Below are 57,671 nucleotides of genomic sequence, written 5' to 3'. Positions count from 1 at the left end.
GCCAGGCGCCGCAGGAAGCGCGGATCACCGAAACCCCCGGCGAGAATCGCCGGATCTATCTCCGACGCCACCTCCAAGGTGACATTGACCAACTGTTGGTTGTGTCGGGTGGAGGCACTTGCTGCGGTGATCGTGAGCACTGCCGAGAGCGTACCCACGGCGTCTGCAGGGACCTGAAGAACCACAAACAGCGCCTGCACCTCGCCCGCCGCCACCAATGGCCCGCGCGACTTCCTTCTGGACCACGGGTGGCCATGGCGGTCCACGCCATCGGTGGTGATGCAATGGCCTGCCGCGCCCGTTACCTCCACCCGGACGTCCTCGATGTCTTCCTGCGCATGGAACCCAAGCTGGACGACGTAGTCCTCGCCCGCCTTGGCTGCACCGCAGAAGTGATGTGATGGGCCGTTGATCACCCAGTGCGCAGGCAGCTCCGTACGCATGGAGATCGGATTCACGCGGTCTTCCGGAAACAGCAGGAAGGGCTTCCCGGTGTGCTCCAGCTGAAACTGTTCCAGTTCTTCGGCGCGGGCAGTGAAGTTCATGGGTGCGAAAGAATCACGCTGGCTCGCGGCCTCGTACCGAAGGACCGTGGCTTGGGGCAGCCCAGCGGTCCCAACCGGTGCCAAGGCCGAAGGCCCGACGGCGGCCGCCCAGGCTGGGTCTGCGGCCTGACGTCGTGGGAGGTACTGCGCCTGGGGATAGTGCGGCTTACCCAGCATGGCGTAAGGCAGGTAATAGACAAAGTAGTTGCCCGGCCCGTCCACGGCTTCGAACACCAGGGTCCCGGACTCTTTCGTGGCTTGTTCGACCACCACGTTCCGAACCCGGGATCCGGTGCTTTCCGAAACGACAATGACCTCCACGGCTGCCGGGTCGGCGTCCTGCCGGCGCCACGGGAGGACCACCCGGTAAGCGGCGGCCTTGTCTTCCTGTTGAGCCCGGTCTTCCTGTTGAGCCCGGTCTTCCTGTTGAGCCCGGTCTTCCTGTTGAGCCCGGTCTTCCTGTTGAGCCCGGTCTTCCTGTTGAGCCCGGACCACGAACCTGTGGTTCCCGTAAAGCAACTTGTCCCAGGTCCCTACCGCGCACTCCACCTCCGGATGGCCCGCAGCAATGACATTCGTTCGAGAGGTGGTTGGCAGGGAAACGAGGGCCGGTGAAACCGGCGAAGGCAGCGGCATCGCTGGGGCTCCTGAAGGTCGCTCTGGGGCTTTCCACCGAGTTGGTGAATCCTTCAATCATTGATGCGGGTGCGTCCCCTGTAAAGAGTCATTACGATGCGCACTTACTGGCATTTTCGGTCCGCAGTCTGGACAATCGGGAGACTTTCAGCTGCTTTCAGTGGCCTGCGTTTACTGCATTCAGTTTCGCCTTGGCCGCGCGCACAATCTCCCGATCGGTCACGGAGTAGGCCGTGGGATCGCTGCCGTCCTGGGTTCCCAGGGAAATCGTTCCTTCGCTGAGCGTTGAGACTGTCCTCTTGGCCGACAGGTGGACCGCAGACAAGCCGGCGGCGTGCATCGACGGGATGTCTTCCAAGGACAGCCCGCCGCCAGCCATGATCTCAAGCCCAACTCCGGCATGTTGCACCATGCTGGCAAGGGTGGCAAGGCCCGCCCCGGCCGTTGGTGCATGACCCGAGGTGAGCACCCGCGTGAAGCCCAGTTCCAGGAGCTGATCCAGCGCAGCCAAGGGATCCCGGGACTGGTCGATGGCACGGTGGAAGGTCACTTGCGCCTGCGAATTTGCTTCCCGGGCTGCGTCCAGCAGCCTTCGAACCGTGCGAACGTCCACGTCGCCCTCGGGCGTCAAAGCTCCTACGACAACACCGTGAGCGCCCTGGGACAGCAGGTGCCGGATTTCGTGGACCATGGTGTCCACATCCGATGCCGAGTACAGGAAGTCGCCCGGCCTGGAGCGGACCAGCGGATGGATCTCCAGCCGCCCGTCCGCGTGCTCCAAACTCGCTTCCAGCAGTCCTTGGCTTGGCGTGACGCCGCCGAGTTCGAGGCTGCTGCAAAGCTCGACCCGGTCCGCTCCTTCTGAAGCCGCAACTCCGGCTCCCGCAGCGCTGACGACGGCAATTTCAAGTTTCATGCTGAAACTCTACGTGCACCGAACGTCAGACCTTATACCTTTCCAGCTTTTCCTTTTGGCCCGGCGTGAGTCTCAGGACCCGTCCCGTCGCCTCCGCAACGAAGGCCAGATGCGTGGTGGCCTTGACGCAGTCTTCCCGGGTTACGGGATCCTTGATGACGTAGTGAAGATCGAAACTGGCACCCTTGATGCCCCCCACCCAGACCTCCACGACGGCGGGAATGTTGCGGTATTCCAGCGTCCGTACGTAGCGGACTTTGTGCTCCACGACGAGGGTCATGGTGCCCTCTTCAACGTCATTGAACAGGGCTGCCGGTGGCTCTGCCCCGGGAAGGCCCGCGCCACGGGGTGGACCGAATGCCGCGATTCGTGCTTCCTCGAGCATGCGAACAATTTGGACATTGTTGATATGCCCGTAAGCGTCCATGTCACCCCAGCGCATGGGTACAAGGACCTCTATGCGCCGGGGTTCTACAGACTCGTTCAGTAACTCCGTACTCAGCTGTGCACCGCCGTCGAATCATCCACCGCAGACTCTTCCTCGCCAGCAAACTGGGACATGTACAAGCGGTAGTAAGCACCTTCCAGGGCGAGCAGCTGGGTGTGGTTGCCCTGCTCCACGATCTGGCCGTTCTCCATCACAAGAATGGTATCGGCATCGCGGATGGTGGAGAGGCGGTGGGCAATCACAAAGCTGGTCCGGTCGGTCCGCAGCGCCGCCATGGCCTTCTGCAGCAGAAGTTCCGTACGTGTATCCACGGAACTGGTGGCTTCGTCCAGGATCAGCAAAGACGGATCCGAAACAAACGCACGGGCGATGGTGATGAGCTGCTTCTCACCGGCGCTGACGTTGTTGCCTTCTTCATCGATGATCGTCTGGTAGCCGTCCGGAAGGGCACGGACAAAGCGGTCCACGTACGTAGCCTTCGCCGCTTCCATGATCTGTTCTTCGGTGGCGTCCAGCTTGCCGTACTTGATGTTGTCGTAGATGGTGCCGCCGAACAGCCACGCATCCTGCAACACCATGCCCACCTTGGACCGGAGTTCGGAGCGGGTAAGGTCCTTGATATCCACGCCGTCCAGGGTGATCCGGCCGGAATTGAGCTCGTAGAAGCGCATCACCAGGTTCACCAGGGTGGTCTTGCCGGCACCGGTCGGGCCCACGATAGCCACGGTGTGGCCTGGTTCGGCGCTGAATGACAAGTCCTCAATCAGTGGCTTGTCCTCGACGTAGCTGAACGAGACATGCTCAAACTCCACATGGCCGTCGGTCTTGGCCGGGAGATGCCGCGTGCCGGTTTCCTCAATCTCTTCCTCGGCGTCCAGGAACTCGAACACACGCTCAGCCGAGGCGACGCCGGACTGCAGCATGTTGGCCATGCCGGCAATCTGGCCCAGGGGCTGGGTGAACTCGCGGGAGTACTGGATGAAGGCCGTGGCGTCGCCCAGGCTCATGGAACCGGAGGCAACGCGAAGACCACCGACGACGGCGATGCCCACGTAGGACAGGTAGGAAACGAAGTTCATGGCCGGGAAGATGATGCCGGAAACAAACTGCGCACCGAAGGAGGCCTTGTAGAGTTCCTCGTTCTTCTCATCAAAACGCGTCAGCATGTCGGCATCGCGTCCGAAGACCTTGACGAGGTCGTGGCCGGAGAAGGATTCCTCGATCTGCCCGTTGAGGGCACCCGTATTCTTCCACTGAGCCGTGAACAACTTCTGGCTTCGGGCACCGATGACGCCGGCAAGGACACCCGAGAGCGGCAGTGCGATCAATGCGATGAGCGCCAACTCCCAGGACACGATGAACATCATCACAGTGATGCCCAGGACCGTGAGAACGGAACTGACCAGCTGCGAGAACGCCTGTTGGAGGCCCTGTTGGACGTTGTCGACGTCGTTGGTCACGCGGGACAGGATGTCGCCGCGCTGGCGGGTGTCGAAGTAGTTCAGCGGGAGTCGGTTGAGCTTGGCCTGGACATCATCGCGAAGCTTCTTGATGACCCGCATGACGATCCTGTTGAGCAACCAGCCCTGTGCCCACAGGAAAATGTTGGCCACGAAGTACATGAGAAGCACCACGGAGATCAGGAACGTCAGCTTGGAGAAGTTGATCCCGTTGGTGAGTTCCATCTTGGACACCATGTCGGCAAAGTTTCCCTGGCCTTGCTGGCGCATGAGCTCGACAAACTGCTCCTGGGAGACGCCCGGCGGAATCTGCTTGCCCATGACCCCACCGAAGATGACGTCCATGGCACTGCCCAAAATCTTGGGGGCGATCACGTTGAGGACCACCGAAACGATCACGAGGCCGATCACGATGAACACGCCAACCCGTTCAGGCTTCAGCAGGCCCATGAGCCGCTTGGCAGAAGGCCAGAATTCCTTGGCCTTCTTCGCGGGAACGTCCCCGAACATGCCGCCATCGGCTTCGGAGGGGACGTACTCTTCCTCAACGAAGTCGTCGTCATCCAACGCTTCGGTTGCGACCTCGGCCGCAGCTGTCGCTTTGGCGTCCTTCGCGGCTTGGGCCTTGGCAGCCCAGCCACGTTTCTTTTGCTGGTCCTGCCCGCTCATGCCACTTCCTCCACACTCAGCTGGGACTCGACGATTTCCTGGTAAGTGGGTGAGGTTTCCAGTAGTTCGTTGTGCGTTCCCCGGTCGACAATGCGACCGTTGTCCAGTACCAGGATTTCGTCGGCGTCCGCAATGGTGGAGACGCGCTGGGCCACGATGATGACCGTGGCGTCCTTGGTCTTGCCCTTCAGGGCCTTTCGGAGCCTGGCGTCGGTAGCGACATCCAGCGCCGAGAAGGAATCATCAAACAGGTAGACGTTTGGCTTGGTCACCAGTGCCCTGGCGATTGACAGCCTCTGGCGTTGTCCACCGGAGACGTTGGTACCGCCCTGGGCGATCCTACGGTTCAGGCCCGACGACTTCTCTTCCACGAAGCCCTTGGCCTGGGCCGTTTCCAGGGCGTCCCACAGTTCCTCGTCCGTGGCATCGGGCTTGCCGAAACGCAGGTTGTGCTCAATGGTTCCGGAGAACAAGTAGGGCTTCTGCGGCACGGCTGAGACGCGGCTGGTGATTTCCGAGGCGTCCATTTTGGTGACCGGAACGCCGTCGAGCAGGACCTCACCGGAGGCGACGTCGTATAACCGCGGCAGCAGCGAGACCAAGGTGGTCTTGCCCGCACCCGTTGAACCAATGATGGCCAGGGTCTTGCCGGGCTCGGCGGTGAAGGAGATGTTGCTCAAGACCGGGGCCTCGGCACCCGGGTACTTGAACGTGACATCGCGGAACTCCACGTGTCCCTTCTTTTGTGCCGGAACCACGGGAGATGTCGGGTTGTGGATCGATGGCTCGACATCCAGGACCTCGCCAATGCGGTCTGCACACACGGAAGCGCGGGGAATCATCATGGCCATGAAAGTTCCCATCATGACGGCCATGAGGATTTGCAGGAGATACTGCAGGAAGGCCGTCAGGGCGCCGACCTGCATATCGCCCGAATCAACACGCTGGCCCCCGAACCACAGCACCGCTGCGGTGGACAGGTGCAGGATCATGCCAATGGCCGGGAACATGAGGACAAACAGGTTGCCGATCTTCACGGACACGGCAGTGAGGTCTTGGTTGGCGTCACCAAAACGCTTGGCCTCGTGGGGTTCGCGAACGAAGGCGCGGACCACCCTGATGCCAATGATCTGCTCGCGCAGGACTCCGTTGATGGCATCGATCTTGGCTTGCATGGAACGGAACAGGGGCATCAGCCGGACCACCAGGTAGCCAACCACTGCCACCAGGACTGGAACCGAAACCCAGACAAGCCAGGAAAGGCTGAGGTCCTCGCGGAGAGCCATGATGATGCCGCCGACGCACATGATGGGCGTTGAGACCATGAAGTTCAGGCCCATCAGCACCAGCATCTGTACTTGCTGGACATCGTTGGTGCCGCGGGTGATCAGGGTAGGCGCGCCAAAGCGGTTGACATCCTGGGCGGAAAAGCTGCTGACTTGGCGAAACACGCTTCTGCGGAGGTCACGACCGATGGCCATGGCAACGCGGGCGCCGAAGTACACGGCGGCTATTGCGGTGAGTACTTGGCCAAGGGCGACTGCGAGCATGAGCGCACCGGTTTGCCAGATGAAATCGGTGTCGCCGCGGGAAACTCCCTCATCAATGATTTTGGCGTTGAGGCTGGGAAGGTAGAGCGTGGCGATGGTGGACGCCAACTGAAAAAGCAGGACGGCCACAATCTGCGGCAAATACGGCTTTGAGTAGCGCCGTATCAAGGTGACAAGCATGCCCACGGGTCCTTAGAAAGAGTGCGTTAACGTGACGTAAAGAAGTTTTGCAGCAGGGGCTGACAGTATTACCCTCCCCACTCTACGAAATCCGTTGCCCCGGCGAAACAACTTCCGGAAAAGATCATCCCAGCGGACTATTTGCCGTGTCGCGGCTGCTCCTCCGGGGGTAAAACACCGACTGGACACGGCAAAGCGCCGGCTGGGTTCCCAGCCGGCGCCCTGCGGTTCTAGCCTGCGTGCTTTCCGTGTTCCTGGCGGGCTTCAGCCCCCTGCAGGAGAAGCAACGCCATCCGTTCCTGTTGCCTGCGTTCGCGCTTGAGTTCCTTGCGGAGCGCAGCCAGCTCCTCCGCCGTGGCCGCCTGCTGTTCCGCAATGCTCTGCTGCTCGCGCAACCGGGCCTGCAGTTCCACGTTGGCTCGGCTGAGCTGCAACTGCTGTTCGGCCAGGACGTACTGGGTGCGTGTGAGTTGCTCCTGCACTTCCCTCACGTCGGCCGTGGCGTTGGGCCTCTCCTGGGTCAGGATCCGGGCAAATTCAAGGTCGAGGTCGGATCCGGAGCTCTCCTGGGTTACGTTGCGGTCCGCTCCGGACAGGGGACGGCCGGCACCGGGGCGGCTTGCGCCGTCGTCGTTCTTCACGGCGTCCAAAGACGCGGTGTCCAGCGACATTCCGGCCTCGCCTGACGCTGTTGCCACGAGTTCCTTCTCAGGGGCCGCGTCAACCGTGCGGCGCAGCGGCCGCTCCTTGACGAAGAGCACTGCCAGCAGGGCGACGACGCTGATGATGGCCGAGATCAGGAAGATCTGGGCAGTGGCGTCACCGTAGGCCGCACGCATGATGTCGGCGATCGGTGCGGGCATGTCTGCCAGGTCCATGCTGGCGCCGGCGCCTCCACCTTGGACCGGGATACCCGCCGCAGCCAGTCCCTCGACTGCCAGGTCCTTCACATGGTTGGACATGACGGCGCCAAGAACGGAGACGCCGATCGCGCCACCTACCGAGCGGAAGAACGCCACGGAGGCACTCGCGGTCCCGATGTCCTTGGCCTGCACGGTGTTCTGCACGGCCAAAACCAGGTTCTGCATCAACATGCCAAGGCCCAGGCCGAACACGCCGGTGTAGATCGCCACGATCCACAGTTCGGTGGTGTGGTCCATGGTCCCGGCGAATGCGAGGCCGCCGATCAGGAGAACCGAACCTGCGATCAGGAACCTCTTCCACTTGCCGAAGCGGCTGATCAGGACACCCGAGGCCACGGAACCGACGAGGTTGCCGGCGATCATGGGGAGCGTCAGCAGGCCGGCCTCGGTGGGCGTTGCGCCACGGGCCACCTGGAAGTACTGGCCCAGGAAGGTGGACGAGCCGAACATCGCGATGCCCACAGCCACCGAAGCGATGATGGCCAACGCGGTGGTGCGCTCGGAGATGATCTTGAGCGGGATGATCGGCTGGGCAACCTTGGTCTCCACGAACACCAGGAGAGCCAGGAGGGCTACGCCGCCACCGACCATGAGGGCGGACTGCCAGGACACCCAGTCGTAGTATTCCGGGTTGCCGGCGAACGAGACCCAGATCAGGAGCAGGCTCACGCCCGAGGTCAGCAGGATGGAACCGAGCCAGTCGATCCTGGCCGGACGCTTGATGTGCTGGATCTTCAAGGTGATCTGGAGCAGGATCAACGCGATCACGGCCAGCGGCACGCAGACGAAGAACGTCCAGCGCCAGCCGAGCGGGCTGTCCACAATGAAGCCGCCCAGCAAAGGTCCGCCAGCGGTACCGACTGCCATGACGGCACCCATGTAACCGGAGTACTTGCCGCGGTCGCGTGGCGGAATCATGGAGCCGATGATCGCCTGGGCCAGGGCCGTGAGGCCGCCCATGGCGATGCCCTGGATCACGCGTGCAGTCAGCAGCAGCGGGATGGTTTCGGACAGGCCGGCCATGACCGAGCCGGCCACGAAGATGATGATGCTCAGCTGGACCAGGAGCTTCTTGTCGAAGAGGTCAGCGAGCTTGCCCCAGATGGGGGTGGTGGCAGCGTTGGCCAACAGCGCGGCTGTAATGACCCAGGCGAAGTCGGTCTGCGTGCCCTTGAGTTCGGACATGATGGTGGGCAACGCGTTCGCAACGATCGTGCTGCTGAGGATTGCCGTGAAGAAGGCCGCGAGGAGGCCGGTCAGGGCTTCCATGATCTGGCGGTGGGTCATGGGCGCGGCCGCCTTCGCTGCGGCGTCCAACCCCTGTCCTGGAACTGCGCTTTGTGTTGCTGGTTTAGCCATTCCGGGCTCCTAAGCTGTTTGGTCTGTGGTGTGGGAGCCGGCCGCCGTTGCCCGGATTGAGTCCTTCAGGGACTCGGTGAGTTTGTTGATGACCTGGGAGGCCTCGAGGGCGTCAGCCTCGCTCCAATCCGCCAGGTAATCCCGCAGCCTCACGCTGCGTTGTTCTTCGAATTCATGCAGTTTCGCTGCGCCCCGTTCGGTCAGGGCCAGCAGTTGCGCCCTGCCGTCGGCCGGGTCCGGCCGCCTGGCAACGAAGCCGAGCTCCTCGAGCTCGGCGACGTGGCGGCTGAGGACCGGCGCGCTCACCCCGAGCCGTGCGGCCAGGTGCGTGGCGCGGGTCTCCCCCTCGCCGATGAAACGCATGACGCCTTGCACCGCCATTCCAACGTCGGGAACGCGTGCCATATGCGCGGTTACCACGCAGCGCAGAGTCCGCTGGAGGTCGAAAATCTGATGCACAAGATCGGTTGCCGTGGCAGAACCGACAGACATGTAAAACACCCCTTTTTGTTTGCCTAAAGCAACTATAACCCAGATTGATTGCTTTGGGAAACTAAAAAAGTGGTGGGCGCCTTCCGGCGTGAGGATTCAGCCTTCCTGTCGCGTCAACTCCCGGGCAGCGGCAATAACCTCTTCCACGCGGCGTGGGCGGCCAACCCCGGGAGCGACCACCGCTACGAGTTCGTTCACGGGCAAGGTGTCTTCGATCGGCACCAGCGCGACGCGCGAACCCGCATACAAGGACTCGATCCCCGGCCACACATTCGTCACCGAGTACGCCCGGCCGCTCGCCACAATGCCTCGGATGGTCTGGGCCACCACACTCCTCCAGCGCACCTTCGGTTCGATGCCTGCCGAATGGAACATCGCAATGACACGTTCCGCGCTCGGCGGGACGTCGAACAGGACCACATCTTCCTGGGCCAGGTCAGCAAAGCGCAGGGATCCCCTCCCCGCGAGCGGATGGTCCTGGGCCAGCATGAACTGCGGCCTGGATGCCGCCACCGTCAGGATTTCGACGCCGGGAATCGCCTGGAGTGAATAGATGAAGGCAACGTCCAGCTCGCCTTCCGCCACGGCGCGTTGCAGCTCCTCGGCGTTTCCCTCCACGAAGTCGAGCTCAACCTCGGGCCACTTTGCAGCGAAAACGCGGATGAGTTCAGGGATCAGTCGCGGCGAGATCGCGATCATGCAGCCGATCACCACACGGCCACGCATGTCCTGATGGGAACCACGGAGGGCCCCTTGGAGATCGGCGGCTTCGCGCAGGATGCGCCGGGCCCGCATCCCGAGCTCCACCCCCGCTGGCGTGGGTTCCACCCGTTTGGCGCGCGTGCGGATCAGGAGGTCCAGGCCGAGGTTCTTCTCCAACTGCGCGATGGCCATGGACGCAGCGGCCTGGGAGATGTTGCTCTCGCTTGCGGCCTTGGTGAGGGATCCGTGGTCCAGCACCGCCACGAAGTATTCCAATTGCCGGAGCGTAAACTCACCCATCAGTTCTCCTTATGAACTTCTTTGAATTGATTGATTATACAAGTGAGGTGGCGCAGACCACACTGGAGGAAAGCCCCTCGAACAAGGAGAACCATGACGCCGTCGTCATCGCTGAAGCCGCACATCATCACCCTCGGAACCGCAGGTGGTCCGCGCTGGTGGGCGGCGGCCGACTCCGGCGAGCGCACCGGCATTGCCACTGCCGTGGTGGTGGGAGACGCGTTCTACCTCGTCGACTTCGGCCAGGGAGCAGGGCGCAGGCTCAGCCAGTCCGGCCTGGAACTCAAGGACCTGCGGGCCCTTTTCATCACGCACTTGCACTCGGACCATGTGTACGACCTCGCCGGATTGGGCATCTTCGGCCTCTACGCGCTGACCCACCGCACGGAGAATCCCGTGAAGATCATTGGACCGGGCAACCGCGGTGAGCTTCCCGCAGTGTCGCCACGCGCCGTCGTCGCACCCCAGCCGCTGGCGCCGGAGAATCCGACGCCGGGCACGCGCCAAATGTTCGAACAACTCATGAAGGCCCACGCCACGGACCTCAACGACCGCATCCTGGACAGCCTGCGCCCCAGCCCCCTGGATATCTTCCACGCCGAAGACATCGAGGTTCCAGCCGGGAGCGGCTACCACCCCAACAACAACCCGACGCCGGACATGGAACCGTTCGAGGTGTACCGGGACGAACTGGTCACGGTCACGGCAATCCTGGTGGAACATCCGCCCGTGGCTCCTGCCTTCGCCTTCCGCTTCGACACCGCAGAGGGCTCCGTTACGATCTCCGGCGACACGGCCTATACGCAAAACATGATCACCCTGGCCCAGGACACTGATCTCCTGCTGCATGAGGCCATCGATTTCGCCTGGGTGGAATCCCTGTACGCGGACAAGACCGATGAATCCAGCCGAGCCTCGCGCGATCACCACTACAAATCGCACACCAGCGTCCGCGACGCCGCGAAGCTCGCCGAGGTTGCCGGCGTCGGGCACCTGGCCCTGCACCATCTGGTTCCCGGTTCAGCGTCCGCGTCCGTCTGGCACGAAGCCGGCGAGCACTTCTCCGGGACGTTCACCATCCCCAACGACCTCGACACCATCCCGTTCGCCCGTCAGCGCTGACGAGCCAGAACCCCAACCTGAGGAACAACATGAGTTCAGCACCAACAGCCCCGGACACAGGCGCTGCTGCCACCGTTACAAAAACGTCCTTGAACACCAAGGACATGCGCCGCATCCTCGCCTCCAGTTTCATCGGCAGCGCCATTGAGTACTACGACTTTGTCCTCTACGCCACGGCAGCGTCCCTGGTGTTCAACAAGGTCTTCTTCGCCAACCTCGGCCCCGGCTTCGACTTGTTCGCGTCCTTTGTCACCCTCGCCGTCGGATATATTGCCCGGCCCGTGGGCGGACTGATTTTCGGCCATTTCGGCGACCGCCTGGGCCGCAAGCAAATGCTGGTTCTGTCCATGCTGATCATGGGCCTGGGCACTACGGCGATCGGCCTGCTCCCCACCACAGCGCAGATTGGAATGGCGGCCCCGGTGGCCCTGGTGATCCTGCGCCTCGTGCAGGGTGTCGCGGTCGGTGGCGAGTGGGGCGGCGCTGCGCTCATGGCCATAGAACACGCGCCCAAGAAGCACCGCGGTTTCGCGGCCGCATTCGCCAACGCCGGCGGTCCGGCAGGTGCCATCCTGGGCACGCTCGCTTTGTCACTGTTCGCCGCGATTTCCGGCAAGGACTTCCTGGTGTGGGGTTGGCGCGTACCGTTCCTGCTGAGCGCGCTGCTCATTGTGGTGGGCATGGTCATCCGGTTGAAAGTGGCCGAGACGCCTGCCTTCCAGCGATTGGAGGCCGCGGGCGAAAAACGCCGTGTCCCGTTGCTCGATGTCTTGAAGAACAACCCCCGCGCCGTGGTTCTTGGGTTGCTCGCCACTACCTCATTCTACGTCTGCCAGTCCATGACCACCGTGTGGGGCGTATCGGTAGCCGTCGAGAGCGGTGCCGATAAGAATGGCGTGCTGAACATCAAGGCGGTCGCGGCGCTGCTGACCCTGGTGATCTGTTTCTACTCCGCCCGCCTCAGCGACCGGATCGGCCGCCGTCGTGTCCTTATCGGAGCTTCGGTACTTGGCGCCGTGTTGGTCTACCCCATTCTGATGCTGATGAGCAACGGCGAGCTGTGGGGCTTCGCGGCCGCCATCATCCTGGGCAACGGCCTGGTGCAGGGCTTCCTCTACGGCCCGATTGCCGCCTACGTCGCCGAACAATTCCCCACCCGCAACCGCTACACCGGAGCATCTTTGGCGTATCAAGGTGCGTCGATGATCGGCGCAGGTTTCACACCGATGATCGTGGCCGGGCTGAGCCTGGCTACCGGTGGAGGCATCTGGTTGATTGCGGTCTTCTGGATCGCCGCGATGCTGGCATCTGCCATCGCTGTAAAGGCCACTCCGGAAGGCACCAAGCGGGACCTCGACTGATCCTGCGTTGCGGGGCCCGCTCCACGCCCTATTCACCGCTTTTAGGGTGTAGAGCGGGCCTCACAACATAGAAAACCCCCGCGCAGATCACTGTGCGGGGGTTTCCTTGCGTCTTAGTCCAGGTGTGTGGGTCCGAACATCTTCAGCAGTGTTTCAACCACGACGACGTTGGGTCCGTCCGCTTCAAAGGACTCCTTGAGCGCGTCCCCCACTTCCTCCGGGGCCACACGCCGGGCCGGGACGCCGAAGGACTCGGCCAGCTTCACGAAATCCGGACGGGCGAGCTCGGTGGCCGTGGCCTGGCCGAAAGCTCCCACCATGTATTCGCGCAGGATGCCGTAGCCGCCGTCGTCCACGATCAGCCAGGTGACCGGGACGTTGTGCTGCTTGGCCGTGGCCAGTTCCGAGATGGAGTACATGGAGGAACCGTCACCGGAAACAGCGAGCACACGGCTGGGTTTGCCCGTGGTTTCCAGACCCACCGCCCCACCGATCGCTGCCGGGAAGCCATAGCCCAAGCCACCCGCGCCCTGGGCGGAGTGGAATTGCCCCTCACGGGCGTCCCAGCAGGACCAGCCCCAGTAAGCGGAAATGGTCATGTCCCAGAACGTCTGCATGTCCGCCGGAACAGCCTCACGGATATCGGCCATGAACTTCAGTTCCTTGGCGAGGTCCTGTGATTCCAGGCGGGCCTTGACCTTGGCCAGGGATTCCCTGACGACGTCCTCGGGGGTGCTGCCGTGCCAGTCTCTTCTGCCGGCTTCAGAGGCCCCTGCCGCGGCCAGCGCCTCATCGAGCGCGGCCAAAGCCTGCCCGGCATCGGCGCGGATGCCCAGGCCGGGTCGGTTGGATTCAAGGACCCGGGGTTCGGCGTCGATCTGGATGATGCGGCCGCGGGGTTCGAACGTGAAGTAGTTCGAGGTCACTTCACCCAAGGATGAACCGATCACGATCAGCACGTCTGCGTCCTCGAGGACATCGGTCATGTACCGGTCCTCGATCCACGACTGCAGGGACAATTCGTGGTTCCACGGGAACGCGCCATTGCCTCCGGGTGTGCAGATCACCGGTGCACGCAGCTGCTCGGCGATGGAGAGGAGCGACTTCTCTGCCCGGCCACGGCGGGTACCGCCGCCGGCGATGATGGCCGGACGTTCCGCCGTCGAAAGCCACTTCACCGCTTCACGGACCAGCTCGACGCGGGGCGGGTTGTCGAAAGCCTCAGCCAGGGCGTCTTCCACCGGCGGGACCATGATCGGATCCAGCAGCACATTCTGCGGGATTTCGATCCAGACCGGACCCTGCGGCGAGGATATCGCCTCGGTCCAGGCGTCCTGGATAGCTGAGGGAATACCCGAAGCATGCTGGATCAGGCGCTGGCTCTTGGTGACGTTCGCCGCCGAGGCCTTCTGGTCATCAAGCTGGTGCAGCATGCCTTTTCGGCGCGCACCCAAACCGTCCAGCGGGATCTGGCTGGCCACCACCACCATCGGAACACCGGTTGCGTAGGCCTCCTGGAGACCGGCCAGGGACGTCAGCGCGCCAGGACCGGTGGAGAGGAACAGCACCCCGACCTCGCCCGTGGCACGGGAGTACCCGTCGGCGGCGAACGCCGAGTTGTTCTCCACGCGGGAGGACACGAAGTGCAGGTTCCCGCGGCCCATGGCATCAAACAGGCCGAGCGCGTGCTGGCCCGGGATACCGAAAACCGTCTTCGCGCCGAGCGCCTCAAGGGTCTCGACGACGAGGTCCCCGCCGTTGCGCTGGTTGGTGCCCTTGGTGGGGGCTGCTGTGCCCGGGTCGAAATCGATCATCGCCGGGTAGCTTTCGCGAGTTCTTCCATGCGGGCGCCAAGGGCTTGCTGGGCGTAGCCGTTCGGCGCGCCATGCCGGTCACCCTCGACGGCGTTGTCTGCCATGAGGGTCACCAGTTCGTAGGCCACGTGGCTGCCTGCGACGCCGGTGATTTCAGCGTGGTCGTAGGCCGGGGCGACCTCCACGACGTCGGCGCCAACGAGGTTCATGCCGCGGAAGCCACGGATGATCTCCAGGAGCTCGCGGCTGGAAATGCCGCCGGCTTCGGGAGTACCGGTGCCGGGTGCGTGCGCCGGGTCCAGGACGTCGATGTCCACGGAGATGTACAGCGGGCGGTTGCCGATGCGGTCGCGGATCTTGGCTACGGTCTCAAGGACGCCTTGGTAGTACACGTCAGCGGAGGTGACGATGCCGAAGCCGAAGCGGTGGTCGTCGTCGAGGTCCTTCTTGCCGTACAGCGGACCGCGGGTTCCAACGTGGCTGATGGCCTCGGTGTCCAGGATGCCTTCCTCGACCGCGCGGCGGAACGGGGTGCCGTGGGTGTATTCGGCACCGAAGTAGGTGTCCCAGGTGTCAAGGTGTGCGTCAAAGTGCAGCATGGCGATGGGCTCGCCTGCGCGTTCTGCGGCGGCGCGGAGGAGCGGGAGGGCGATGGTGTGGTCACCACCGAGGGTGACCAGTTTGCTGCCGTTGGCCGTAAGGTCCAGTGCGTTTTGCTGGATGGTCTCGATGGCCTCGTTGATGTTGAACGGGTTCACGGCCATGTCGCCGGCGTCGGCCACCTGGATGTTCTCGAACGGGCTGACGTCCCAGGCGGGGTTGTACGGACGGAGCAAACGGCTGGCCTCACGCACGTGGTTGGCGCCGAAGCGGGCACCCGGACGGTAGGAAACACCGGAGTCGAAAGGGACGCCGACGACGGTGACGTCCGCCTTGGCGACCTGGTCCAGACGGGGAAGCCGGGCGTAGGTGGCGGCGCCGGCGTAGCGCGGAATGCGGGATGAATCGATGGGGCCGAGGTTGCCGTTGGCCTCAATACGGAGCTCTTCCAAAGTTGCGCCACTCCTTAGGTTGGTGGGTTTGAAACTGGGACTGTGACACCCATCATACACTCAAAGTTGCCTAATATGCATCACTTGTTTACGTCCTCCCGCAGGAGTGAGACGCCGCTCACAGCGGGCGTAAAGATTCCATAAAAACCGGTGTACCGGCGTCGGAAGCCCCCATACGCTCCTACGGGAAGCAGTACCGTGCTGCGCGAAAGGACACCGTGACCACCCTGTCGAGGCCTCCGGCCGACCCGGCCAACCGGCCCAAGAATTCCTTCAAGCTCAAACCTTGGCTGCTGGAAGGAATGCCGGACACCTCAGGCAAGCGGCAGGGCCCGCACGGCAGGCCCTCGGAGTCGCACAAACCGCAGGCCTGGTGGAAGGTCATGTGCCTCACGGGCCTGGACTACTTCTCCACGTTGGGCTACCAGCCCGCCATCGCGGCACTGGCGGCAGGGCTGCTATCACCCCTGGCCACGCTGCTCCTTGTCACCGCAACACTTGCCGGTGCGTTGCCCGTTTATCGACGCGTTGCCCGGGAAAGCCCACGCGGTGAAGGCTCGATCTCCATGCTGGAGCGGCTCCTCCCCCGCTGGGGCGGCAAACTCTTTGTCCTCGCCCTGCTCGGCTTCGCGGCGACGGACTTCATGATCACCATCACGCTCTCCGCAGCAGACGCCACTGCCCACCTCATCGAGAACCCGTTCGCACCGGAATTCCTTGAAGGCCAGCAGGTAGTCATCACCCTGGCGCTCATCGCGGGCCTGGGCATTGTCTTCCTGCGCGGCTTCAAGGAAGCAATCAACGTTGCAGTGGTCCTTGTTGGCGCGTTCCTGCTGTTGAACCTGGTGGTCATCGCCGTCTCCATCGGCCACGTGTTCACCGAGACTCGCGTCATCACGGACTGGTGGACGGCGCTCACCACATCCCACGGCGACCCCATCATGATGATCGCCCTGGCATTGCTGGTCTTCCCCCGCCTGGCCCTTGGCCTGTCCGGCTTTGAAACCGGCGTAGCTGTCATGCCGCAGATCAAGGGCCACCCCTCTGACACAGAGGCGAACCCGGCCGGCCGCATCAAGGGCGCCCACAAGCTCCTGACCACCGCCGCGATCATCATGAGCTCGTTCCTCATCACCTCCAGCTTCACCACCGTCATGCTGATTCCGGCCGCGGAATTCGAGCCCGGCGGGAAGGCCGATGGCCGCGCACTGGCGTACCTCGCCCACAAGTTCCTCGGCGATGGTTTCGGGACCATCTACGACATCAGCACCATTGCGATCCTCTGGTTCGCCGGCGCCTCCGCCATGGCCGGGTTGCTGAACCTCGTCCCGAGGTACCTGCCCCGCTACGGCATGGCGCCCGCCTGGTCACGGGCGCTGCGCCCGCTGGTCCTCGTTTTTACGGTGATCGCGTTCATCGTGACCATCATTTTCCAGGCCGACGTCAACGCCCAGGGCGGCGCCTATGCCACTGGCGTACTGGTCCTGATCACCTCAGCCTCCATTGCAGTGACACTCTCCGCACGCCGAAAGAAGCAGCGCGGGCAGGTCATCGGCTTCGGCATCATCTCGCTGGCGTTCATCTACACCACCGTGGTCAACTCCATCGAGCGGCCCGATGGCCTCAAGATTGCCGCACTCTTCATCCTGGCGATCCTGGTGGTCAGTTTCGCCTCCCGCATGCGACGCGCCTTCGAACTGCGGGCCACGCACATCAAGATGGACCACAAGGCCCTGGAATTCACGGCCAACAACTCCGACGGTCCCGTCCGGATCATCGCCCACGAACCCAAGCGCTTCAGCGCCGACAGGTACAGGGAGAAGCTGCAGCATGCCCAGCAGGCCAACCATCTCCCGGTGGACTGCGACGCCGTCTTCATCGAGATCATCGTGGACGACAGCTCCGACTTCGAACAGGAGCTCCAGGTGGTGGGCAAGGAACGGCACGGGTACAAAATCCTGGAAGTCCACAGCAACAATGTGCCCAACACGTTGGCCGCGGTTCTCCTGCACATACGCGACGTCACCGGCTTCATGCCGCACATCTACTTCCGCTGGACCGAGGGCAACCCGATCTCCAACCTGAGCAGGTTCCTGTTCTTCGGCGAAGGTGAGATCGCGCCCGTGACCCGCGAGGTGCTCCGGGAAGCCGAGCCGGACATCACCCGCCGACCCTGGGTGCACGTGGGCTGAGGGGTTACCGGCTTGCTGCCGGCACCAGCACCCAGAGCACTTCGACGGTCTGGTCCGTGGGGTTGATCCAGGTGTGGGGTTCGCGGCCCGGGAAGGACAGAGTGTCCCCTTCCTCGAGGTCGTACTCCTCGTTGGTCAGGATAAGTTTAATCCGCCCTTTGACCACGTGCAGTACGTCAACATCGCAGTCCACAGCGTAAAGCTCGTTCTCACCCCGGCCCCGGGGCTCGATGGTGGCCTGGAGGATCTGCAGGCGCCTCTCAGAGCGGGCAGTCAACAACCGCTCCACTATGCCTTGGCCACCCAAGGAAATCCTGGGGCCGTCGTCCCGCCTTGTCAGATGGGTCTCCGGCGCCGCAAAAAGGTCACCAACAGAGACGGAAAGCACCTGGCAGAGCGTCACCAAGGACGCTACCGACGGCGATGTCAGGTCGCGCTCCACGCGACTCAGGAAGCCCTTGGTCAGACCGGTCGCATCAGCCACCTGCTCAATGGTCAGGCGCTGCGTTTGCCGGGCTGCGCGGATTCTGGAACCGATGGCAACGGGAACATTGCTCGGTTCAACGGGTAGAGCCTTCATTCACGAACCTTTCAGGCCTGTCATGCGGCCCTGTCATTGGAGCAATAGTAGCCGGGAGGCACGTAAACAAGGCCACTGCCGACGTAACCATGTCCAAAGGATCTTGACTGTTACTCCGATCACAACATATCCTCAGAGGCAACAAGTGTTGTCTGTGAGGCACACAACACCTCCCAAGCTCCAAACACCAATCTCCAATCGTCAGCACGGAGACTTCGACGCCCTGCAGGAGTATCGTCGAAAACCCCAACCTCCGTGCATCAGCTCCAAGGACCGTTCATGGAATCTTCGGCTATTAACATCGCAATCGTGGTGGTGTACCTGCTCGCCATGCTGGCGTTCGGCTGGTGGGGCAAGTCCCGCACCAAGAACAACAGTGACTTCCTGGTGGCCGGCCGCCGCCTGGGCCCCTTCCTTTACACCGGCACCATGGCCGCGGTTGTCCTCGGTGGCGCGTCCACCGTGGGCGGCGTTGGCCTCGGTTACAAGTTCGGCATCTCCGGCATGTGGCTCGTGGTCGCCATCGGCGCAGGCGTGCTGCTCCTTAGCCTCCTGTTCGCAGGCACCATCCAGCGCTTGAAGATCTACACGGTCTCCCAGATGCTGAGCCTTCGCTACGGCAGCAAGGCCACCCAGACGTCCGGCATCGTGATGCTGGCCTACACGCTGATGTTGTGTGCCACGTCCACCGGTGCCTACGCCACCATCTTCGTGGTGCTCTTCGACTGGGAACGCTGGCTGGCAATCGCCGTCGGCGGCGCCATCGTCCTGGTCTACTCCACAATCGGCGGAATGTGGTCCATCACCCTGGCAGACCAGGTGCAGTTCCTCATCAAGACAGTGGGTATCTTCTTCCTGATGCTCCCCTTCGCGTTGAACGCGGCTGGTGGAATGGACGGCATCCGTGCGCGCCTGGAGGACAGCTTCTTCCAGATCGACGGCATTGGCACCCAGACGATCATCACGTACTTCGTCGTCTACACACTGGGCCTGCTGATCGGCCAGGACATCTGGCAGCGCGTCTTCACTGCCAAGACCGCGAAGGTTGCCCGCTGGGGCGGCGCTACGGCCGGCGTCTACTGCATCCTCTACGGCATCGCCGGCGCATTGATCGGCCTGGCAGCCCGCGTTGCCCTTCCCAACATCGATGTCGCCAACCTCGGTAAGGACGTCGTCTACGCCGAGGTCGCTACCCACATCCTGCCCGTCGGCATCGGTGGCCTTGTCATGGCAGCAGCAGTTGCAGCCATGATGTCCACGGCATCCGGCGCCCTGATCGCCGCCGCAACAGTGGCGCGCGCCGACGTCGTGCCTTTCGTTGCCAGCTGGTTCGGCAAGACCATCAACACCGATGACACCGAGAACCCCGAGCACGACGTCAAGGCAAACCGCTACTGGGTCCTGGGCCTCGGTATTCTCGCAGTGCTGATTTCCATGGCCGCGCAGGACGTGGTGGTCGCCTTGACCATCGCCTACGACATCCTGGTAGGCGGCCTCCTGGTTGCCATCCTCGGTGGCCTGGTGTGGAAGCGCGGCACGGGCATCGCAGCTGCCTGGTCCATGGCGGTCGGCTCCGTGCTGACCTTGGCTTTGCTCATCATGTACGCAGTTGGCGTCATCCCCAGCGAAGACGGCGTCTACGCCAACGAGCCCATCTACTGGGGACTCGGCGCCTCGCTGGTGGTTTACGTCGTGGTCTCCCTGCTGACCCCGCCCACGGACGCTGCTGTCCGCGAGGCCTGGGACAAGCGCGTTGCCGGCGCCATCTCCGAGGAACTGCCGCCGGAAGTACACCCGGTAGGCAGCAACAGCTAACCAAGCAATACCCGACGGCGGTGCCGCCCCTTTGTGGGGCAGCGCCGCCGTTTGCGTTCCCGGGGATGACGCGTTGAGGAGTTGCGAGGCCCACTGTGCGTCCTGAAACGACGTCAAAGCGCGCAGAGCGGGCCTCCCAACGCCCGGACTTCCACGTTGGAAGGCCTGCTCTGCACGGCAAACCCCGCCCAAGGAGCGCAGAGCGGGCCTCACAACGGGAGGTGCGGTAGGGTTGTCCCAGCTTCAAGAGATGTGGCGCCAAGCTCCGACTGGCCATACACCAACCCCATGTTCACGGGTGGTTCGGATGAAGAAGCGGCCCGTCCCGGACCTGAGACAACCGAACGGGCAAGAGCACTCTCCACAGGAGCAGCCGCGTGCCGTATCACGAGCCGAGCCACAACGAACCCATCAACAACGGGCCGGCACCAGCCCGAAGCACCCGCGACGAAACCGGCCCCTCAACCGTCAAGGTGATCCCCGCCGTCGACCTTTACCTTGGCACGGTGACCATACTGACCCGGAACCGGCCCCTGTGTTTCCGGTATCCGCAGGCGCGGCACATCGCCGAGGCACTGGCGCGGGCGGTCCGGCCCTCCACGTGGTGCGAGGCTACGGGGACTCTGACAGTCACCGTAGCCGCGGTGGGTCACCGGGAAGGCCGGCCCTGCACCTTCACGCTCAGCCGGGAACCGAGCCGGGAACCCAGTCGGGAACTCGCCTAGATTTCCTCGTCCTCCTCGCGGAACTCCTCGGTCTCATCGATTGGCACCACCCGTTCGTCGTCCTCGGGGGCGTCCACTTCCTCCACCCAGGGCTCGTCCACTTCCTGGTCTTCGGCGTAATCGTAGGCCGGGTCCGACTCGATGGTTGTGCGTTCGGGATAGTTGGAGTGTGATTCGGTGGTGTTCATGCTGCTACCTCCGTCCCGTGGGCTGCCTGCAGGAGCCCGGTGGCAAATTGCGGGTTGATTAAAGACCCGCCCCTGTCCCTCCATCTGAGCACCAGGGCAAGCATGGGTCAAGGCCCGGAAGAGCGTGCACGCAACGCCGGAAATTACGGTGCACCGAACATTCCGGATAAGGAATACCAGCCAAAAATCCGCGTCAATAAGCGGTAGTGTGGGGCGTGCAATGGGGCCGCAACCACCCCACCAAGCGCAGGAGAAAAAGTGCAGATGCACCAGGAATCCCAGAATTCGTCGAGCCCCGCTCCGGACCCCACCCCCGACCCAGCAGCCCACCGCACCAATGATGCGCCCTCGGCTTCCGACATCAGGCGCTGGCGGCAATACCTGGCCGACGAACGGGCCGAAGCCGCTGTTTACCGCGAACTTGCCCAACGCCGCGATGGGGAGGAACGCCAGATCCTGCTGGCCCTGGCCGAAGCCGAAGGCCGCCACGAAGCACACTGGCTCAAGCTCCTGGGAGATCATGCCGGGATGCCCAAAGCAGCGTCGGCCCGCAGCCAATTCCTGGGTTTCCTGGCCCGCAACTTCGGGTCCGTCTTTGTCCTTGCCTTGGCACAGCGCGCCGAGGGCCGCTCCCCGTACGGCACCGAACCAGCGGCGACGCCTGCGATGGTTGCCGACGAGCAGATCCATGAGGAAGTCGTCCGTGGCCTGGCCACCCGGGGCCGCAACAGGCTCTCGGGCACCTTCCGCGCAGCGGTCTTCGGCGCCAACGATGGCCTGGTGAGCAACCTCTCGCTGGTGATGGGCATGGCCGCCACCGGGGTCTCCAGCTCCGTGGTGCTCATGAGCGGCGTGGCCGGACTCCTGGCAGGCGCACTGTCCATGGGCGCCGGCGAATACGTTTCCGTCCGCTCGCAACGCGAACTGCTCAACGCCACGCTCCCCACCCAGGCGACGCTCACCGCAGCCCCGTCGTTGGACATCGACCACAACGAACTGGTCCTGGTCTACCTGGCACGCGGCATGACCCGGGAGGCGGCCGAGCACCGGGCAGCCGAGCGCATGGGACTGTTCAGCTGCGACTGCGATCCCAGCCTTTCGCTCCAACCCGAAAAACCGGTAACCGACGAGCACGAATCCGTGGGCTCGGCCTGGGGGGCAGCGATGTCCAGCTTCTGCTTCTTCGCCTCCGGCGCCATCGTGCCCATCCTTCCGTTCATCTTCGGCATGACGGGCATGGCCGCCCTCCTGGTGGCCGGTGTCCTGGTGGGAGTCGCGCTGTTGGCCACTGGCGCCGTCGTAGGCTTGCTGTCCGGAACATCACCGCTCAGCCGCGGCCTGCGGCAGCTGGCCATCGGGCTCGGAGCTGCAGCTGCCACCTACGGTCTCGGGTTGCTCTTCGGGGCTGCGATCGTCTGAGTTTGGACGGCCCAGCCGCCAGACCGTAATGTTGGTTCGTCCTCCGCGCTGCCCTGCGTGACCAAGGGCATGAGGAATGGAGAACCGTGGACGCGGAGCGGGAAACAGCGCATGTGCCGAAGCACCGGCGCACGGGAACAGCCGGGCGTGTTCTCCGCGGCCTGCTGATGGTGGTAGTCGCTGCGGTGGCAGCGGTCCTGGTCACCGGGTTCCTGAACGGCGACCCCCGCATCACGGCGCTGTTCCCGGGCGTCAGCGTCCCGGGCAGCCCGCAGATCGGGAAGACCCAGCCAACCGCGACACGTGTGCCCGATGCACCACCGCCTGGACTTGAGGAAGCGGATGCCCCGCTGGCCTCGCCGACGGCGCCCGGCACCACCAATGATTCCTACAAGTTCCTGGCGACCAACGACGACGGCACTCCTGTCGGCTACTCCCCCTGCCGCCCGCTGCACTACGTAGTGAACAACGCCACTGCGCCCCAGGGAACCGACGCACTCCTTGCCACGGCCATCGCCAACATCTCTGCTGCCTCGGGCATCCAGTTCGTCAACGACGGAACAACCGACGAACAGCCCGCAGACCGGCGCGAGCCCTACCAACCCAACCGTTACGGCGATCGGTGGGCACCCCTGCTGATTTCCTGGACCACGCCGGCAGTAGCACCGGCTCTTGAAGGCAAGGTCATCGGCACCGGCGGCAGCACCATGTATTCCCTGGACAAGGGCCCCAAAAGCTACATCACGGGGAGCCTGGAGCTCGACACGCCCCAGATCGCTGAACTCTTGTCGGACCCCGGCGGCTCGGACTATGTCCTCGCCGTCATGCAGCACGAACTGGGACACGTCATGGGCTTGGACCACGTGGACGATCCAATCCAGCTCATGTACCCCGAAATCGGCGCACCGGATGGCCTGGCAGCAGGTGACCTGAACGGTCTGCACCTCCTGGCCTCCGCGCCCTGCCGCAAGGACATTTAGCCGATCTCCTGCCCGGAACACGACACCATGGACTCCGGACCACGCTGGACCTATGCTGACGGAAACGGCCGACGGCGGCGCCCCACCGCACGTCCGCGGCCTCCACGTCAGGGGGTTCCATGGAACCTTATGGACCGTCCAAGTGGCCGGATCCGGATCCTCCCCGGCCCCGATACCTTCCGCCGGCATCCGGTCCCCGCGAACCACCTGAACCCCGCCCGCCGATCAAGCACAGCAGCACCGCCGCCATCTTGTTCCTGCTGGGCATCCTTGGACTGGTCTGCGCCGGGGCCTTTTTCGGCGGTGAGCTGCAACAGTTTCTGTACGGATCCTCAGAAACGCAAAGCCAACCGGCCCGCCCCGGGCTGGTGCCCTTCGGGCAACGGGATGATCCCCTCCCTGGCCGTGAAGAAGCCGATGCACCACTCGGGACGCCTCCGCCTGTGGTCCAGGCCAGCAGCTCGTACAAGTTCCTGGCGGTCAAAGAGGACGGAACGCCGCTGGCCTACTCACCCTGCCGGCCCATCCATTACGTGGTGAACTCAGACTCCGCACCGGCTTCCTGGCAGGCGTTGGTTGAGAAGGCTATCCAGCGGGTCAGCAATGCCACGGGGTTGAAGTTCATCTACGACGGTCCCAGCTCCGAAGTCCCCTCCCCGAACCGTTCAGGCTACCAACCTGCCAGGTATGGCGACCGTTGGGCGCCGGTGCTGATCGCGTGGAGCACGCCGGAACAAGTGCCCCGCCTGACGGGCCAGACCGTGGGCCTGGGCGGAAGCTCGTCCATCGGCCTGAGCAACGGCTACAAAGCCTACGTAACCGGGACGGTGTCTCTGGATGCCCCACAGTTCGCCGGCATCGTGGACACACCGGACGGGGACGAGATCGGCGTCGCTGTCATCATGCACGAGCTGGGCCATCTGGTGGGGCTGGACCACGTGGATGATCCCCGGCAGCTCATGTACGGTCAGGCTTCCTGGGTCCGGCACTATGCGGCCGGTGACCTGACGGGCCTGGCAAAACTCGGCGCAGGGCCGTGCAGCAAGGACTTTTGAACCGGGGATGCACGCTCGTCCGGGTGCCCGTTCACGCCGTCAGGACCGCGAGCGCCTCGTCCACCGTATCCACCAGGAAGATCCGCTCTGCCATGGGTTTGCCCGCGGCAAGGCTTTGCAGCATGGGCCAGGCCGGAAAGGTCCGTTCCCAGTGTTCGCGGCCCACCAGGACCATCGGCGTGATGGTTTCGGGCGCTCCGTAGTAGTTCTCGCAGGCGTCCTGGAAGATTTCCTGCACAGTTCCTGCGGCCCCGGGCAGGAACACGATCCCTCCATCGCAGAGCTCCAGGAGGATGGCTTCCCGGATGGCGTTGGCAAAATATTTGGCGATGTGGGTAGCGAAGAGATTCGGTGGCTCGTGCCCGTAGAACCATGTAGGGATGCCGAGCGTCGGGGTGCCGTCGGGATAACGTTCGACGACGGCCGCCGCCTTCCGCGCCCAAGCCGTCACCGAGGGCCTGAACCCCGGAACGTCGGCGAGCGACCCCACGGCGGCATCCAGTTCGCCGTCGGGCCTTGCGCTGAAGTACGCGCCCATGTTGGCCGCCTCCATGGCGCCAGGGCCTCCGCCGGTGGCGACTGCGAATCCGGACCGTGCGAGCAAACTGCCCAGGCGGGCGGCGTCGGCAAATTCCCTGGAGCCGCGCTGGGCAGCATGGCCGCCCATGACCCCCACGATCCTGCTCCCGGCGAAAGCGCCCTGGTCAAGTGCCTCGTCCAAGGCATCGCCGATGGCGTGGTCGTGCAGGGCTGCGGCGAGCGTCGCGTCGAGGCTCTGCCGCTGGCCCGGCAGGATGCTCCACTGGTAAACCTGCGCGTCGAGGGTTGACTCGTACTCACTTCCTGGGATGTCCGGATAGAGTTCCGCGGGGGTGTAAAGACTGCCGCGGTAGGGGTCGAAAGGTATGCCCAGCAGCTTGGGGAAGATCAGCGCACCGCGGCTTCGCAGGCTCTCCTCCACGCCGGCGTCGAAGGTGCAGCCAAGGAAGATCGCGCCTTGGGGGTCCATGTCTTTGAGCTGCCGCGAGTACCCCCGAAGGTCCAACGATTGGGCGTGCCAGCCGTGCATTGAGAGGGCCCCAGCACTAACCAGCCGATTGAAATGAACCACGCTTTCGACGTCGAGAGTTCTCGGACTGGGGTTCAACGCTGCGGTGCGGTTCATGCAATCAGCGTAATGGCCCCGCCGACAGGTCCGCCCCGGTTCGCAGAAGGGCCTGCCCGCACCCTAGCCATGGTGTTTCCCAAGGAGTACAGTAACGATCACTGCTTCACCTCCATTTGCTGGAGGAACCGCAGTATCCAACTGAATGACGTCCTGTGGGCGTCGAAAATTTGCCGGCTGGGGGGCCCAACATCTGCTCAAGGAGCACTGGTTGTGGACCGTCCAAAATACGCTCGGCGTCGTAGTCAATTCCCCCTGTTCCGTACCAAGAGAATCCTTGGCCTGCTGCTGGGCTCATCCGTGGCCTCGTCCGCACTCACTGTGGGAATCGCCGCCCCTGCCTCGGCAGCGGTTCCGCCCTGTCCCGGCACAGGGGGTGCCATGCAGGTCGTGGCCCACACAGATGATGACCTGATTTTCATCAGTCCCGACTTCATGCGGGACGTCCAAGCCAAACGTTGCGTGCAGACGATCTACGCCACAGCCGGTGAGGCAGGCGAGGGTCCTGCCTACTGGAACAGCCTCGAAGCCGGAATCCGGGCAAGTTATTCCAAAATGGCCGGCGTAGCCGATGCCTGGACCACCTCTGACGCCGGCATACCCGGACGTCCCCTCACGCTTCAAACATTGAACGCTGCGCCCAACATCTCAGTTGTTTTCATGCGGCTTCCGGACGGCTTCCCGGACGGGACGGGCAGCAGCCGTTACAACGGCCAGAGCATTTTGAAGTTGTGGGATGGAAGGCTCAGCTCCATCCGCCCGGTCGATGGTGCGGCAGCCTTCACCAAGGCCCAATTCCAAACGACGCTGAACCAGCTGGTGGCCAATTACCGACCCACCACCTTCCGCACCCAAGACTGGACAGGCAGTTACCAAAACCCTTATGACCACAGCGACCACTGGGCTACGGCAAAGTTTGCCCAATTGGCCAGCAGGGCCTACACCGGTCCCCATACGGCTTCGGCATACGACGCCTACGTGATCGACGAATATGCCCAGAACGTCACCGGCGCAGATCTGACCAACAAGGTCAACACCTTTGTACGCTTCGCTGACTTCGACAAATACCTATGCGGCAGCCCATGCCCCGCACCTCCGTACAGCGACTGGCTTAAGCGGCAGTACATTACGGCCATTGAGTGGACGGGCAACGCTGCCAAGTCAGCAGGGACCACCGCGAGCGCTTCCTCGCAGAAGGCCTCGGCCCAGAGTCCTGAAAAGGCGCGCGACGGGTATGCCTGGGGCACTCCCATGGATGCAGGACGAGAGTGGGTGACCAACGGCGGGAAGGCCGGCAGCTGGATCCAGTACAACTTCTCCCCCGCCCGGACCATCAATGCCGTGACACTCTTTGACCGGCCGATCCTCAGCGATCAGGTCACCGGGGGCAACTTGGCCTTCCCGGACGGCAGCACTGTGCCTGTGGGGGCACTGCCCAACAACGGCTCCGGACTGACCGTGAACTTCCCGGCCCGGACGGTCACCTCTGTCCGCTTCAATATCAGCTCCGTCAGTGCCTCCACCACCAACGTGGGCCTTTCCGAGTTCGAGGCCCACATCACAGCCGATGTCATCGCACCGGAAGTAACAGCGACACCCGCCGGCGGCACCTACGACATCGGGCAAAAAGTCTCCCTGGCCGTGAACGAGCCCGCAACGATCTACTACACGATAGACGGAACCAACCCCACCACAACCAGCCCGAAGTACGCTACTCCGATCACTGTGAATGGCCCGCTGACGCTGAAGTACTTCGCGGTGGATACGGCGAACAACCCATCGACCGTGATAACCCAGAACTACTCCACCGGCCCCGATGTCACCAAGCCGGTTGTGACGGCCAACCCGCCCAGCGGCGAATACGCTGCGGGGACCACCATCACCCTCACGTCCAATGAAACAAACTCCGTCATCAAATACACGAAGGACGGAAGCGATCCCCTGGCAGCAGGAGTGGCGTACTCCGCACCCGTAGTGTTCCCGGGCCCCGGTCCGATGACCCTCAAGTTCTTCGCCACGGATCCTGCCGGAAATGTCTCAGACGTCGTTACCCAGAACTACGCTGTTCCGCCGGACACCAGGGCACCAATGGTGACGGCGAGCCCGACCAGCCGCGCGCTGGCCAGTGGGGCAACCATCACGCTCTCCGCCGACGAACCAGGCGCCAGCATCTACTACACCACCGACGGCAGCACACCCACGACAACGGCGTCTGCCACGAACATCAAGTACTCCACGCCGATTGTCATGGGAACATCGCAGCTGAATCTGAAGTACATCGCAGTGGACGCGGCAGGGAACGCCTCGCCCGTGGGAAACCAGACCTACACGGTTCCCGCAGCCGGTCCGCCGTCGTCCCATGATTTCAACGGTGACGGCAAGTCAGATGTCTTGTCCTCCGACAGCGCCGGCAACCTGTTCCTCTACCCGGGTAACGGCGCGGGAGGCCTTGGGCCACGGCAAACAGCGCTCGCGGCACCGGCATGGTCCACGATCACCGACATCGTCACCCCCGGTGACTTCAACAGGGACGGCAAACCGGATCTGCTGGCGCGCGCGGGAGACGTGCTGTGGTTCTACCCGGGTGATGGCGCAGGCAGTTTCGGCGCACGTGTCCAGGTCAGTGTCGGGTGGACCACCATGAGCCAACTGTTCTCGCCCGGCGACTTCAGCGGCGACGGCATCCCGGACCTCATCGCCCGGCGAAGCAGCGGCGATCTGCGTCTCTACGAGGGCACAGGCAGCGGCGGCCTGCGGACACCCACCACCATAGGGACCGGCTGGAATGTTATGAATGCAATTCTGAGCACGGGGGACTTTAATGGAGATGGTACGACAGATGTGCTGGCCAGGCGCGCCGATACCGGCGCCCTTTGGCTCTACCCCGGCAACGGAACCCGAGGGTGGCTCCCATGGAAGCAGATCTCTGCGGGCTGGGATAACCGAACATTGATCGCAGGACCCCGGGACCTCGACGGCGATGGCAAGAACGATGTCGTCGGCCGGATCGGTGACACCTTGTGGCTCTACCCAGGCAGCGGCAGCGGGACCTTTAGCAACGTCCCAGCCACCAGCCTTGGCAGCGGTTGGCAGGCCATGAAAACGATCGGTTAGCCAACCCCAAAAACCTGGCGCGGGTCGGAGTTTTCCCCCAGACTCTTCGGCCCGCGTCAGCCATGTCCGGGGCTCCAACTCCGGCTTGGGGTCAGGGGTGCTAATAATGTCGGACCCCGGTGACAGAGTTGATTCATGGGAAGCATTGGGGATGTTTTGGCGCGGCGGGCAGGTTCGCCCGGCGCCAAAGTGCTGCCCCGACAAGCCCGCCGGAGTGACGTAGTTCGGCGGAGCGATGAAGTTCGGCGGGTGATCCCGGCGGCCGAGATCAAACGCACCGCCGCCCTCATCGAAGCCGGCCAGCTGGTACCAGCCGCGGACAGACCCGTCACACAGGCAGAAGACCCTTCCACTTTGCTGCGCGAAGGCGGAAGCAATGGGCTCGCGGCTGCCATGCGCCCGGCCTGCACAGGGTTGGCCGAAGCTCTCGCCGAGGGAGCTGCCGCGGTTGAAGTCCTGCGCTCATTTGCTGCGGCGGACGCCCGGTTGTTCGACTTTACGGAAGCCTCGGACTTCGCGGGTCAGGTCGAGGAGATCGCCCGCGGCCTTGAGTATGTGCAGATCGTGGCGGCCCAAGTTGTAGAACGGACCCGGTCCGAAGTGCAGGCACGGCAGTCCCGGCCGTCCGGTGCCCGGGAATGGCGGACGGGGTGGACTGAACCAGTCGGTGAGTCTGCGGGAGGTACTGAGGAAAGCTTGGACGGCACAGTCGGGGCCGGGTCCGTGGCGGGTGCTGGGTCTGTTGCGGTGGGTGGGGGCAGTGTTCTTGATGATGGGTACCGGAACGCGGCGGAGTTCTTGCGGGCCCGATTGCGGATCGGGATCGGTGAAGCACGACGCCGGCTCGCCCTCGCCGCCGCCGTGCTACCGCAGACAGGAATGGCCGGGCAGGAAATTCCGGCACGCCGTGAAGTGTTGGCCGACGCCGTGGCCGCAGCTGCCGTCCCCTCACGCTCGGCGACGATCATCAGCGTAGCCCTGGACAAGGCCCAACATTTCACCGATGACGACACCCTCACCCGGATGGAACACGCCCTGACCACCACCGCGGCAGAAAGTGACCCCGACTTCGTGACCAAAATGGCCAAACGCTGGACCGATGCCATCGACCAAGACGGCCCCGAACCCACCGAAGAAGCCCTCCGCCACACCCAAGGAGCCTTCCTCCGCCGCCGACGCCGCCACGGACTCCACCACCTGGAAATCTTCGCCACCGCCGAACAATACGAAACCCTCACCACCGCCATGAACGCCGCCACCAACCCCCGACTCACCACCACCAGCCCAGACAGCAGCGACAATTCACCCGGCCCGGATCTTGACCGGCGCTCCCGGGCCCAGAAACTCCTCGACGGCCTCGTCGGAGCCTGCAGCCTCGCCATGACCACCGGGAAACTACCCTCCAACGGCGGACTCCGACCCCAAGTCACCGTCACCATCGACCACCGCGACCTCTACACCCAACTCACCCACAGCACCGCCACAGCCCGGAACCCGCTCAGCACGGGCACCGCGACCTTCACCGGCCCTATCCACCCGGGCACCATCCGCAAAATAGCCTGCGACGCCGACATCCTCCCCGTCCTGCTCGGCACCGACGGAGAAATCCTCGACATCGGCCGCACCACCCGGATCTTCCCACCCCACATCCGCAAAGCCCTCAACGCCCGGGACCAAGGCTGCGCTTTCCCCGACTGCACCATCCCCGCACCCTGGTGCGAAGCCCACCACATCACCTACTGGTCACACGGCGGGCCCACCAGCACCAACAACGGCGTGCTCCTGTGCTCACACCACCACCACCTCATCCACAAAGAACAATGGCGCATCGACACGAAAACCGGGACACCCTGGTTCAAACCACCACCCCACATCGACCCCCACCAAACACCACGACGCAACCACCACCACACACCACTACGAACGTAAGGGGTGGCCAGCCGTGCATGGCCTGATGACTGCGGCGCGAGGGCTACCCAGAAACCCTGACCGGTGCACCCGTCTCCAGGGACTCCTGAGCTGCGTCGGCTACCTTGGATGCAGCCACTGCGTCCTCGGGAGTACAAGGGTTTTTGCGTTGCCCGAGCACAAGTTCCACGAACGCGGCCATCTCCGAGCGATAGGCCTGGTCGAAGCGCTCAGCGAAGGTGGCATGCGCCGCACCGGAAGGAAACACAACTCCCGGTTCAGCAGAACGCATGGCCATGTGCTGGTCCATGCCCACCAGCACCGAGCGTTCGGAGCCTTGGAGTTCCAGCCGAACATCATGCCCGGCCCCGTTGTAGCGGCTTGCCGAGACCGTGCCTACTGTGCCGTCGTCGAACGTCACCACAGCCAGAGCGGTGTCGACGTCGCCAACCTCGCCGATTGCCGGGTCGCCGTTGTTGGAGCCCTTGGCATAGACCTCCACGATTTCCTTGCCGGTGAGCCAGCGGAGTATGTCAAAGTCGTGGACCGAGCAGTCGCGGAACAGGCCACCGGAGGTAGCAAGGAACTGTACTGGCGGCGGCGTCATGTCGCACGTGACGGCACGGACCGAATGGATCCATCCGAGCTCACCGGCATCGTAGGCGCGCTTGGCCTCGAGGTAACCGGCGTCAAAGCGGCGTTGATGGCCGATCTGCACCACGCCGTTCTTCTCCCTGATGTAGTCAAGGACCGGCAGTGATTCCGCCACGTTCACGGCCACCGGCTTTTCACAGAACACGGGGATTCCGGCGTCCACACCAGCCCGGATGAGGTCGGGGTGGGTGGCGGTGCCCGTGGCGATGACCAGCCCGTCAACTCCCGAGCCGATCAGTTCCTCCACGGAACCCAGGAACTCAGCACCAACCCGTGAAGCGACCGAGCGGGCATGCTCCTCGGCCACGTCGGTGAGTTTCAGCCGGACCTGGACACCCTCCTGGGCCAGGGTGTCGTTGAGTGCGCTGATGTTGTTCGCGTGCATCACGCCGATCCGGCCCACACCCACCAGGCCCAGGGTCACTACATTCGTCATTTTCTGTCTCCGTCGCTGCAGCAGAACCTAGTTACTGATGCGACAGTAGACCTTGTCAGTTTGTCCTGTCAAAGGTTTACCGAACTCCTCGAGTAACTCGCAACAACACCGTTCACGTCATGAAGCACCCCATCGCATCACTAGAAGGTTGCATCAGAGAGATACCAAAGACCCCCAGACCCAACTGTGCAGGAGTAGAGCCCTGAAGACACCGGCGATGCTATTCAACAAGATTTCGATGTGGCTGGGCGGCCCTTGGCCGGCAGTGCTATACGGAAAACTCAATAGTTATGTCAGCGCTGGTCGAAAATTGAGCCGTTTCGTGGGTTGAAAACTGAGCCACGTTGACGTGGTTATTCTCCCGTATTTTCCGGTCTTGTCGAGGGCAGTGAGTCCGTTTGTGTGTGTTTGAGCCGGTAACTGGAGCCTTTGAGGGTGATGACCTCGGCGTGGTGAACGATCCTGTCGATCATGGCCGAGGCCACGACCTGGTCTCCGAATACATCACCCCAGCGGGCGAAGGGCAGGTTCGAGGTCAGGATCAGAGATGCGTGTTCGTAGCGTGAGGAAACGAGTTGGAAGAACAGGTTCGCGGCGTCTTGTTCGAACGGGATGTAACCGACCTCGTCCACGATGATCAGCCCGTAACGACGCAGCCGGACGAGTTCCTGCGGCAACCTCCCGTTCTGGTGCGCGGCTTGGAGCCGGGCGACCCAGTCGATAGCGGTAGCGAACAAGACCCGGTGGCCCAGTTGCGCGGCGCGTAGTCCCAGCCCGGTCGCGAGGTGGGTTTTCCCGGTGCCGGGCGGGCCGAGCAGGACGATGTTGGATGCCTCGGTCAGGAACGCCCCGGTGGCCAGATGGGCGATGGTGTCGCGTTTGAGGCCGGGCTGGTGGTCGAAGCTGAAGTCCTCCAACGATTTGCGGGCCGGGAACCCGGCGGCCCTGGTACGGGCTTCGGCTCCGGAGGCTTCGCGGGCGGCGACTTCCCGGGAAAGGACCGCGGCGAGGTATTCCTCATGGGTCCATCCGGCCTCTCGTGCCTGCTCAGCGAGACGGGTGGCGGCTTCCCGGATCCGGGGTGCTTTCATGGCCCGGGAGTAGTACTCGATCTGGCCGACTGTTTCCTTGGTCGCAGGCATCACGCGACCTGCCCGTCATCAAGGTCGATCCCGAACGCGCGGTCGTAGTCAGCAAGGTCCCGCAGCCCTGCTGTGTCCGGAGCGGGTGCGGGGTTTTGGAAGGCTTTGCGCAGGGTCCGGGCGGCGTCGACGTGGTCCGGGTCGGTGATCGTCAAGCCGGTGCCCCAGGACCGGGCGTGATCACCTACGGTTCTGCCGTCCAGGCTGATGCGGATCGTGTCCAGGTCGGCGGTGATCTCGACGAACCGGCCGATGGCCTGCGGGTGGACGGAGTAGTCATTCGATACCACCCGGACGTAGTAATCCCGTGGGAGTCTGATCCGGGCAGCGAACCCGGTCACGGGTGGGACCGGAGGCAGGGCCAACATCGCCGCCTTGTCCGCCGCGAGCAGGTCCGTGGGCCGGGCCCCGGTCCGTCGGACCAGCCGGGCGTTGGCTTTAGGCAGCCACTGACCGAGCTGGGCGTTGAAGTCCTCGGGCGAGGCGAAGGACCGACCTGGCAGGAATGATGTTTCGAGGAACCCGTTGGCCCGTTCCACCACTCCCTTGGATTCCGGGTCGTAGGGCTTGACCTGCACGATCTTCGTCGCGAGGACTCCGGCGAACGCCGCGACCCCGGCCGCGAAGCTGTTCCGGCGACCGATGCCTGTCTCGTTATCCCAGATCAGCCGCCGCGGAACAGCGCCCAACCCACCAAGGAGTTCCCACATGCCCGCGAGCAGATCCCCGGTCGTGCGGGAGGGAATCATCCGCGCCATGATGAAACGCGAATGCGAAGACACCATCACCAGCACCGGCAGGATTTTCGGCTTCCCGGACCCGACCGGGATCCGCGCCTCCGGGAACCACAAGTCGCACTGGGCCTGCTCGCCCGGTTCGTAACTGATCCGATCCGCGGGATCCGGTGGTGCATACTCCGGCCGGATTCTGGCCACGTTTTCCCTGAACCAGGCCGGTGACCCGGTCCAGCCCACCCGCTCTGCCACTACCGTGGCCGGCATCCGCGGATTCTCTTTCAACAAGGCCCGGATAGCCGGCTCGACTGCCTTGATCCCGGAATCCTGCGGCGCGCGCACATACACCGGCGGCCCTTCGGCACTGACGGCCTTGGCCACCGTATTCCTCGAGATACCCAGCCTTGCGGCTATCGATCTCATCGACTCACCCTCGGCAAGATGCAACCGCCGAATAAGCGCCCAATCCTCCACAGTGATCACCCACCCAATCGTTTGGAACGAGTGGCTCAGTTTTCAACCGTCACAATGGCTCAATTTTCGACCGTCACCGACAAGTTATGGGTCTGTTGTCGTTGAGATGCGGTTCAGTGCCACAACGTTTCGAGGACTGATCGACCAAGCGCTCAGCACAAACGGCTGGACGATCGAGGACGATAGCTGTTGGGAATCAGAACGACAACTCACGGTGGTGCGCCTCGGCCCCCAACTCGTTGGCGCAAACGCCGGGGACACAGCGCTAGAAGACCTTATGACAGCGATGTCTTCCGTTCCCAACAAGCTGAACTTAGTGGAAGCGAGGCATGTTGAACCAGTTTTCACACAAGTGCCCGAATGGACAATTGACGAAAACGCAACGATTGTAAGAACGCCCGACAGAAAAGCACCCAGAATCTATGGGGACCGGACCCATGTGCTGGAACGCTTCGAGGCGCTCTTTCCACTGATGACCCCAATCCCCGCGAACGCTGCTGCACGCGAATTGGATCCTGAATTAAGGCGCGCCACCATCCCTGGCTCGCGATGGGCGGCTGCGTTCGCAGCAATCACAGCCCTCATCATGATGGTTTTGGGATGGCTTTTCTACTCTCAACCGGATCAGGCATTGAACGCTCCCGAACTGCTGCCGGTCGTCGCGCCGCTAACCATGGTCGGTATCGGCGCCTGGGTTTTGGCCTGTCATCTCGTTTACAAGCTGGAGCTTCTGGTTGCTGATCGCATGGGGAAGTTCAAAGGTTCGGCGTTCAACCGTCGATTCATCAAAGACCCCTCGCTGACAGACTCGCCAGTCGCACGGGGGGCACTCCGGTCATGGAGTTGGCCGAGCGGACGCTCGGCTGTGGATTCGGGAATCAAGACCTACATGCGGATCAGATTCGCGGCCATCATCGTAGGGCTTGCAGGCCCCTCGTTTGCTGTTGGGGGTTTGGCCCAGATTCAGTGGGCGACCCGCCCGCCAAGTCCGGACGTGCTTATTGGAGCCATCATCGCACTGTGTTTCCTGGGCGTCGTTTGGCTTGCAACCCAGCTGGTTAAGGCTCGATTGCTGCTCCGCGCACGAACGCTTCCACGACTGACCCTGAATATTGCCTCTGCCGCGATCATTCTCACTATCCTGACGCGGTTCCCGGCATGGGCCTACTTGGTCGGCATGGAAGCAGGGCACCTGGTTGGCATGGTCGACTGGACCCAGTTCCTTTCTTTCATCCCTGCTATTGGCGCCCTGCTGTTCCTGTGCCTGTGCGGATGGCTTGCGACATGGTTCGGCCGCCAAATGGGCTCGGGTGGCTTCCTGATGACCTTCATGTTCGGGATTGCGGCACTGCTGTGCGTGCTCATTATTGCCCAATCCGAAATGATGACTGGATACAACCTCCGTGTTCAGGGGACCTCTGAATTCGCCAAAATTAACTATCCCGTTCGGGCGTGCATGACGAGACTCACCGATCCTGCCAATCCACAGCCAGTCTGGCTTCTGGGCAGTACCGGCAGCCAAGCCATATTCACGACGCGAAGTCCTGGTACGGAGCCCTTGACGGTTCCAGGTCATGTGTCTGCGATGCCCAGCAGCGGCATCATTCTCGATATAGTCTCAGACGAGACGTCTGCTGACGGAGCGTTCGCGAACGGGTGCCCAAAATCTTGAGAACACGCTGACGGCCCAGCGACTTGCAAGCACTTTGCCCTTTTGGTCTGGAGATGCGCTTCGCTCGGTCACCGCTCGCCGCCAGCATGCTCCGCAAAAGGCAGGGCGGGGAAATGAGCACCGCCTTGCCAGGCATTCTTTCTGCTTAGGCAGGATTCAACGACGCTTGGAGCGCCAAGTCCGCGTCCCGCAACACCTTCGCCGCTACCTCGAGGCCCTCGATCCGGCCCAGGGAAACATCCTCATGTTCGATATTGACCAGCATGTCCGGGTCCACTTCCTGAAGGGCGCGGAGGAACTCGGTCCAGTAGGCGGTGTCGTGGCCACGGCCCAGTGCAACAAAGTCCCAGGCTGAGTTCTTCGGCCATTCGTTGGCCCATTCGTCTCCGCCAAGGTTTGTCCGGTTCTCCTCGGGTGAGAGCCGCCTGAAGCTGTTGTCCAGGACACCATACAAAGCAGCGTTGCCCGTGTTCACTCGGACGTCCTTGGCAGCGGCCTGAAACACCAAAGGGCCAAGTTCCCGGACCACGGCCACCGGGTCCATTTGCTGCCAGAACAGGTGTGAGGCATCCAGTTCCACGCCTACATGGGTGGCCCCGGTGAGTTCGATGAGCCTGTAGACATCGGCCGTGTTGAACACGATGTTCTGCGGGTGCAACTCCAGGGCGACCTTGACCCCGTGGTCAGCGGCCAGCCGGTCGGTCTCCCTCCAGAATTCCTCCGCCAGCCCTCACTGGTAATCCAGCACGTCCAGCGCCGCAGAGTTCCAGGCGTTGACTACCCAGTTCACCACTGTGGCGCGGGGTTCGCCGCCGGGAAGCCCGGACATGGTTACCACCCTGTCTTGGCCAAGGCGGTGTGCCAACCGGATGGAGCGACGGATGTCCTCCGAATGCTTTTCGCCGATTTCCCGGCGCGGGTGCAGTGGGTTGCCGTTGCAGTTCAGGCCCGCGATGGAGACGCCGGTGCCCTCGAAAATGCCCAAAAAATCGTCCCTGGCAGCATCCGAAACCAGGATGTCGTCCATAGTGGGCACATGCACCGCCGGAAGGAACCCGCCGGTATTGATCTCGATGCCCGTCAGGCCCAGGTCGGCAATGACCTTCAGGGCCTCCGGCAAGGACCTGTCGTGCAGGATCGCGTTGTAGACGCCCAGCTTCATAGCGTGATCTTCTTTCCGTTGTTCAGGGCAGATTCGGCAACAGCACTGAGGAGTTCCATGTTGCGAACGCCCTCGTCGAAGGTTGCGCACCGCGGCAGCGACTCCGCCTCAGGAAGGCCGGCAACTTCTTCCAGGAAGGCACGGGCCTGGTAGCCAAAGGCATCATTCTGGCCGAAACCAACTTCGGGGGCGTCCATGGCGAGACCACCCGCGATGTAGGGATGCCCGGGGCCCAGAATGACTTGCCGGTAGCCGTTCTGCAGGCCCGATTCGTCATTCAGGAACAGTTGGACTTCGTTCGGGCGGCGCTGGTCGAACTTGGCGCCTCCGTTCTCGCAGAATACTTCGAACTGCAGGCTGTTGGCGTGCCCGGCTGCCACCCGGGAGACCTCAAAGCTGCCCGCTCCGCTGGTGAACTCCGCATTGAAGGCCGCGTAGTCATCATTTTCCACGGCTTCAAAGGTGTCGGACACGTCAACGTGGTCGTGGCCCATCACAGCGCTTAGTGGCAGAGGGCGCTTGTCGATCGCGGTGGCCAAACGCCCGCCGCTGATGGACTGGATGTCGCCGCACAGGAATTCGGAGATGTAGGTCAGGTGGCTTCCGACGTCGGCGAGCGCACCGGAGCCAGGCCCACCCTTGTAGCGCCAGCTCATGGGGGCGGCGGGGCTGAAGCCATAGTCCGTCCAATAGCGGCCACTGAAGTGCAGGACGTTCCCGAGGGTGCCGTTGCGGATGAGATCCCGGATGTACGCGATGCCAGGGGTCCGGCGGAAGGTGAAGCCGATGCGGGCCAAGGTTCCCCTGGCTTCCGCGGACCGGGCAGCATCAGCCATGGTCCGCGCGTCGGCCATGGTGTCACTAAGCGGCTTCTCGCACAGCACATGCTTCCCGGCGGCCAACAGCCCTTCGACCACTTCGCGGTGGAGTGAGTTGGCGATGACCACGCTTACCACGTCGATGTCGTCGGCCTCCGCAATGGCCTGCCACGAGGTGTCGTTGCGTTCGTATCCGAACCGCCTGGCAGCCAGGGAGCCGAATTCGGCGTTGACGTCCCCGATGGAGACCAGGCGCAACTGGGGAAGTACGGGGCTGTAGAGGGCAGATGCCGTTCGGTAGGCGGCAGCGTGGGCTTTGCCGGCCATGCCTGCGCCGATAACGGCGACGCCGAGGCTTTCAGCCATTGATTTCTCCTTTGAAATGTCGCCGCAGCAGGAGCGCTGAGCAAGCGTTTTTGTAGCGCTACAATTTTGCACTGGCACTGATCGTAGTCATGTCTATATGTCCTGTCAATGTCTCAGGGGTTATCCTCGAAAGCAGAACCGAAAGGCATCGAAGATTCCCTTGAAAAGCGCCGAAACACAGAACCCTCCCCTCGCCAAACGCCCCACGCTGTACGACGTCGCCTCCCAGGCCGGCGTCTCGCCGTCGTTGGTTTCCCTGTACCTCAAGGACCCCGAAAGGATCAGCGAAAAGCGCCGGAGAGCTGTACAAAAGGCCATCTCCGACCTCGGCTACCGCCCCAGCCGGGCAGCTACCACCCTGGCCAGCAGCCGCACTAAAAGCATCGGCTTGGTCATCGACGACTACCGGAACCCGTGGTTCGTCGACCTCCTGCGCGGAATGGAATCGATTCTGTCCGACCTCGGCTACCAGGTGATGCTCGCCGACTCGCGTCCTGGCGAGAACCGCATCAAGGAAGCCACGGACGGGCTGCTGGCCATGCATGTGGACGCGCTGGCGCTTGCCGCCGAGCCCAGCGATGCCATGCTCCCCGGAACCTGGGTTCCCACCGTGGTGGCCGGGTGGCGCAACGGCGTCCCCGATGGGGCGGACCTCATCACCAACGACGACGACGGTGGCGGCAGCCTGGCGGCGAACCACCTGTTGGATTTGGGTCATGTCCGCGTCGGTCACCTCTCAGGTTCCGACGGCGCTTCCGCACACCGGCGGGCCGGTTTCCTGCGCGCGGCGGAGACCGCCGGCGTCGAAGCTGTGGTCAGCCAGTCCGCGGGCACATCGGAAGAGGACGGCTACCAGGCAGCCGTGCGGCTCCTGGAGAGCCACCCCGACACCACCGCCATCTTCGCGGCCAACGACACCATGGCAGTCGGCGCGTTCGCCGCGCTCAAGGCACGCGGGCTCTCAGTTCCGAGTGACGTATCGGTGATCGGCTACGACAACTCGCCCCTGGCAAAGTCGCGATATCTGGACCTCACCACCATAGACAACCGGAGCGACCTGGTAGGCGTGGATACCGCCCGCAGGCTGCTGGCAAGGATCGCAGACCCTGGCCTCCAACCGGAGCGGAAGCTGATTGAGCCCACGCTTGTGCAGCGCGGCACCACGTCCACCCGGCGCTGAAAACCGGGGCAATAAACGGCCCTGGCCGGAACCCCCAGGGGCTCCGGGCAGAGATACGCCGAGAAAGCCTAGTGAGGCTTTGCAGTGGGCTCAGGCGCGGCTTCAGCGACGTCTGCAACCTCGGCCTTGACTTCCTCAAGTGCAGCAGAATGTCCACCCAGTTGCTCCAGCTCGTGGGCCAACTCGGCCAATTCCGCGCCGCCTGCCATCTGGGCCGTCAGCTCATCCAGGCTGATGTCCTTCTTGTCGTAGTAGCCGATCGACTTGCCACGCTTGAGCAGCAGGAACCGGTCGCCGACGGGATACGCGTGGTGCGGGTTGTGGGTGATGAAGATGACGCCCAGTCCCCGGTCGCGCGCCTGCAGGATGTAGCGAAGCACGACGCCGGACTGCTTGACTCCCAGCGCGGCCGTCGGTTCGTCGAGGATCAGGACTTTGGCGCCAAAGTACACTGCACGGGCGATGGCGACACATTGGCGTTCACCGCCGGAGAGTTGGCCGATTGGCTGCTCCACATCACGGAGGTCGATGCCCATGTCGGCGAGTTCCTTCTTGGTGATGTCCTTCATCTTCTGGACATCCATGCTCTTGAACGGGCCGAAACCGCTGGTCAGCTCCGAACCGAGGAAGAAGTTCCGCCAGATGGGCATCAACGGGACAACGGCGAGGTCCTGATAAACGGTGGCGATGCCGGCGTCGAGGGCGTCCCTGGGCGAGTTGAACTTCCTGGCGTCCCCCATCACCTGCAAGGTGCCCTCGTCGTGCTGGTGGAGTCCGGCGATGATCTTGATCAGGGTTGACTTGCCGGCGCCGTTGTCGCCGAGGACGCAGGTCACGCGGCCATTGTCCACGGCCATCGTGACATCGCGCAGGGCAATGATGTTGCCGTAGTGCTTGCCTATGCCGTCCAGTGAGAGCAGATGCACCGGTGTGTGCGTCAAGGGGTCCTTCTCGTCTTTCAGCAGGGTTTGCTGGTCGATCTGTTGTGCGTTCATGGTTCCGGCCCCTTACTTCAGCTCTGCCCGGCGTTTGACGATGAGGTTGACGATGGTTGCCAGCAGGAGCATCAAGCCCAGGAAGAACTTGAACCAGTCCGGGTTCCATTGTGCGTACACAATGCCCTTGTTGGCCATGCCGAAGATGAATGCGCCGATCGCGCCGCCCACTGCCGAGCCGTAGCCACCGGTCAGGAGGCAGCCACCGATAACCGCGGCAATGATATAGAGGAACTCATTGCCTACGCCTTCGCCGGACTGCACGGCGTCAAAAGCGAAGAGGTTGTGCATTCCGAGGATCCAGCCGCAGAACCCGACGGCCATGAACAGGCCGATCTTGGTTTTCGTGACCGGAACACCCACGGCGCGGGCGGCGTTGGCATCGCCGCCTACTGCGAAGATCCAGTTGCCGACGCGGGTGCGCAGCAGCACCCAGGAAGCAATGAGGACCAGGACAATCCAGAAGAACACCGTGATCTTGACTTCCACGCCGCCGATACTGATGGAGGAAGCGAAAACCGCACGTGCCGATTCGAAGCCATCAAGCTTGGAGATGGACGGCGAAGAGACACTTCCGCCGATCAGTCGTGTCAAGGCCAGGTTGAGCCCGGTCAGCATCAGGAACGTCGCCAGCGTGACAATGAAGCTGGGGAGCTTGGTCTTGACCAGGATCCAACCGTTGATGAAGCCGATGCCCAGTGAGACCACCAGGGCCAACGCAACTCCCACCCAGGCGTTCAGCGAGAAGTTCCAGCTGAAGAGCGAAGCCGTCAGCGCGGACGAGATCACGGCTACGCCGGTGGAGAGGTCAAACTCACCGCCGATCATCAGCAACGACACACCCACCGCCATGATGCCGATGGTCGAGGACCCGTAGAGGACGGTAGCGAGGGCATTCGGCTGGGTGAACGTCTGCGATACGGAAGCGAAGAAGATGAACAGGACCACGGCACCTACGAGGGCGCCGACCTCAGGCCTGGCGAGGAATTTTTGGAAGGGGTTGCGTCGGCCTACCCGTTCATCACCAGGCGATGTCGCCGGCGGCAGGGTTGCTGTGTTTGCCATGGGAGTGACTCCTTGTTGTCCAGGCTGCGCGGCGGCCATCCGCCGCGCAGCCTGATGCCGGGATCTAGCGAACGCCCTGCTGGGCGAACTTGAGGACGTCGGAAGCGTTGGACTTGTCCACGATGGTGGGACCGGTCAGGACAGGTTGGCCGCCGCCGATCTTGAAGCCTCCACGCTTTGCCTGCCACAAGGAATCAACGGACATGTAGCCCTGTAGCCACGGCTGCTGGTCAACAGTGAAGATCACCGCTCCATCCACGATCTTTTGCGCGAGGTCGGCATTGAGGTCGAAGCTGGCTACCTTGGCGGAGCTTCCGGCGTCGGAAACCGACTTGAGCAAGGTAAGGGTGATCGGAGCGCCGAGCCCGATGATCACGTCGGCGTCCTTGGCGGCCTGGAGCTTGGCCGTTGCCGTGGACTGCACCGCAGTCATGTCCTTGCCGTCAACGTAGAGGATCTCCGTGGCGGGAACCTTGGCCTTCACACCGGCACAGCGCGCCTCAAGGCCCACGTGACCCTGCTGCTGGATGACGCACACTGGGTGCTTGTAGCCCTCGGCCGCGAGCCTGGTGCCAACGGCTTCACCAGCGAGTTGCTCATTGGAACCGAAATGGGTGAATGCACCGAGCTGGGCCGAGATTGATTCACCTGCGTTGAGGCTCACTACAGGGATGCCCGCATCGGTCGCCTTCTTCAGGACATCCTTCAACGCATCCGGAGTAGCGAGGGTCAGGGCGATGCCATCCACCTTCTGGTCAATGGCCTGCTGGACCAACTGCGCCTGGCGACCAGCCTCAGGATCGCTGGTGTAGAGGAGTTCCACGTTGTCCTTCGCGGATGCTTCCTCCGCCCCCTTGCGGACAATGTCCCAGAACGTGTCACCTGCAGCAGCATGCGTAATCAAGGCAATTTTGATGCGGTCGGTGCTGGCCACCTGGCCGGCAGCCGCTCCACCGGCGTCCGCCGGCTTGCCGCCCTGGCTCGAACAGGCGCTGAGTGCCACCAAGGGAACCACCGCAGCGACGACCGCCGCTTTGCGCCATGAGAATTTTGCCACCGTTATCTCCTTTGATTTCAGGTTGAGGGGTCCGGAGACTCGTATCCGGATCTCCCCACTACTCAGATCATGGTGACTGACCTCACACTTTGTCAATAGTTTGTCCTGACATTAGGATGTTTTTACGAACTCCCCTCGAGTAGATGTCCAGAAGCGACCTGCCCGAACCCCTGTCCTTGACGGCCATACCCCGGCTGCTATCATCAGAAAAAGGCAGTATGTCCTATCAAGCGAACATGGGCGGACATACGCTTCCATCCGGCGGAGGAGCCGCATCCTGCTTCCCTCGCCGGCTTCAGCAGGCGTCCAGGAGGAACCAGTGACGAACCAACTCAGTCTCAGCATCGATCGTTCGTCCCCGGTACCCCTCTACCACCAGGTGGTACAGGGCATCGAGGCCGCAATCCACAGCGGAATCCTGGAACCCGGCAGCCGCCTGGACAACGAAATAGATCTCGCCGCGCAGCTCAATCTGTCCCGGCCCACCATGCGAAAAGCCATGGACGAGCTGGTCCGGGCAGGACTCCTGGTCCGCAAACGCGGCGTGGGCACGCAGGTTGTTGCCAGCCAGGTGCGCAGGCCACTGGAACTCTCCAGCCTCTACGACGACCTCAGCAATAACGGCAAAAAGCCCACCACCGAGGTCCTGAGCTTCTCCCATGTAGAGGCCGATGCCGCCACGCTCACAGCCCTCCAACTGCCTGCAGGGTCCAAGGTCTACCACTTCACGCGACTGCGCAAAGTGGGCGGGAAGCCCTTGGCCCTCATGGAAAACTGGGTCCGGGACGACATCACAAGCATGGACGAGGCCCAACTCGCCAGCGAAGGCCTCTACGCCATCCTGCGCCGCGGAGGCGTGAACTTCCGGCTGGCCTCCCAACGCATCGGCGCCATGATCGCCAACGACTACCAGGCGCCGCTCCTTGAAGCCGAGGTTGGGTCTGCCCTGGTCACCATGGAACGCACCGCAGTGGACGACACCGGACGCATGGTGGAAACCGGACACCACGTCTACCGTGCCGATTCGTACAGCTTTGAAATGACACTCGTACAGCGCTAACGCAAGGAATTTACTTATGGCCAACTGGGTATACCCGCTGGGAACCGCCAACGACGGTAAATGGGACATCTCCCTCGGCACCTCCGATTCGAGCCTCGCCATCGAAGGCTGGGCCCACACGGGGCTGAAGACCGCGGCGCTCGCCCCGGGTGCCGCCGTCGAACTTCCTGCCGCTCCGGAGGAGCGCATCGTGGTGCCGCTGAGCGGCTCCTTTACGGTGAAGGTCGACGGCGGGACGTACAGTTTGGCCGGTCGGCAGTCCGTTTTCCACGGGCCGAGCGACGTCCTCTACACCGGCATCGACAAGGCCGTCACCATCAGCTCCGACGACGGCGGCAGGGTCGCCGTCGCGACGGCACCGGCGAAGGCTTCGTACCCCACCCGCCTGATCACCGCAGCCGAGACCCCGGTGGAACTCCGGGGCGCAGGCAACTGCTCCCGCCAGGTCCACAACTTCGGTACGCCCGCGGCTCTGGAAGCAGATCGCTTCATCGTCTGTGAAGTCATCACCCCGGCCGGCAACTGGTCCTCCTACCCTCCCCACAAGCACGATGAGGAGAAGGACGGCGAAACCAGCCTCGAGGAGATCTACTACTTCGAAACCCGCGTAGCCCCCGGCTCGCCAGCCCCGGACGAAACCGACGCTGTAGGCTATGCCCGCGTCTACGCCTCCGACGAGCGGCCTATCGACGTATCCGCTGAAGTCCGCACAGGCGATGTGGTCCTGGTCCCCTACGGCTGGCACGGCCCGGCCATGGCAGCGCCGGGTTATGACCTCTACTACCTCAATGTCATGGCCGGCCCGGGACGCGTCCGCGACTGGCTCATCAGCGACGACCCCCACCACGGCTGGATCCGCCAGACCTGGAAGGGCCAGGACATCGACTCGAGGCTCCCCTTCACCGCCTGAGTTTTTGTACAGATAATGCCCCTAAGACGAGGTCTTAGGGGCATTATCTGTACAAAAACTCGAGGTTTCTAGGCTTGGGCGATGTAGTCCGTCATCGTCTTGAGCTGGTAGCGCGAGACTTCCTCGGCATTCTCGTCTTCTGCAAAGACCGAAGAGACCATCACGGTGTTCGCCTTGTCCAGGAAGCCGATCTCCTTGAGGCCACCGAAGAACTCGTTCCAGTTGACGTCGCCGTCGCCGATCTTCAGGTGCTGGTGGACCCGCACCGCGTTGCCCGGCGGGTTGGTGATGTAGCGCAGGCCGTGGGAAGCATGGTGGTTCATGGTGTCGGAGACGTGGACCAGGCGCAGCTTGTCTCCGGCGGCTCGCATGATTTCCAGCGGCTTGTTGCCCATGTGGAAGGTGTGCGAGGCAACGTAGACCATGCCGATGTTCGGTGAGTTCACGCCACGGATCACGCGCAGTGCAGCCAGTCCGTCCTCCACGAAGTCATCCGGATGCGGGTCGATCAGCACATCCAGTCCCTCCCGCTCGATGATGGGCAGGAGTTCTTCCATGGAGCGGTAGAAGGCCCGCTCGGACTCTTCGGCCTTCTCAGGGCGACCGCTGAACTCGGTGTTCATGGTCTGCACGCCCAAATCCACGGCGATCTGGATGGCACGCTTCCAGTAACGGACCGCGGCCTCACGGGCGTCCTCGTCCGGGCCCGACCAGCGGAGCACGGGCAGGACGGAGGCGATTTCGACGCCGGCATCCTTGCACGCTGCCTTCAGCTTCCCCACCAGTTCGTCATCAGCCTTGGGGTGATTGAAGAACGGAATGAGGTCCGCATGCGGGGTCATCTGCAGATACTTGTAACCGAGGTCGGCCGCCACCCGAGGAAACTCCAGCAGGCTGTGACTGTGGTGGAACGGGGTGGGATCAAGTGCGATTTTCATGCCCACGCCCCCTAGCTGTAGAGATCCGGCTTGGTGTTCAACTGCACCTTGACCTTCTCGCCGGACTTCTGGGCCTCGACGCCGGCCTCACAGCACGCTGCTGTGGCGTAACCGTCCCAAGCCGTCGGCCCGCCGATTTCACCGCGAAGCGCGGCATCCACCCAAGCCTGCACCTCGACGTCGTACGCCGCACCAAAACGGTCCTCGAAACCAGGGGTGACATTGCCGCCCCACTTGCCCGCGGTCTGGATGTACGGACCCGAGTCGCCACCGATGCTCACGATGCCGTCCTCGAAGGAAGCCTGCGTGGCCACCTGGTAGCCGAACTTGGCGTTGACATAGATCTCGACGTCGGCCAGTACACCGGACTCGGTTTCGAGCAGCACGTGCTGTGGGTCATGCTGGCCGTTCGGAGCGTTTCGCGTCGGCTTGCCCAGACGGACCTGCACCGAGGTGATTTCCTCACCCGTGAAGTAGCGGATGGCGTCGAACTCGTGGACCACGGAGTCGTTGATCAGCATCTCGTTGGTGAAGCCCTCGGGCGTGCTCGGGTTACGGTGCTGGTGGTGCAGCATCAGCAACTCCCCCAACTCGCTGTTGCGGATGATGGAACCCAAAGCCGAGTACTCGGCGTCGAACCGGCGCATGAAGCCAACCTGGATGCGCTTGTGGCCCAGGGCAAGCTCTGCCTGGACAACCTTCCAGGAGCTTTCGGCGTCCGGTGTCAGCGGCTTCTCGCACAGAATCGGAAAATCCTTCTCCAGCGCCTTGTAGAGGATTTCCTCGTGGAGGAACCCTGGAGTGGCGATCAGGACGGCGTTCACGTCGCCGTTGTTGAGTGCCTCCTCGGCGCTTACCAGCGCAACGGCGCCGTCAATACCCTCGATGGCGGCTTCGGCACGGGCCAGGTCAACGTCGACGACGGCGGCAACTTCAGCGCCGTGGATGCGCGTGCTGAGGCGCTTGATGTGGTCCGCACCCATGCGGCCTGCGCCGATGACGGCAACGCGGAGAGTGTTTGTCACTGTTTCTGTCCTTTGGTGAGGTGTGGTTGGGCTGCTACTGGACACGGGGCTACTGGACACGGGTCCGGGAGCCGCAGGAGAGCAGGTAGTTGCGGGTGCGCTTGGCGATGGGCATCGGCACGTCGAATGCCACCGGGTACATGTCCTGCTCCACGATGCCGAAGATGGGCCGGTTGAGCCCTTCCACGGCTTCGATGACTGCGCGCAGGTCGGGAAGGCCGTTCGGCGGCTCCGTCATGACACCGGCCAGGTTGGCGGCTGCCCAGGTCATGTTCTTTTCGTTCACTTCTGCCAGGACCTCGGGGTTGATCTGCTTCAGATGCAGGTAGCCGATGCGGTCCGGGTAGTTCTTGATGAGTTCCAGGCTCGAAGCCCCGCAGTACTCGGCGTGGCCGGTGTCCAGGCATAGGTTCAGGTACTCGGGATCCGTCGCCGCCAGGAGGGTCTCGATGTCCTTCTGGGCGCCAACGTGGGAATCGGCATGGGAGTGGAACTGCTGGTGCAGGCCGAAGTCCTCCAACAGGACCTTACCCATGCGGTTGTGGCCGGCGAAGAGGTCTGACCACTGCTCATCGCTGAGTTCACCGTTTTCCACGGCCTCGCCCGTGACATCGTCCCGCCACATGGCCGGAATGACCACGATGTGCTCGCCGCCCATGGCAGCCGTGAGTTCGGCTACTTTGCGGGCCGGTTCCCAGGCTTCGTCGTACTGCTTGGCGCCGCGGTGGAATGCGGTGAAGACTGTGCCCGCGGTGACCTTCAGGTCACGCTGCTTGAGTTCTTCGGCGAGGCGGGTGGGGTCGTTCGGCAGGTAGCCGTAGGGTCCGAGCTCGATCCATTTGTAGCCGGACTCGGCAACCTCGTCCAGGAAGCGCTCCCAGGGTGTCTGTTTGGGGTCATCGGGGAACCACACGCCCCAGGAGTCAGGGGCGGTGCCAATGATGAGCTTGTTCTCGACTTCAGTCATGACAGCGGTGTCTTTTCTCTGCAGCGGGTCAGTTGGAGGGGAAGTTGTAGGAGGCACCGGAGGCGTGGTGGGTTTCGGGCCAGCGGGAGGTGATGACTTTGCCGCGGGTGTAGAAGGAGACGCCTTCGGGGCCGTAGATGTGCTTGTCGCCGAAGAGTGAAGCCTTCCAGCCACCGAAGGAGTGGTAAGCCACCGGGACGGGCAGGGGAACGTTGATGCCGATCATGCCCACAGTGACGGAGCGCTGGAACTTCCGGGCCGCTGCCCCGGAGGAGGTGAAGATCGCGGTGCCGTTGCCGTACGGGTTGGAGTTGATCAACGCGATGCCCTCTTCCAGGGTATCGACGCGGACCACCACCAGCACGGGCCCGAAGATCTCCTCCCGGTAAGCGGTCATTTCGGTCTTGACGTGATCGATCACGGTCGGGCCCACCCAGAAGCCTTCTTCATGGCCCGGGACCACGAGGTCGCGGCCGTCCACCACCATCGCGGCCCCGGCGGCTTCGGCTTCGGTGACGATCCGGAGGATGCGTTCCTTCGAGGCCGGGGTGATGACCGGGCCCATTTCGGCGCCAGGTTCGGTGCCGTTGTTGACCTTCACAGCCAGGGCACGCTCTTGAACCTTCTTCACCAGCAAGTCGGCGGCGTCTCCGACGGCGACAGCAACAGAAATTGCCATGCACCGCTCACCGGCCGAGCCGAACGCTGCGGCCGCGAGGTGGTCCGCGGCGTTGTCCAGGTCAGCGTCAGGGAGCACGATCGCGTGGTTCTTCGCCCCACCCAACGCCTGGACCCTTTTGCCGTGCTTGGTGGCGGTTTCGTGGACGTACTGGGCGATCGGCGTGGACCCAACAAAGCTGATGCCGTCCACGTCGGGGTGGGTCAGCAGGCCATCGACGGTTTCCTTGCCGCCGTGCAGGACCTGGAACACGCCGTCGGGCAGGCCGGCTTCCTGCCACAAGCGAGCCAGCAGCAGCGACGGGGAGGGGTCCCGCTCCGAGGGCTTGAGGATGAACGCATTACCGGTGGCAATGGCCATCGGGGCCATCCACAACGGAACCATCACCGGGAAGTTGAACGGGGTAATACCGGCCACCACACCGAGCGGCTCGCGGAAGGAGAAGACATCGATGCCGGTGGAAACCTGGTCCGAGTAGTCGCCCTTGAGCAGGGACGGGATGCCGCAGGCAAACTCGATGACTTCCAGGCCACGGCCGATCTCGCCCTTGGCATCAGAGAGGACCTTGCCGTGCTCGGCGGTGATCAGTTCGGCGAGTTCATCGACGTGTGCGGCGACGAGTTCGCGGAACTTGAACAACACCGCTGTGCGCTTGGCCAGGGAAATGTCGCCCCAGGTATCAGCGGCTTTGCGGGCAGCCGCCACCGTGGTGTTCAGGTCGTTCTCGTTGGCCAGGCGCAGCTCGGCAGTGATCTGTCCGGTGGCCGGGTTGTACACCGGCTGGGTGCGGTCACCCTCGCCGGCGGACTCGGCGCCGTTGATGAAGTGGTTGATGGTGGTCAAAGTGGTCGTCGTCGACATCTGCGGACTTCCTCGTCTTATTGCTCTTGGGGCGGGGTTTTGGGTTCAGCCGAGCAGCTTGCGCTGGCGGCTCTTGTGGTCTGTGTACGTCTTGTAGGCCTGCTGCGTGGATTCCAGCTCCGACACGGCTGAGACGGGAACGTCCCACCAGGACTCGGAGGACGGTGCGTCCAGCAGGGGGTCGGATTCGACGTGGATTACGATCGGGCCGGTTTCCGGGGCGGCTTTGGCTTCCTTGATTGCGGCACCGAGGGACTCGATGACATTCTCGCCCGGTTCGATCCGGATAACCTTGGCGCCCAGCGATTCGGCGTTGGTGGCGAGGTCGATGGGCAGGTTCTCACCGGCGTCGAAACTGTGCTGCTCCTTGTCCAGAACCCGGTACTGCGTTCCGAAGCGCTGCGAGCCGAGGGACTCGGACAGGGAACCGATGGAGGCGTAGCCGTGGTTCTGGATCAGGACCACGATCAGTTTGATGCGTTCAGCGACGGCGGTGACCAGTTCGGTGTGCATCATCAGGTAGGAGCCGTCCCCCACCATGACCACCACGTCCCTGTCCACGCCACCGGCGGCGGCTTCGGCCAGCGCTGCGCGCTTCACGCCCAGGCCGCCGGGGATTTCGTAGCCCATGCAGGAGTAGGCGTATTCGACGTGGTAACCGAACGGGTCCCGGACGCGCCACATCTTGTGGAGGTCGCCCGGGAGCGAACCCGCAGCGCAGATGACGACGTCGTGATCGTCCATCGCCTTGTTCGTCGCGCCGATGATCTCGTTCTGCGCCGGCAACGGGGTGAAGCGCGTTTCGAAGGCCTCATCCACGATCGCGTTCCAGCGCTTCTTTTCCGCCGCGACCTTCTCTTCCAAGTCAGCACCCACGCGGTAGCCGCCCAGGGCCTGGTTCAGCTTCACCAGCGCCTTGCGGGCATCAGCGACGATCGGCAGCGTAGTGCCGTGCTTGTACGCGTCGATCGGCGCGACATTGATGTTCACGAACTTCACGTCCGGGTTCTGGAACGCCGTACGGGATGCGGTTGTGAAGTCTTCGTAGCGCGTGCCGATCCCGATGATCAGGTCCGCTTCGGCAGCAATGGCGTTTGCCGCCGTCGTACCGGTTGAACCGATGGCGCCGAGGGAGAACTTGTGGTCCCACGGAAGGACGCCGACGCCTGCCTGGGTATTGCCCACGGGGATGCCGGAGAGTTCGGCGAACTTTGCCAGTTCCTCGTTCGCGTAGGCGTACAGGACACCGCCGCCGGCGATGATCAACGGGCGCTTGGCGGCACGGATTGCCTCGACGGCGCGGCGGATGTCGTCATCCTCGGCCTCCGGACGGCGGATCCGCCATTCGCGCTCCGCGAGGAATTCCTCCGGCACGTCGAACGCTTCGGCTTGGACGTCCTGCGGCAGCGAGATGGTGACGGCACCGGTCTCGGCCGGGTCCGTCAGCACGCGCAGTCCGTGGTGGAAAGCGGAGAACAACTGCTCCGGACGGGACACCCGGTCAAAGAACTTCGAGAGCGGACGGAACGCATCGTTCACCGTGATGTCGTAGGCATATGGCTGCTCGAGTTGCTGCAGCACGGGGTCGGCGGCACGGGTAGCGAACGTGTCCGAAGGCAGCAGTAGGACCGGCAGCCGGTTGGTGGTGGCCAGCGCGGCACCGGTCAGCAGGTTCGAGGAGCCCGGACCAATCGAGGTGCTGATCGCGAACGTCTGGCGGCGCCGCGTGTGCCGGGCATAGCCCACGGCCTGGTGGACCTGCGCCTGCTCGTTGCGGCCTTGGTAGTACGGCATGATGGACGGGTCCGCGGCCTGGTACTGCTTCAGCGCCTGGCCCACACCGGCCACGTTCCCGTGCCCGAAAATACCGAACGTGCCCGGAATCAGGCGCTCACGGAAGTCCTTGCCGCCCACAGAATCGACGGTGTACTGCTTGGACAGGAACTCGACCACGGCCTGCGCCACGGTCATCCGACGGGTTGCTGTTCCCATTGGTAGCTACTCCGATACTTTCACGGGGATACGGTCTGACGTGGTGTGCCCGGCAGCATCAGCTGCCACGGGCGCTGTGTTGTTCAGTAGCGAGGCGGCCGTCGCTACGGCACCGGCGACATCGCCGTCGTGCGGGTAAAGCAAGGTGCGCCCGACAGTGAGGCCCTGGACACCGGGGAGGGCGAGCGCGGCCTGCCACGAAGCAAACACCTCGTCCTGGCTGCCATCCGGGTCGCCGCCCAGCAGCACGGTAGGCAACGTGGTGGAGGCCATGACGCGCTCCATCTCGGCAACCACCGGCAGTTTCATCCAGGTGTAGGCGCTGGTGGAGCCAAGGCCCTCCGCGATGCCGACCGACTTGATCACGGCGTCGGCGCGGAGGTCGTTGCGAACCTTGCCGTGCGAATCCCGGACGGACAGGAAGGGTTCAACCATGGCGATGAGCTTGCGCTCGGCCAGGGAATCGATGGCCTTGGCTGTGGCTTCGAGGGTGGCCACGGTGTCGGGATCGCCCAGGCAGATACGGGTCAGCATTTTGCCGCCGTCTGCACCCAGGGCTTCCAGCGCGGCTGCCGTGTGGCCGGTGAAGCGATCGTCGAACTCATTGACCAGGCCGGCGAGTCCGCCACGGTTCATGGAACCGAACACCAGTTTGCCTTCAAGGGCCCCGAGGAGCAGGAGGTCGTCCATGATGTCGGGCGAGGCCAGGATGCCGTCAACGGCGGGGTTGGCCAAGGCGATCTGCAGGCGGTCCAACAGGTCGCGGCGGTCGGCCATCGCCATCGGCTCGGAGCCGACAGCGAGGGCCCCGCGGGCGGGATGGTCGGCGGCGACAATGAAGTTCTGCACCCCATGCTTCAGGCCGGGATGACGACGGCGGGTGGCAGCTGCGCGGGCCACGGCCTCCGGATCCTCAAGCCGGATACGGCTCAAGTGTTCATAGCGGCGGGGGTCATCGTTGAGGCTCAACGCACTGCTCCTTCTGCAATGGGGGCTTCGGCCGCGGTTGCGCCCGGGACAGGACGTCCGCGCTCGGCCAGCAGCGAGGTGACCTCCTCCGGCGTCGGCATCGCATCCGCGCAAGAGAGGCGGGAGGCGACGATGGCACCGGAGGCGTTCGCGTAATCCAGGACTTCGGACAGCGGCCAGCCGGAGAGCAGTCCGTGGCAGAAGGCACCCCCGAAGGAGTCACCGGCGCCCAGTCCGTTGACGGTTTCAACCGGTACCGGAGCCGAAACCACCCGCTCCGTACGGGTCTTGGCCATGACGCCTTCCGCGCCGAGCTTCACGACGGCGATCTCGACGCCGGCGGCCAGCAGGCGGTCTGCCTGCTCATCAGGGGTGCCCTCCCCTACGGCCACGGCGCATTCCTTGTCATTGCCGATCGCAACGGTGACGTGCGGGAGGATCTTGGCGACCTCGGCGCGGGCCTCTTCTTCGGAGGTCCAGAACATCGGGCGGTAGTCGAGGTCGAGGATGGTGAACTGGCCCGGCTTCAGGCCGGTCCGGGGCCGGGCCTGGTGTGCGGCGATATGCGCGCTCCGGCTCGGCTCCTGGCACAGGCCGGTGACGGTGGACCAGAAGATGCCGGCCTCCCGGATGGCATCCAGGTCCAGTTCTTCGGCCTTGATCTGCAGGTCGGGCGCCGTGGGAAAGCGACCGTAGAAGTACAGCGGGAATTCGTCCGTAGCGGGCTTGATCGCACAGAACGTCACCGCCGTCGGGTATTGGGTTACCGGCGAGACGAAGGAATCGTCAACATTGAACTTGTGCAGTTCGCGGTGCAGGTATTTTCCGAAGGCGTCGTCGCCAGTACGGGTGATTACGCCGGCACGGCGGCCATGGCGGGCGGCAGCAACGGCAACATTGGAAGGCGAACCTCCGAGGTATTTACCGAAGGACGTCACGTCCTCCAGATCCACTCCGATGTCGTTCGGGTAGATATCAACGCTGATGCGCCCGATCGTGAGCAGTTCGTGGGTCACGGTGATCGTTGACCTTTCTCTTGTGAACTCTTTGAGCGCTGGGCCCCAATGCCTTGCCACCCCCCAGTGAGCGGGGCCACATGACTACTTTGCACCAGATCTCATGTCCTGTCAAAGGTTTGTACTGACATATTTACAACATGACACAGCTTGGATTTAGTTACTCGGAACAGCCAGTTCCCCAGTGACGTATTGGCTGCGGCCGAAGCCGAAGGACCAGTCGCCTGCAGTGTTTTCCACGTAGCCCACGAAGACATCCTCCCCGGCCACCCCAACCCCGGCCAGGCCCGCTGCGATGGCTTCGAAGAGCGAACTCTTGGCCACCTGACTGCGGCCCTCCTGGGTGAAGATCTGGATCATCACCACCCCGGAGGTCCGCTCGAATCCGAGCCCTGCATCCTGGGCGACGATCTGCCCTTGGGGATGCTCCGTGAGGATATGGAAATAGTCGCGCGCGGGAATTTCGTACTCAGCGACGATCGCGTCATGGACGGTGCGGCTAAGGGCTGTCAGCTCCTCGGGCGAACGGCCTTGATTGACGTCGATTCGAACAAGCGGCATTGCAACCTCCAGAATTTAGTTTGTCCTGACATACTAACAAACTTGCCGGGTTCTGCATACAACAAAGTCCCGCCGGAAGCTCGCGACGGGACTTTGTTCGAGCGTTGCGAGGCCCACTCTGCGCCGCAAGACACACGAATAGCCCGCACAACAGGCCCCACAACGGACGAACCCACATTGCGAGGCCCACTCTGCGCCCCAAGACACACGAATAGCCCACACAACAGGCCCCACAACAAAGGCTAAGCACGACGGCGGCCCGCCACCTTTCGTTGGAAAGGTGACGGGCCGCCGTCGTACTTGCAGTGGAGCTTAGAGCGCTGCGAAAACCTCGCGCAGCAGCGTAGCGGTCTCGGACGGCGTCTTGCCGACCTTCACGCCTGCAGCCTCGAGGGCTTCCTTCTTGGCCTGTGCGGTACCAGCGGAACCGGAGACGATGGCACCTGCGTGGCCCATGGTCTTGCCTTCGGGAGCCGTGAAGCCTGCCACGTAGCCGACAACCGGCTTGGTGACGTTGGCCTTGATGAAGTCGGCTGCACGCTCTTCAGCGTCGCCACCGATCTCACCGATCATGACGATTGCCTTGGTCTCCGGGTCAGCTTCGAACGCAGCCAGGGCGTCGATGTGCGTGGTGCCGATGATGGGGTCGCCACCGATGCCGATCGCGGTGGAGAAACCGAGGTCGCGGAGTTCGTACATCATCTGGTAGGTCAAGGTACCGGACTTGGACACAAGGCCGATGGGGCCCTTGCCCGTGATGTTTGCCGGGGTGATGCCAACCAGGGCTTCGCCCGGGGTGATGATGCCGGGGCAGTTCGGTCCGATGATGCGGGTGATCTGCTTGCCGTCAGCGTCCACCTTGGACTGGGCGAGAGCCCAGAATTCGGCGGAGTCCTGAACCGGAACACCTTCGGTGATGACCACTACGAGGCCGATGCCGGCTTCGATGGCTTCAACGACGGCGTCCTTGGTGAATGCCGGCGGAACGAAGACGATGGAGACGTCTGCGCCGGTTTCAGCGATGGCTTCCTTGACGGTGCCGAAGACGTTGATTTCCTTGTCGCCGTGCAGGACCGTGGTGCCGGCCTTGCGGGCGTTCACGCCACCAACAATGTTGGTGCCGGCCTTGAGCATCAGCGCGGTGTGCTTGGTGCCCTCGCCGCCAGTGATGCCCTGAACGATGACCTTGGAGTCTTTGTTGAGGTAGATAGACATTCTCGCGTCCCTTTACTTAGCTGCGTTGGCGAGCTCGGCGGCCTTGTCGGCGCCCTCGTCCATGGTGGCGGCCAGGGTAACCAGCGGGTGGTTGGCCTCGGTCAGGATGCGGCGGCCTTCCTCGACGTTGTTGCCGTCGAGGCGAACTACCAGCGGCTTGTTCGCGGACGAACCAAGCTCGGCAAGTGCACCCACGATGCCCTTCGCCACGGCGTCACAAGCGGTGATGCCACCGAAGACGTTGACGAAGACGCTCTTGACCTGGGAGTCGCCCAGGATGACGTCCAGGCCGTTGGCCATGACCTCGGCGGAAGCTCCACCACCGATGTCCAGGAAGTTGGCGGGCTTTACGTTGCCGTGGTTCTCGCCGGCGTAAGCAACGACGTCGAGGGTGGACATCACAAGACCGGCGCCGTTGCCGATGATGCCTACTTCGCCGTCCAGCTTGACGTAGTTGAGGTCCTGCGCCTTGGCCTTGGCCTCGAGCGGGTCAGCTGCGTCCTTGTCCTCCAGCTCACTGTGGTGAACGTGGCGGAAGTCAGCGTTCTCGTCCAGGGAAACCTTGCCGTCAAGGGCAACAATGTCACCGGCACCGGTACGGACCAGCGGGTTGACCTCAACGAGCGTGGCGTCTTCCTTCTTGAAGACGTCCCAGAGCTTCAGAATTACGTCGGCGACTTTGCCGCGCAGTTCTTCAGCGAAGCCTGCAGCTTCAACGATCTCGTCAGCCTTCGCCTGGTCGATGCCCACGGCGGGGTCGATTGCGATCTTGGCCAGGGCCTCGGGGCGCTCCACAGCCAGCTGCTCGATCTCCATGCCACCTTCAACCGAGCACATGGCCAGGTAGTTGCGGTTCGCACGGTCGAGGAGGACCGAGAAGTAGAATTCTTCGGCAATATCGGCACCCTGGGCGATCATCACCTTGTTGACGGTGTGGCCCTTGATGTCCATGCCCAGGATGTTGGTTGCGTGCTCAAGCGCCTCATCAGCGGACTTGGCAACCTTCACGCCGCCAGCCTTGCCGCGGCCACCGACCTTAACCTGTGCCTTGACGACAGTAACGCCACCGATCTTCTCGGCAGCTGCCTTCGCTTCTTCAGGAGTGTGCGCCACGATGCCGGCGAGCACGGGTACACCGTGCGCTTCGAACATATCGCGCGCCTGATATTCAAACAGGTCCACGGTTTAGTGTCCTTCTACGTCGAAGTAGTTTTCTGTTCAGCCGGGAACCGCGATGACCGCGATAGCCAGCTGCGGAAAGTACGCGGTAACAACCAGGATTGAAGCCGGTCACATTGCGTAAGGTCCTCTCGGAACTTTAGCCCTTTGAGGAGTCCCGCCAGCTACACACTACCTGTTAAGTGAGTAACCTTACACTTCTATCGCATGTAGAAAACCCGCAGGATGACGCGGATTTTAGCTTCCCCGACAGCCCCGTAATGGTGATCAGAAGCCTTCCTTGAGGGTCCCACTGACCGTCTTGCCGCCGTCGGAAACCAGCTGGTACCCCTTGCGGCTGACGAAGAACGCCACGCCGCCTGAGACGTTTCCGCAGGCAACGCCTCCGTTGTACGCGGAGCACCGGAGCCCGTTGCGTTCGATGTTCTGCCCGTCGGCCAACTCGCGAAGCTTGGAGATGGGACCGTTGCGACTGCCCTTGGGCCCGAACTCCGACTCCATTTGTGTTACGCCGGAGCGACACGAGCCATACACAGCCTTGTCCGGAGTCAGGAGTGCAGTACCGCCGAGGTAGCCCAGGCCGGTTCCGGCGCAGTCGTCCACCATGTCATCAAGCTCAGGCTTGGCGTACGCGGCAAGCTCGCAGTGCACCACTGGCACGATCGCGAATTTGTTGTTGGCTGCATCCGAGTAGGAGTTGGCCTCGTAGGGCAGGTTGAGGTGTCCGCCCCGTGACGACGTCATGGCACACACAATATTCCGGTCCGCTGCGATGAAGGCGGTAACGTCCTCGCCCGCGGACAAGGTGGTCTGTTCAGAGACCGGAACCTGCTGCAGTTGCTCCAGCGGCGGCAACGGCGCAGGCGGAACGTAGTCGGGGTCCTTCGTGGCGAAGGAACAACCCGACACCAAAACCAGGAGCAAAGCGGCCAGGATCCCCCACACTGTGCGTCGCATGCCACCAATTATGCCGTGCTGCTTCACGCATCAAGTTTGGTCAGCGGCGCGTAACGCAACAGCAGGCGTTTCTCGCCGACGTCGAACTTCACCTTGGCCACCGTCTTGTCTCCCGCGCCTTCGACGCCCAACACCACGCCGTTGCCGAAACTCGTGTGGTTGACCTTGTCCCCCACCGCGACGGAAATGACTTCCTTTTGCGGCTGCACCCTGTTGCGTGCGACGGCGGCAGGTACGTCCGCGTCGAAGCCTGCGGTTGGGCTTGCAGCGGCGCCCCGGGAGGTGCCGGCACCCCAGAATGAACCACCATAGCGGTTGGACCCGATGGGAGCGCTGCCCCAGCCGCCCGCTTGCCTGCTCATTCCTTCGCGCTTCCACTCCACCAGCTCCGACGGAATCTCTTCCAGGAATTGGCTGGCCGGGTTGTATTGGCTCTGGCCCCACATGCTCCGGACCTCCGAGCGCGTGACGTAAAGTCGCTTGCGGGCGCGGGTGAGCCCCACATAGGCCAGGCGTCGCTCTTCGGCGAGTTCCTTGGGGTCCGTGGCCGAACGCTGGTGCGGGAAGATCCCGTGCTCCATGCCCGTGAGAAACACCACCGGGAACTCCAGGCCCTTGGCAGTGTGGAGGGTCATCAGCGTGACAACTCCCATGCGCTTGGCCTCTGCCACCGCCGCGTCAATGTCGGCGCCCGGTGCGTCCGGTATCTGATCGGCATCTGCCACCAAAGAAACCTGCTCCAGGAATTCGCCCAGTGAACCGTCGGGGTTGTCGCGTTCGTACTCGCGGACCACTGCCACCAGTTCGGCCAGGTTCTCCACGCGGGATTCGTCCTGCGGATCCGTACTGGCGCGCAGGCCGGCAAGGTATCCCGTTTGCTCGAGTACGGCTTCGAGTGCTGCCGCGGCGCCGGAGCC

The 57,671-nt window shown here is 63.2% G+C and carries 46 protein-coding genes, 1 pseudogene and 1 riboswitch (2 of these 48 running past the window's edge); of the genes and pseudogenes, 14 read left to right on the top strand and 33 right to left on the bottom strand.

Annotation, left to right across the window (positions count from 1 at the left end; genetic code table 11):
- The 8 genes from ACFUOZ_RS07430 to ACFUOZ_RS07395 form a co-directional block, all read right to left on the bottom strand.
- Window positions 1-1,181 carry the start of a glycoside hydrolase domain-containing protein gene (locus tag ACFUOZ_RS07430; protein ID WP_377546280.1) on the bottom strand. Its footprint begins 1,969 nt before the window's first position, so only the first 1,181 of its 3,150 coding nucleotides appear in the window; its start codon is at window positions 1,179-1,181; its stop codon lies beyond the left edge, outside the window.
- A gap of 157 nt (window positions 1,182-1,338) precedes the next feature.
- Window positions 1,339-2,097 carry a copper homeostasis protein CutC gene (locus tag ACFUOZ_RS07425; RefSeq protein WP_377546278.1) on the bottom strand — a complete coding sequence of 253 codons (759 nt, stop codon included), beginning with the start codon at window positions 2,095-2,097 and terminating at the stop codon, window positions 1,339-1,341.
- A gap of 25 nt (window positions 2,098-2,122) precedes the next feature.
- On the bottom strand, window positions 2,123-2,539 hold the full coding sequence (locus ACFUOZ_RS07420; protein WP_377546276.1) for an acyl-CoA thioesterase: 417 nt from the start codon (window positions 2,537-2,539) through the stop codon (window positions 2,123-2,125).
- 56 nt (window positions 2,540-2,595) lie between these two features.
- Window positions 2,596-4,674: an ABC transporter ATP-binding protein gene (locus tag ACFUOZ_RS07415; RefSeq protein ID WP_377546274.1), complete on the bottom strand. Its 2,079-nt coding sequence runs from the start codon at window positions 4,672-4,674 to the stop codon at window positions 2,596-2,598.
- Window positions 4,671-6,404, bottom strand: a complete 1,734-nt coding sequence (locus tag ACFUOZ_RS07410) for an ABC transporter ATP-binding protein (RefSeq protein ID WP_377546272.1) — start codon at window positions 6,402-6,404, stop codon at window positions 4,671-4,673. The genes ACFUOZ_RS07415 and ACFUOZ_RS07410 overlap by 4 nt, the downstream gene beginning before the upstream one ends.
- Window positions 6,405-6,634: 230 nt before the next feature.
- A complete protein-coding gene (locus tag ACFUOZ_RS07405) occupies window positions 6,635-8,686 on the bottom strand; it encodes an MFS transporter (RefSeq protein ID WP_377546270.1) in 2,052 nt (683 codons plus the stop codon).
- 9 nt (window positions 8,687-8,695) lie between these two features.
- Window positions 8,696-9,178 (bottom strand): MarR family winged helix-turn-helix transcriptional regulator, encoded by a 483-nt coding sequence (locus ACFUOZ_RS07400; protein WP_377546268.1) that lies wholly within the window; start codon window positions 9,176-9,178, stop codon window positions 8,696-8,698.
- A gap of 96 nt (window positions 9,179-9,274) precedes the next feature.
- Window positions 9,275-10,180, bottom strand: a complete 906-nt coding sequence (locus ACFUOZ_RS07395) for a LysR family transcriptional regulator (RefSeq protein WP_377546266.1) — start codon at window positions 10,178-10,180, stop codon at window positions 9,275-9,277.
- 93 nt (window positions 10,181-10,273) lie between these two features.
- Here ACFUOZ_RS07395 and ACFUOZ_RS07390 point away from each other — a divergent pair, with 93 nt between their 5' ends.
- On the top strand, window positions 10,274-11,302 hold the full coding sequence (locus ACFUOZ_RS07390; protein ID WP_377546264.1) for an MBL fold metallo-hydrolase: 1,029 nt from the start codon (window positions 10,274-10,276) through the stop codon (window positions 11,300-11,302).
- Window positions 11,303-11,331: 29 nt separating this feature from the next.
- Window positions 11,332-12,663 carry an MFS transporter gene (locus ACFUOZ_RS07385; protein WP_377546262.1) on the top strand — a complete coding sequence of 444 codons (1,332 nt, stop codon included), beginning with the start codon at window positions 11,332-11,334 and terminating at the stop codon, window positions 12,661-12,663.
- A gap of 113 nt (window positions 12,664-12,776) precedes the next feature.
- Here the strand turns inward: ACFUOZ_RS07385 and ACFUOZ_RS07380 are convergent, their stop codons facing one another.
- Together ACFUOZ_RS07380 and speB are read right to left on the bottom strand one after the other, a co-directional pair.
- Window positions 12,777-14,477, bottom strand: a complete 1,701-nt coding sequence (locus ACFUOZ_RS07380; protein WP_377546260.1) for a thiamine pyrophosphate-binding protein — start codon at window positions 14,475-14,477, stop codon at window positions 12,777-12,779.
- The gene (gene speB / locus ACFUOZ_RS07375; protein WP_347110027.1) at window positions 14,474-15,529 is read right to left on the bottom strand and encodes an agmatinase; all 1,056 of its coding nucleotides are present in this window, start codon (window positions 15,527-15,529) and stop codon (window positions 14,474-14,476) included. Before speB ends, ACFUOZ_RS07380 begins: the two co-directional genes overlap by 4 nt.
- A 218-nt stretch (window positions 15,530-15,747) precedes the next feature.
- Between speB and ACFUOZ_RS07370 the strand changes: the two genes are divergently transcribed.
- The gene (locus tag ACFUOZ_RS07370; protein WP_377546258.1) at window positions 15,748-17,721 is read left to right on the top strand and encodes an APC family permease; all 1,974 of its coding nucleotides are present in this window, start codon (window positions 15,748-15,750) and stop codon (window positions 17,719-17,721) included.
- Window positions 17,722-17,725: 4 nt separating this feature from the next.
- Here ACFUOZ_RS07370 and ACFUOZ_RS07365 read toward each other — a convergent pair whose 3' ends face one another.
- Entirely contained in the window at window positions 17,726-18,301 is a 576-nt protein-coding gene (locus ACFUOZ_RS07365) for a helix-turn-helix domain-containing protein (protein ID WP_377546256.1), read from the bottom strand.
- A gap of 279 nt (window positions 18,302-18,580) precedes the next feature.
- Here ACFUOZ_RS07365 and ACFUOZ_RS07360 point away from each other — a divergent pair, with 279 nt between their 5' ends.
- A complete protein-coding gene (locus tag ACFUOZ_RS07360) occupies window positions 18,581-20,116 on the top strand; it encodes a sodium:solute symporter (RefSeq protein ID WP_377546254.1) in 1,536 nt (511 codons plus the stop codon).
- Window positions 20,117-20,357: 241 nt separating this feature from the next.
- Window positions 20,358-20,477: riboswitch (SAM riboswitch) on the top strand.
- Between the two features lie 16 nt (window positions 20,478-20,493).
- On the top strand, window positions 20,494-20,841 hold the full coding sequence (locus tag ACFUOZ_RS07355) for a hypothetical protein (protein ID WP_377546252.1): 348 nt from the start codon (window positions 20,494-20,496) through the stop codon (window positions 20,839-20,841).
- Here ACFUOZ_RS07355 and ACFUOZ_RS07350 read toward each other — a convergent pair.
- Window positions 20,838-21,029 carry a hypothetical protein gene (locus ACFUOZ_RS07350; protein ID WP_377546250.1) on the bottom strand — a complete coding sequence of 64 codons (192 nt, stop codon included), beginning with the start codon at window positions 21,027-21,029 and terminating at the stop codon, window positions 20,838-20,840. The two genes, ACFUOZ_RS07355 and ACFUOZ_RS07350, sit on opposite strands and share 4 nt — an antisense overlap.
- A gap of 264 nt (window positions 21,030-21,293) precedes the next feature.
- Here ACFUOZ_RS07350 and ACFUOZ_RS07345 point away from each other — a divergent pair, with 264 nt between their 5' ends.
- From ACFUOZ_RS07345 to ACFUOZ_RS07335, 3 genes are all read left to right on the top strand, one after another.
- The gene (locus ACFUOZ_RS07345; protein ID WP_377546442.1) at window positions 21,294-22,448 is read left to right on the top strand and encodes a VIT1/CCC1 transporter family protein; all 1,155 of its coding nucleotides are present in this window, start codon (window positions 21,294-21,296) and stop codon (window positions 22,446-22,448) included.
- 86 nt (window positions 22,449-22,534) lie between these two features.
- The gene (locus ACFUOZ_RS07340) at window positions 22,535-23,428 is read left to right on the top strand and encodes a matrixin family metalloprotease (protein WP_377546248.1); all 894 of its coding nucleotides are present in this window, start codon (window positions 22,535-22,537) and stop codon (window positions 23,426-23,428) included.
- A 119-nt stretch (window positions 23,429-23,547) separates the two neighbouring features.
- On the top strand, window positions 23,548-24,483 hold the full coding sequence (locus ACFUOZ_RS07335; RefSeq protein ID WP_377546246.1) for a matrixin family metalloprotease: 936 nt from the start codon (window positions 23,548-23,550) through the stop codon (window positions 24,481-24,483).
- A gap of 31 nt (window positions 24,484-24,514) precedes the next feature.
- On the opposite strand, the gene ACFUOZ_RS07330 is transcribed toward ACFUOZ_RS07335, so the two are convergent.
- Window positions 24,515-25,648, bottom strand: a complete 1,134-nt coding sequence (locus ACFUOZ_RS07330) for an LOG family protein (protein WP_377546244.1) — start codon at window positions 25,646-25,648, stop codon at window positions 24,515-24,517.
- 213 nt (window positions 25,649-25,861) lie between these two features.
- Between ACFUOZ_RS07330 and ACFUOZ_RS07325 the strand changes: the two genes are divergently transcribed.
- Complete coding sequence (locus ACFUOZ_RS07325) at window positions 25,862-28,762, top strand: chitobiase/beta-hexosaminidase C-terminal domain-containing protein (RefSeq protein WP_377546242.1); 2,901 nt, start codon at window positions 25,862-25,864, stop codon at window positions 28,760-28,762.
- Between the two features lie 135 nt (window positions 28,763-28,897).
- On the top strand, window positions 28,898-30,691 hold the full coding sequence (locus ACFUOZ_RS07320; protein ID WP_377546240.1) for a DUF222 domain-containing protein: 1,794 nt from the start codon (window positions 28,898-28,900) through the stop codon (window positions 30,689-30,691).
- Window positions 30,692-30,734: 43 nt separating this feature from the next.
- Here ACFUOZ_RS07320 and ACFUOZ_RS07315 read toward each other — a convergent pair whose 3' ends face one another.
- The 3 genes from ACFUOZ_RS07315 to istA form a co-directional block, all read right to left on the bottom strand.
- Window positions 30,735-31,760 carry a Gfo/Idh/MocA family oxidoreductase gene (locus ACFUOZ_RS07315; RefSeq protein WP_377546238.1) on the bottom strand — a complete coding sequence of 342 codons (1,026 nt, stop codon included), beginning with the start codon at window positions 31,758-31,760 and terminating at the stop codon, window positions 30,735-30,737.
- A gap of 353 nt (window positions 31,761-32,113) precedes the next feature.
- Window positions 32,114-32,902, bottom strand: a complete 789-nt coding sequence (istB, locus tag ACFUOZ_RS07310; protein ID WP_377546236.1) for an IS21-like element helper ATPase IstB — start codon at window positions 32,900-32,902, stop codon at window positions 32,114-32,116.
- Complete coding sequence (gene istA / locus ACFUOZ_RS07305; RefSeq protein ID WP_377546234.1) at window positions 32,902-34,119, bottom strand: IS21 family transposase; 1,218 nt, start codon at window positions 34,117-34,119, stop codon at window positions 32,902-32,904. Before istA ends, istB begins: the two co-directional genes overlap by 1 nt.
- Before the next feature lie 268 nt (window positions 34,120-34,387).
- Here istA and ACFUOZ_RS07300 point away from each other — a divergent pair, with 268 nt between their 5' ends.
- Window positions 34,388-35,782, top strand: coding sequence for a hypothetical protein (locus tag ACFUOZ_RS07300; RefSeq protein ID WP_377546232.1), 1,395 nt, complete (start codon window positions 34,388-34,390; stop codon window positions 35,780-35,782).
- A 145-nt stretch (window positions 35,783-35,927) separates the two neighbouring features.
- Here ACFUOZ_RS07300 and ACFUOZ_RS07295 read toward each other — a convergent pair.
- Together ACFUOZ_RS07295 and ACFUOZ_RS07290 are read right to left on the bottom strand one after the other, a co-directional pair.
- Window positions 35,928-36,944: pseudogene (locus ACFUOZ_RS07295) on the bottom strand (sugar phosphate isomerase/epimerase family protein).
- Complete coding sequence (locus ACFUOZ_RS07290; protein ID WP_377546230.1) at window positions 36,941-38,128, bottom strand: Gfo/Idh/MocA family protein; 1,188 nt, start codon at window positions 38,126-38,128, stop codon at window positions 36,941-36,943. Before ACFUOZ_RS07290 ends, ACFUOZ_RS07295 begins: the two are co-directional and overlap by 4 nt.
- Window positions 38,129-38,288: 160 nt before the next feature.
- Here ACFUOZ_RS07290 and ACFUOZ_RS07285 point away from each other — a divergent pair, with 160 nt between their 5' ends.
- A complete protein-coding gene (locus tag ACFUOZ_RS07285) occupies window positions 38,289-39,308 on the top strand; it encodes a LacI family DNA-binding transcriptional regulator (RefSeq protein WP_377546228.1) in 1,020 nt (339 codons plus the stop codon).
- Between the two features lie 68 nt (window positions 39,309-39,376).
- Here ACFUOZ_RS07285 and ACFUOZ_RS07280 read toward each other — a convergent pair whose 3' ends face one another.
- The 3 genes from ACFUOZ_RS07280 to ACFUOZ_RS07270 all read right to left on the bottom strand — a co-directional run bounded on the left by ACFUOZ_RS07280 (window position 39,377) and on the right by ACFUOZ_RS07270 (window position 42,425).
- Window positions 39,377-40,303, bottom strand: a complete 927-nt coding sequence (locus tag ACFUOZ_RS07280; RefSeq protein ID WP_377546226.1) for an ATP-binding cassette domain-containing protein — start codon at window positions 40,301-40,303, stop codon at window positions 39,377-39,379.
- A gap of 12 nt (window positions 40,304-40,315) precedes the next feature.
- The gene (locus ACFUOZ_RS07275; RefSeq protein WP_377546224.1) at window positions 40,316-41,368 is read right to left on the bottom strand and encodes an ABC transporter permease; all 1,053 of its coding nucleotides are present in this window, start codon (window positions 41,366-41,368) and stop codon (window positions 40,316-40,318) included.
- 64 nt (window positions 41,369-41,432) lie between these two features.
- Window positions 41,433-42,425 carry a substrate-binding domain-containing protein gene (locus tag ACFUOZ_RS07270; protein WP_377546222.1) on the bottom strand — a complete coding sequence of 331 codons (993 nt, stop codon included), beginning with the start codon at window positions 42,423-42,425 and terminating at the stop codon, window positions 41,433-41,435.
- 319 nt (window positions 42,426-42,744) lie between these two features.
- On the opposite strand from ACFUOZ_RS07270, the gene ACFUOZ_RS07265 reads away from it, so the two are divergent.
- Window positions 42,745-43,485: a GntR family transcriptional regulator gene (locus ACFUOZ_RS07265; protein WP_377546220.1), complete on the top strand. Its 741-nt coding sequence runs from the start codon at window positions 42,745-42,747 to the stop codon at window positions 43,483-43,485.
- A gap of 16 nt (window positions 43,486-43,501) precedes the next feature.
- Window positions 43,502-44,395 (top strand): 5-deoxy-glucuronate isomerase, encoded by an 894-nt coding sequence (gene iolB, locus ACFUOZ_RS07260; RefSeq protein WP_377546218.1) that lies wholly within the window; start codon window positions 43,502-43,504, stop codon window positions 44,393-44,395.
- A 68-nt stretch (window positions 44,396-44,463) separates the two neighbouring features.
- Here the strand turns inward: iolB and ACFUOZ_RS07255 are convergent, their stop codons facing one another.
- The 12 genes from ACFUOZ_RS07255 to pcrA form a co-directional block, all read right to left on the bottom strand.
- On the bottom strand, window positions 44,464-45,333 hold the full coding sequence (locus tag ACFUOZ_RS07255; RefSeq protein ID WP_377546216.1) for a sugar phosphate isomerase/epimerase family protein: 870 nt from the start codon (window positions 45,331-45,333) through the stop codon (window positions 44,464-44,466).
- Between the two features lie 11 nt (window positions 45,334-45,344).
- Window positions 45,345-46,358 (bottom strand): Gfo/Idh/MocA family protein, encoded by a 1,014-nt coding sequence (locus tag ACFUOZ_RS07250; protein ID WP_377546214.1) that lies wholly within the window; start codon window positions 46,356-46,358, stop codon window positions 45,345-45,347.
- 49 nt (window positions 46,359-46,407) lie between these two features.
- On the bottom strand, window positions 46,408-47,325 hold the full coding sequence (locus tag ACFUOZ_RS07245) for a sugar phosphate isomerase/epimerase family protein (protein ID WP_377546212.1): 918 nt from the start codon (window positions 47,323-47,325) through the stop codon (window positions 46,408-46,410).
- A 28-nt stretch (window positions 47,326-47,353) separates the two neighbouring features.
- Window positions 47,354-48,865 carry a CoA-acylating methylmalonate-semialdehyde dehydrogenase gene (locus ACFUOZ_RS07240; protein ID WP_377546210.1) on the bottom strand — a complete coding sequence of 504 codons (1,512 nt, stop codon included), beginning with the start codon at window positions 48,863-48,865 and terminating at the stop codon, window positions 47,354-47,356.
- A gap of 45 nt (window positions 48,866-48,910) precedes the next feature.
- Window positions 48,911-50,857: a 3D-(3,5/4)-trihydroxycyclohexane-1,2-dione acylhydrolase (decyclizing) gene (gene iolD, locus ACFUOZ_RS07235; RefSeq protein WP_377546209.1), complete on the bottom strand. Its 1,947-nt coding sequence runs from the start codon at window positions 50,855-50,857 to the stop codon at window positions 48,911-48,913.
- A gap of 6 nt (window positions 50,858-50,863) precedes the next feature.
- Window positions 50,864-51,826: a deoxyribose-phosphate aldolase gene (locus ACFUOZ_RS07230; protein WP_377546207.1), complete on the bottom strand. Its 963-nt coding sequence runs from the start codon at window positions 51,824-51,826 to the stop codon at window positions 50,864-50,866.
- Window positions 51,823-52,842, bottom strand: coding sequence for a 5-dehydro-2-deoxygluconokinase (gene iolC / locus ACFUOZ_RS07225; RefSeq protein ID WP_377546205.1), 1,020 nt, complete (start codon window positions 52,840-52,842; stop codon window positions 51,823-51,825). The genes ACFUOZ_RS07230 and iolC overlap by 4 nt, the downstream gene beginning before the upstream one ends.
- A 156-nt stretch (window positions 52,843-52,998) precedes the next feature.
- The gene (locus ACFUOZ_RS07220; RefSeq protein ID WP_377546203.1) at window positions 52,999-53,403 is read right to left on the bottom strand and encodes a tautomerase family protein; all 405 of its coding nucleotides are present in this window, start codon (window positions 53,401-53,403) and stop codon (window positions 52,999-53,001) included.
- A 312-nt stretch (window positions 53,404-53,715) separates the two neighbouring features.
- On the bottom strand, window positions 53,716-54,618 hold the full coding sequence (gene sucD / locus ACFUOZ_RS07215) for a succinate--CoA ligase subunit alpha (protein ID WP_377546201.1): 903 nt from the start codon (window positions 54,616-54,618) through the stop codon (window positions 53,716-53,718).
- A 12-nt stretch (window positions 54,619-54,630) separates the two neighbouring features.
- A complete protein-coding gene (gene sucC / locus ACFUOZ_RS07210; protein WP_377546200.1) occupies window positions 54,631-55,800 on the bottom strand; it encodes an ADP-forming succinate--CoA ligase subunit beta in 1,170 nt (389 codons plus the stop codon).
- A 264-nt stretch (window positions 55,801-56,064) separates the two neighbouring features.
- Window positions 56,065-56,754 (bottom strand): hypothetical protein, encoded by a 690-nt coding sequence (locus tag ACFUOZ_RS07205; protein WP_377546198.1) that lies wholly within the window; start codon window positions 56,752-56,754, stop codon window positions 56,065-56,067.
- 23 nt (window positions 56,755-56,777) lie between these two features.
- Window positions 56,778-57,671 carry the end of a DNA helicase PcrA gene (pcrA, locus tag ACFUOZ_RS07200; RefSeq protein ID WP_377546196.1) on the bottom strand. The gene runs 1,635 nt beyond the window's last position, so 894 of the gene's 2,529 nt are visible here — the last part of the coding sequence; its start codon lies off the right edge, out of view — the gene reads right to left on this strand; it ends in the stop codon at window positions 56,778-56,780.

Origin of the sequence: Paenarthrobacter sp. NPDC057355 (assembly GCF_042667405.1) — a bacterium.
In the GTDB taxonomy this organism is placed as follows: Bacteria; Actinomycetota; Actinomycetes; order Actinomycetales; family Micrococcaceae; genus Arthrobacter.
Note: the sequence above shows the minus strand (reverse complement) of the source record. Positions and strands in the feature narration are given on the sequence as shown.

Coding starts and splice junctions, on each gene's coding strand:
- ACFUOZ_RS07420 (WP_377546276.1), bottom strand. CDS start 2,539: ATGCGCTGGGGTGACATGGACGCTTACGGGCATATCAACAATGTCCAA.
- ACFUOZ_RS07220 (WP_377546203.1), bottom strand. CDS start 53,403: ATGCCGCTTGTTCGAATCGACGTCAATCAAGGCCGTTCGCCCGAGGAG.
- ACFUOZ_RS07315 (WP_377546238.1), bottom strand. CDS start 31,760: ATGACGAATGTAGTGACCCTGGGCCTGGTGGGTGTGGGCCGGATCGGC.
- iolB (WP_377546218.1), top strand. CDS start 43,502: ATGGCCAACTGGGTATACCCGCTGGGAACCGCCAACGACGGTAAATGG.
- ACFUOZ_RS07275 (WP_377546224.1), bottom strand. CDS start 41,368: ATGGCAAACACAGCAACCCTGCCGCCGGCGACATCGCCTGGTGATGAA.
- ACFUOZ_RS07335 (WP_377546246.1), top strand. CDS start 23,548: ATGGAACCTTATGGACCGTCCAAGTGGCCGGATCCGGATCCTCCCCGG.
- ACFUOZ_RS07365 (WP_377546256.1), bottom strand. CDS start 18,301: ATGAAGGCTCTACCCGTTGAACCGAGCAATGTTCCCGTTGCCATCGGT.
- ACFUOZ_RS07300 (WP_377546232.1), top strand. CDS start 34,388: ATGACAGCGATGTCTTCCGTTCCCAACAAGCTGAACTTAGTGGAAGCG.
- ACFUOZ_RS07360 (WP_377546254.1), top strand. CDS start 18,581: ATGGAATCTTCGGCTATTAACATCGCAATCGTGGTGGTGTACCTGCTC.
- ACFUOZ_RS07345 (WP_377546442.1), top strand. CDS start 21,294: ATGCACCAGGAATCCCAGAATTCGTCGAGCCCCGCTCCGGACCCCACC.
- ACFUOZ_RS07380 (WP_377546260.1), bottom strand. CDS start 14,477: ATGATCGATTTCGACCCGGGCACAGCAGCCCCCACCAAGGGCACCAAC.
- ACFUOZ_RS07400 (WP_377546268.1), bottom strand. CDS start 9,178: ATGTCTGTCGGTTCTGCCACGGCAACCGATCTTGTGCATCAGATTTTC.
- ACFUOZ_RS07405 (WP_377546270.1), bottom strand. CDS start 8,686: ATGGCTAAACCAGCAACACAAAGCGCAGTTCCAGGACAGGGGTTGGAC.
- ACFUOZ_RS07245 (WP_377546212.1), bottom strand. CDS start 47,325: ATGACTGAAGTCGAGAACAAGCTCATCATTGGCACCGCCCCTGACTCC.
- ACFUOZ_RS07350 (WP_377546250.1), bottom strand. CDS start 21,029: ATGAACACCACCGAATCACACTCCAACTATCCCGAACGCACAACCATC.
- ACFUOZ_RS07425 (WP_377546278.1), bottom strand. CDS start 2,097: ATGAAACTTGAAATTGCCGTCGTCAGCGCTGCGGGAGCCGGAGTTGCG.
- ACFUOZ_RS07205 (WP_377546198.1), bottom strand. CDS start 56,754: ATGCGACGCACAGTGTGGGGGATCCTGGCCGCTTTGCTCCTGGTTTTG.
- ACFUOZ_RS07290 (WP_377546230.1), bottom strand. CDS start 38,128: ATGGCTGAAAGCCTCGGCGTCGCCGTTATCGGCGCAGGCATGGCCGGC.
- ACFUOZ_RS07280 (WP_377546226.1), bottom strand. CDS start 40,303: ATGAACGCACAACAGATCGACCAGCAAACCCTGCTGAAAGACGAGAAG.
- ACFUOZ_RS07330 (WP_377546244.1), bottom strand. CDS start 25,648: ATGAACCGCACCGCAGCGTTGAACCCCAGTCCGAGAACTCTCGACGTC.
- ACFUOZ_RS07255 (WP_377546216.1), bottom strand. CDS start 45,333: ATGAAAATCGCACTTGATCCCACCCCGTTCCACCACAGTCACAGCCTG.
- ACFUOZ_RS07385 (WP_377546262.1), top strand. CDS start 11,332: ATGAGTTCAGCACCAACAGCCCCGGACACAGGCGCTGCTGCCACCGTT.
- ACFUOZ_RS07395 (WP_377546266.1), bottom strand. CDS start 10,180: ATGGGTGAGTTTACGCTCCGGCAATTGGAATACTTCGTGGCGGTGCTG.
- ACFUOZ_RS07390 (WP_377546264.1), top strand. CDS start 10,274: ATGACGCCGTCGTCATCGCTGAAGCCGCACATCATCACCCTCGGAACC.
- ACFUOZ_RS07240 (WP_377546210.1), bottom strand. CDS start 48,865: ATGTCGACGACGACCACTTTGACCACCATCAACCACTTCATCAACGGC.
- istB (WP_377546236.1), bottom strand. CDS start 32,902: ATGCCTGCGACCAAGGAAACAGTCGGCCAGATCGAGTACTACTCCCGG.
- ACFUOZ_RS07415 (WP_377546274.1), bottom strand. CDS start 4,674: ATGAGCGGGCAGGACCAGCAAAAGAAACGTGGCTGGGCTGCCAAGGCC.
- ACFUOZ_RS07320 (WP_377546240.1), top strand. CDS start 28,898: ATGGGAAGCATTGGGGATGTTTTGGCGCGGCGGGCAGGTTCGCCCGGC.
- ACFUOZ_RS07410 (WP_377546272.1), bottom strand. CDS start 6,404: ATGCTTGTCACCTTGATACGGCGCTACTCAAAGCCGTATTTGCCGCAG.
- iolD (WP_377546209.1), bottom strand. CDS start 50,857: ATGGGAACAGCAACCCGTCGGATGACCGTGGCGCAGGCCGTGGTCGAG.
- sucD (WP_377546201.1), bottom strand. CDS start 54,618: ATGTCTATCTACCTCAACAAAGACTCCAAGGTCATCGTTCAGGGCATC.